The sequence below is a fragment of the Roseateles sp. YR242 genome (genome assembly GCF_900109745.1).
GTDB lineage: Bacteria > Pseudomonadota > Gammaproteobacteria > Burkholderiales > Burkholderiaceae_C > Roseateles.
Genome location: NZ_FOAV01000004.1, coordinates 345,639 through 396,490, shown reverse-complemented (window position 1 = coordinate 396,490; position 50,852 = coordinate 345,639). Strand labels below are relative to the sequence as shown.

Annotated in this window: 41 protein-coding genes and 7 tRNA genes (1 of these 48 only partly in view); 15 read left to right on the top strand and 33 right to left on the bottom strand. The window is 65.1% G+C overall.

Translation table 11 applies throughout. The features are described from left to right. On the top strand, positions 1-763 hold a 763-nt coding region (locus tag BMY53_RS11320), incomplete at its 5' end, for an IS3 family transposase (protein ID WP_143074030.1). Positions 764-1,125: 362 nt separating this feature from the next. Here the strand turns inward: BMY53_RS11320 and BMY53_RS11315 are convergent. The 13 genes from BMY53_RS11315 to BMY53_RS11255 form a co-directional block, all read right to left on the bottom strand. Next, positions 1,126-1,383 carry a hypothetical protein gene (locus tag BMY53_RS11315; protein ID WP_143074029.1) on the bottom strand — a complete coding sequence of 86 codons (258 nt, stop codon included), beginning with the start codon at positions 1,381-1,383 and terminating at the stop codon, positions 1,126-1,128. A gap of 832 nt (positions 1,384-2,215) precedes the next feature. Continuing rightward, positions 2,216-2,302, bottom strand: a tRNA-Leu gene (locus BMY53_RS11310). Between the two features lie 90 nt (positions 2,303-2,392). After that, positions 2,393-2,468, bottom strand: a tRNA-Gly gene (locus tag BMY53_RS11305). Between the two features lie 73 nt (positions 2,469-2,541). Further along, positions 2,542-2,617: transfer RNA gene (locus tag BMY53_RS11300), tRNA-Gly, on the bottom strand. Positions 2,618-2,625: 8 nt separating this feature from the next. Then, positions 2,626-2,699, bottom strand: a tRNA-Cys gene (locus BMY53_RS11295). 76 nt (positions 2,700-2,775) lie between these two features. Then, positions 2,776-2,851 (bottom strand) — tRNA-Gly (locus tag BMY53_RS11290). A 335-nt stretch (positions 2,852-3,186) separates the two neighbouring features. Continuing rightward, entirely contained in the window at positions 3,187-5,616 is a 2,430-nt protein-coding gene (lon, locus tag BMY53_RS11285; RefSeq protein ID WP_092946535.1) for an endopeptidase La, read from the bottom strand. Between the two features lie 125 nt (positions 5,617-5,741). Then, positions 5,742-7,007, bottom strand: a complete 1,266-nt coding sequence (gene clpX / locus BMY53_RS11280) for an ATP-dependent Clp protease ATP-binding subunit ClpX (RefSeq protein ID WP_092946533.1) — start codon at positions 7,005-7,007, stop codon at positions 5,742-5,744. A 263-nt stretch (positions 7,008-7,270) separates the two neighbouring features. Beyond that, the gene (gene clpP, locus BMY53_RS11275; protein WP_092946531.1) at positions 7,271-7,879 is read right to left on the bottom strand and encodes an ATP-dependent Clp endopeptidase proteolytic subunit ClpP; all 609 of its coding nucleotides are present in this window, start codon (positions 7,877-7,879) and stop codon (positions 7,271-7,273) included. A 221-nt stretch (positions 7,880-8,100) separates the two neighbouring features. Continuing rightward, positions 8,101-9,411, bottom strand: a complete 1,311-nt coding sequence (gene tig, locus BMY53_RS11270) for a trigger factor (protein WP_092946529.1) — start codon at positions 9,409-9,411, stop codon at positions 8,101-8,103. Positions 9,412-9,437: 26 nt separating this feature from the next. Continuing rightward, a tRNA-Leu gene (locus BMY53_RS11265) sits at positions 9,438-9,524 on the bottom strand. Between the two features lie 156 nt (positions 9,525-9,680). Continuing rightward, positions 9,681-12,809, bottom strand: a complete 3,129-nt coding sequence (locus BMY53_RS11260) for an efflux RND transporter permease subunit (RefSeq protein WP_092946527.1) — start codon at positions 12,807-12,809, stop codon at positions 9,681-9,683. Positions 12,810-12,821: 12 nt separating this feature from the next. Next, the gene (locus BMY53_RS11255; RefSeq protein ID WP_092946525.1) at positions 12,822-14,009 is read right to left on the bottom strand and encodes an efflux RND transporter periplasmic adaptor subunit; all 1,188 of its coding nucleotides are present in this window, start codon (positions 14,007-14,009) and stop codon (positions 12,822-12,824) included. 198 nt (positions 14,010-14,207) lie between these two features. Between BMY53_RS11255 and hpnC the strand changes: the two genes are divergently transcribed. From hpnC to BMY53_RS11235, 4 genes are all read left to right on the top strand, one after another. Continuing rightward, positions 14,208-15,086 carry a squalene synthase HpnC gene (gene hpnC / locus BMY53_RS11250; protein WP_092946523.1) on the top strand — a complete coding sequence of 293 codons (879 nt, stop codon included), beginning with the start codon at positions 14,208-14,210 and terminating at the stop codon, positions 15,084-15,086. Further along, entirely contained in the window at positions 15,083-15,952 is an 870-nt protein-coding gene (gene hpnD, locus BMY53_RS11245) for a presqualene diphosphate synthase HpnD (RefSeq protein WP_092946521.1), read from the top strand. Before hpnC ends, hpnD begins: the two co-directional genes overlap by 4 nt. After that, a complete protein-coding gene (hpnE, locus tag BMY53_RS11240; RefSeq protein WP_092946519.1) occupies positions 15,949-17,247 on the top strand; it encodes a hydroxysqualene dehydroxylase HpnE in 1,299 nt (432 codons plus the stop codon). The genes hpnD and hpnE overlap by 4 nt, the downstream gene beginning before the upstream one ends. Before the next feature lie 78 nt (positions 17,248-17,325). Further along, a complete protein-coding gene (locus BMY53_RS11235; RefSeq protein ID WP_092946599.1) occupies positions 17,326-18,093 on the top strand; it encodes an IclR family transcriptional regulator in 768 nt (255 codons plus the stop codon). A 4-nt stretch (positions 18,094-18,097) separates the two neighbouring features. Here BMY53_RS11235 and BMY53_RS11230 read toward each other — a convergent pair whose 3' ends face one another. From BMY53_RS11230 to BMY53_RS11195, 8 genes are all read right to left on the bottom strand, one after another. Continuing rightward, entirely contained in the window at positions 18,098-18,322 is a 225-nt protein-coding gene (locus BMY53_RS11230; RefSeq protein ID WP_092946598.1) for a hypothetical protein, read from the bottom strand. Between the two features lie 130 nt (positions 18,323-18,452). Then, positions 18,453-19,559 carry a D-alanyl-D-alanine endopeptidase gene (pbpG, locus tag BMY53_RS11225; protein ID WP_404947868.1) on the bottom strand — a complete coding sequence of 369 codons (1,107 nt, stop codon included), beginning with the start codon at positions 19,557-19,559 and terminating at the stop codon, positions 18,453-18,455. Positions 19,560-19,661: 102 nt separating this feature from the next. Beyond that, positions 19,662-21,206 (bottom strand): 2-isopropylmalate synthase, encoded by a 1,545-nt coding sequence (locus BMY53_RS11220; protein ID WP_092946517.1) that lies wholly within the window; start codon positions 21,204-21,206, stop codon positions 19,662-19,664. A gap of 46 nt (positions 21,207-21,252) precedes the next feature. Beyond that, positions 21,253-22,938 (bottom strand): 2-isopropylmalate synthase, encoded by a 1,686-nt coding sequence (gene leuA / locus BMY53_RS11215; protein WP_092946515.1) that lies wholly within the window; start codon positions 22,936-22,938, stop codon positions 21,253-21,255. A gap of 280 nt (positions 22,939-23,218) precedes the next feature. After that, on the bottom strand, positions 23,219-24,070 hold the full coding sequence (pssA, locus tag BMY53_RS11210; protein WP_092946513.1) for a CDP-diacylglycerol--serine O-phosphatidyltransferase: 852 nt from the start codon (positions 24,068-24,070) through the stop codon (positions 23,219-23,221). 456 nt (positions 24,071-24,526) lie between these two features. After that, a complete protein-coding gene (ilvC, locus tag BMY53_RS11205; RefSeq protein ID WP_092946511.1) occupies positions 24,527-25,543 on the bottom strand; it encodes a ketol-acid reductoisomerase in 1,017 nt (338 codons plus the stop codon). 86 nt (positions 25,544-25,629) lie between these two features. Next, the gene (gene ilvN, locus BMY53_RS11200; protein WP_092946509.1) at positions 25,630-26,121 is read right to left on the bottom strand and encodes an acetolactate synthase small subunit; all 492 of its coding nucleotides are present in this window, start codon (positions 26,119-26,121) and stop codon (positions 25,630-25,632) included. A gap of 172 nt (positions 26,122-26,293) precedes the next feature. Continuing rightward, positions 26,294-28,102 (bottom strand): acetolactate synthase 3 catalytic subunit, encoded by a 1,809-nt coding sequence (locus BMY53_RS11195; protein WP_092946507.1) that lies wholly within the window; start codon positions 28,100-28,102, stop codon positions 26,294-26,296. Between the two features lie 323 nt (positions 28,103-28,425). Between BMY53_RS11195 and BMY53_RS11190 the strand changes: the two genes are divergently transcribed. The 5 genes from BMY53_RS11190 to BMY53_RS11170 all read left to right on the top strand — a co-directional run bounded on the left by BMY53_RS11190 (position 28,426) and on the right by BMY53_RS11170 (position 31,450). Continuing rightward, positions 28,426-28,992: an RNA polymerase sigma factor gene (locus BMY53_RS11190; RefSeq protein ID WP_092946505.1), complete on the top strand. Its 567-nt coding sequence runs from the start codon at positions 28,426-28,428 to the stop codon at positions 28,990-28,992. After that, complete coding sequence (locus BMY53_RS11185; RefSeq protein WP_255370141.1) at positions 28,989-29,486, top strand: DUF3619 family protein; 498 nt, start codon at positions 28,989-28,991, stop codon at positions 29,484-29,486. Before BMY53_RS11190 ends, BMY53_RS11185 begins: the two co-directional genes overlap by 4 nt. 86 nt (positions 29,487-29,572) lie before the next feature. Next, positions 29,573-30,472 (top strand): DUF3106 domain-containing protein, encoded by a 900-nt coding sequence (locus tag BMY53_RS11180; protein WP_177200830.1) that lies wholly within the window; start codon positions 29,573-29,575, stop codon positions 30,470-30,472. Between the two features lie 9 nt (positions 30,473-30,481). After that, positions 30,482-31,054 carry an RDD family protein gene (locus tag BMY53_RS11175; RefSeq protein WP_092946501.1) on the top strand — a complete coding sequence of 191 codons (573 nt, stop codon included), beginning with the start codon at positions 30,482-30,484 and terminating at the stop codon, positions 31,052-31,054. 15 nt (positions 31,055-31,069) lie between these two features. After that, positions 31,070-31,450: a diacylglycerol kinase gene (locus BMY53_RS11170; RefSeq protein ID WP_092946499.1), complete on the top strand. Its 381-nt coding sequence runs from the start codon at positions 31,070-31,072 to the stop codon at positions 31,448-31,450. Positions 31,451-31,772: 322 nt separating this feature from the next. Here the strand turns inward: BMY53_RS11170 and BMY53_RS11165 are convergent, their stop codons facing one another. After that, positions 31,773-32,111, bottom strand: a complete 339-nt coding sequence (locus tag BMY53_RS11165; RefSeq protein ID WP_092946497.1) for a P-II family nitrogen regulator — start codon at positions 32,109-32,111, stop codon at positions 31,773-31,775. A gap of 114 nt (positions 32,112-32,225) precedes the next feature. Beyond that, complete coding sequence (locus BMY53_RS11160) at positions 32,226-34,319, bottom strand: NAD(+) synthase (RefSeq protein ID WP_092946495.1); 2,094 nt, start codon at positions 34,317-34,319, stop codon at positions 32,226-32,228. 72 nt (positions 34,320-34,391) lie between these two features. On the opposite strand from BMY53_RS11160, the gene BMY53_RS11155 reads away from it, so the two are divergent. Then, positions 34,392-35,576: a GNAT family N-acetyltransferase gene (locus BMY53_RS11155; RefSeq protein ID WP_092946493.1), complete on the top strand. Its 1,185-nt coding sequence runs from the start codon at positions 34,392-34,394 to the stop codon at positions 35,574-35,576. A gap of 169 nt (positions 35,577-35,745) precedes the next feature. Further along, the gene (locus BMY53_RS11150) at positions 35,746-36,057 is read left to right on the top strand and encodes a putative quinol monooxygenase (RefSeq protein WP_092946491.1); all 312 of its coding nucleotides are present in this window, start codon (positions 35,746-35,748) and stop codon (positions 36,055-36,057) included. 1 nt (position 36,058) lies between these two features. Here the strand turns inward: BMY53_RS11150 and BMY53_RS11145 are convergent, their stop codons facing one another. The 3 genes from BMY53_RS11145 to ppa all read right to left on the bottom strand — a co-directional run bounded on the left by BMY53_RS11145 (position 36,059) and on the right by ppa (position 40,058). Beyond that, entirely contained in the window at positions 36,059-36,316 is a 258-nt protein-coding gene (locus BMY53_RS11145; protein WP_092946489.1) for a hypothetical protein, read from the bottom strand. 33 nt (positions 36,317-36,349) lie between these two features. Continuing rightward, positions 36,350-39,238 carry a metallophosphoesterase family protein gene (locus BMY53_RS11140; protein ID WP_177200829.1) on the bottom strand — a complete coding sequence of 963 codons (2,889 nt, stop codon included), beginning with the start codon at positions 39,236-39,238 and terminating at the stop codon, positions 36,350-36,352. Positions 39,239-39,515: 277 nt separating this feature from the next. Next, positions 39,516-40,058: an inorganic diphosphatase gene (gene ppa / locus BMY53_RS11135; RefSeq protein ID WP_092946595.1), complete on the bottom strand. Its 543-nt coding sequence runs from the start codon at positions 40,056-40,058 to the stop codon at positions 39,516-39,518. A 403-nt stretch (positions 40,059-40,461) separates the two neighbouring features. Between ppa and BMY53_RS11130 the strand changes: the two genes are divergently transcribed. Together BMY53_RS11130 and BMY53_RS11125 are read left to right on the top strand one after the other, a co-directional pair. Next, positions 40,462-42,666, top strand: a complete 2,205-nt coding sequence (locus BMY53_RS11130) for a sodium-translocating pyrophosphatase (RefSeq protein WP_092946485.1) — start codon at positions 40,462-40,464, stop codon at positions 42,664-42,666. 223 nt (positions 42,667-42,889) lie between these two features. Next, positions 42,890-43,753, top strand: a complete 864-nt coding sequence (locus tag BMY53_RS11125; RefSeq protein ID WP_092946483.1) for a J domain-containing protein — start codon at positions 42,890-42,892, stop codon at positions 43,751-43,753. A 43-nt stretch (positions 43,754-43,796) separates the two neighbouring features. Here BMY53_RS11125 and BMY53_RS11120 read toward each other — a convergent pair whose 3' ends face one another. The 5 genes from BMY53_RS11120 to BMY53_RS26365 all read right to left on the bottom strand — a co-directional run bounded on the left by BMY53_RS11120 (position 43,797) and on the right by BMY53_RS26365 (position 48,912). Next, positions 43,797-44,537, bottom strand: a complete 741-nt coding sequence (locus BMY53_RS11120; protein WP_092946481.1) for an ABC-type transport auxiliary lipoprotein family protein — start codon at positions 44,535-44,537, stop codon at positions 43,797-43,799. A 1-nt stretch (position 44,538) separates the two neighbouring features. After that, positions 44,539-45,504 (bottom strand): MlaD family protein, encoded by a 966-nt coding sequence (locus BMY53_RS11115; RefSeq protein WP_092946479.1) that lies wholly within the window; start codon positions 45,502-45,504, stop codon positions 44,539-44,541. Between the two features lie 44 nt (positions 45,505-45,548). Further along, complete coding sequence (locus BMY53_RS11110) at positions 45,549-46,430, bottom strand: ABC transporter ATP-binding protein (protein WP_092946477.1); 882 nt, start codon at positions 46,428-46,430, stop codon at positions 45,549-45,551. Then, positions 46,427-47,569 (bottom strand): ABC transporter permease, encoded by a 1,143-nt coding sequence (locus BMY53_RS11105; RefSeq protein ID WP_092946475.1) that lies wholly within the window; start codon positions 47,567-47,569, stop codon positions 46,427-46,429. The genes BMY53_RS11110 and BMY53_RS11105 overlap by 4 nt, the downstream gene beginning before the upstream one ends. A 137-nt stretch (positions 47,570-47,706) precedes the next feature. After that, positions 47,707-48,912 (bottom strand): LytTR family DNA-binding domain-containing protein, encoded by a 1,206-nt coding sequence (locus BMY53_RS26365; RefSeq protein WP_255370140.1) that lies wholly within the window; start codon positions 48,910-48,912, stop codon positions 47,707-47,709. Positions 48,913-49,024: 112 nt separating this feature from the next. Between BMY53_RS26365 and BMY53_RS11095 the strand changes: the two genes are divergently transcribed. Beyond that, entirely contained in the window at positions 49,025-50,296 is a 1,272-nt protein-coding gene (locus tag BMY53_RS11095; RefSeq protein ID WP_177200828.1) for an acyltransferase family protein, read from the top strand. Positions 50,297-50,400: 104 nt separating this feature from the next. Here BMY53_RS11095 and BMY53_RS11090 read toward each other — a convergent pair. Then, a tRNA-Pro gene (locus BMY53_RS11090) sits at positions 50,401-50,477 on the bottom strand. Positions 50,478-50,511: 34 nt separating this feature from the next. Continuing rightward, positions 50,512-50,852 carry the 3' portion of a MerR family transcriptional regulator gene (locus tag BMY53_RS26360; protein ID WP_255370139.1) on the bottom strand. Its footprint extends 193 nt past the window's final position, so only the last 341 of its 534 coding nucleotides appear in the window; the start codon falls outside the window, past its right edge; it ends in the stop codon at positions 50,512-50,514.

Here is a 50,852-nt window from a genome sequence, read left to right as displayed (position 1 = left end):
CGGCATGTCGCGAGCCACACCCAGCTATAAGCCCAGCCTGCCGGCCAAGGATGCGCCGGTGGTCGAGGCGATGAGGGAGTTGTCGGCCCAGTACCCCCGCTACGGCTACCGGCGCATCCGCATCTTCCTGCGCCGACGCGGCTTCGAGCTGAGCTGGTCGCGCACGCATCGGTTGTGTCGCCAGGCGGGCCTGCTGGTGCCCAGGAAGCGTTCGCGCAGGCGGATTGCGTCCAAGCGGCCGCGCGTGCACTCGCCCTTCAAGGCCAACATGGTCTGGGCCTATGACTTCGTCTTTGACACGACAGCCACCGGCCAGCAGCTCAAGTGCCTGACCGTCATCGACGAGTACACCCGCGAGTGCCTAGCCATCGACGTGGCCGGCTCCATCCGCTCCAAGCGGGTGATCGAGGTGCTGTCGCGGCTGGTGAGCGTGCACGGTGCTCTGCTGTTCATGCGCTCGGACAACGGGCCGGAGTTCGTCAGCCTGGCGATTCTGGAATGGATCGCCGGCGCAGGCATCGCGACCGTGCTTAACGATCCTGGCAAGCCCTGGCAGAACGGCGCCGACGAGAGCTTCAACGGCAAGTTCCGCGACGAGTGCCTGTCCGTCGAATGGTTCCGCTCGCGCCGCGAGGCCAAGGTCGTCATCGAGTCCTGGCGTCAGCACTACAACGAGGTGAGGCCGCACAGCAGTCTGCAATACTTGACCCCGATGGAGTTCAAGCAGCAACTCCATCAAAACCTGCAACCCGCCGTCTTCTAGGAATTACTGTCTCGGAATTCCCGAGCAGGTCAGCCCGAAGATCTCGTGCGATCGCCTTTAGATCAAGATCATCCAGCTCCGTGTCCAGGAACAAGCGAGAGATGGCCAGTTGTGCAGCTCGGTCTGCCGAGGAATCAGTGTGGTTCATGCGAATTACTCACCCAGCCAGTTGACGACTTCCCGTTGGTCAAGCACCAGGTCAGCCGCAGCACTGGCGGAGATGGCACCGACGATGCCCCCAACGATAAAAAGAGCTGTGACGCAGACCGGAGCCCCTGGTCCGCAAATGAGACCTGCAGACGCCGTTGCGGCCGCGCCGCCCAACGCTCCTCCAAGGAGGGTTGCACCCTCCTTTTGTCCAGTCACTTTCGGGCTGGATCGGCCCGACGCCTCAACGATCTCGACAACACCTGACGCTTCTGGGTCGCAGACAGCTCTGCAAAACTCTTCCCGGGGAAAAGCTTCTTCACCGCTTTATCAAGGGCCATTTCCAACGTCAAGCCCTGGCCCTTCATCGCCTCCGCCCCTGCCTTACCAATCGCGGAAGTGATGGCACGAATTTCCTCCATGATCACATTTCGCGCCTGGACGGCGAAAGCTTCACCTTCCGCTGCGGTCATCTTCCCCGCCAACACGTCAGCGCGAATAATGCGAGCTGTCTCCGCGATGCGCTGCACATATGTGGCACGCGCTTTGGCATCCTTGATCTAGCGGAAGGCGAAGTTTTGTGCCGTCACCTGCAGGGCGTCGAGGGCCTGATCGAGCCCGCGAAGATCTGAGGTATGCCGCCCCATGAATGACGGGGACGGGGATTGCGATAAGCAGTTTGTCCCCCGGTCTATAACCGGAGGATTCCCTCGCGGCGATGGTCCACACATTGCTGAGCGAGTTGATCCCGCGCCGAACCGTGGACTCCTTAACCAGCTTCAGCCGACTGTCGCGCCACCGTGCCAAGTCGTCGGAGGTCACGTCCACGAAGCGCTTAGCCACCAGCTCGGGGTAGTCTCTCTTCAAGGCGTTGAAACGCCGGTGCTCGAAAAGGGCACTGGCCTTTTTTGTAGACACCTCTTTTTCCTAACGCTCTAGGACCTGCGCGAAGCTCTTTTTTGGCCACTGGCCCTGTTTCCCGGCCAAGAGGTCTGCTTCTAGGCCCAGTGACCATGCTGTTGCCTCCGCCTTGGTCTGAAAGCCGCCTTGCGAGATTCGCTGTCCGTTTCGCTCTACCTCAGCGCGCCATCTGCCGCTAGGACGCTTTCTGAAATACGCCATCTGTCACCATTCCATGCCCTGCTTGGCCGCTCCCGAGGATGTGCGGGATCTGTGCGGGATTATGGAAAGGATACAGCAGCCCGAGAGAGGACTCGGGAGGCGTCAGCGAACCGAAAATTGCCCGTTTCTCCTAAGAAAACGGGGTGTGAGCAGGACTCACTGGGAAGCGCCGGAAAACCGCATTGGTACCTGGGACGGGACTCGAACCCGTACGCCTATGACAGCGGCAGATTTTAAGTCTGCTGTGGCTACCGATTTCACCACCCAGGCCTTGAGAGGCTCGCCGCCATTATCCAGCGGCTTGTCCATGCGGAAGACAATGAAAAAAGGGAAGTCGCGATGACTTCCCTTTTTGGAATTTGGAGCGGGAAACGAGGCTCGAACTCGCGACCTCAACCTTGGCAAGGTTGCGCTCTACCAACTGAGCTATTCCCGCATCGCAGGAGGAACCGATCTCGCGCTGGGCGTGAACCCGACGGCTTGACCAAACCCCACCTTCAACACTGAAGTGGAGCGGGAAACGAGGCTCGAACTCGCGACCTCAACCTTGGCAAGGTTGCGCTCTACCAACTGAGCTATTCCCGCAGAATTTTTGGAGGCGCGATCCGGAGTCGAACCGGACTAACCGGATTTGCAATCCGGGGCATAACCGCTTTGCTATCGCGCCCCTGCTCGAAATCGAAGTTTGGTGACCTCGACTCCGATAAAAAATGGAAGCCAAGGCTTCCATCCTTTTCAGAACCTGGAGCGGGAAACGAGGCTCGAACTCGCGACCTCAACCTTGGCAAGGTTGCGCTCTACCAACTGAGCTATTCCCGCATATCAGCTTTCGCTGAATTTCAACGCACTGCCTGTTTGCCATGCTGTCGTTTTACAGACTGCATGAAATCAATCGTTGCCGTTGATTTGTCTGCAACACCGTTTGCGCTGAAGCCGAGAGTATAGACCGTTTTTTTGGGGCTACGCAAGAGTTGGCCGCCGATCTCACACAAACGTTCACTGATCGCCCCGCTCAATGAGACCCCAGCTCCGTAGCCGTCCAGCGCCTGCAGCCGCCGCCGCCCCACGAGCCCCGCACACGAGCCTCGGATCCGCATGAAAAAAGCCCACGACGCGTGAGCATCGTGGGCCTTGGGATCAAGCGCAGCAAGCGGTCAGTGCTTCAGCGAATCCGTGCTCGCATCAGGCTTGGCCTCGGCCACCTTTTCGGCGGGCGGCGGCGCTGCGGCGACCTCCTCCTCAGGCAGCGCCTGCGGATAGGTCTCCAGCGCCACTTCCAGCACCCGGTCGATCCAGCGAACCGGCACGATCTCGAGCTGGTTCTTCACGTTCTCCGGAATGTCCTGCAAATCCTTGACGTTCTCTTCCGGAATCATCACCGTCTTGATGCCACCACGGTGAGCCGCCAGCAGCTTTTCCTTCAGGCCGCCAATGGCCGTCACCTCGCCGCGCAGCGTGATTTCACCGGTCATCGCGACATCAGCACGCACCGGGATACCGGTCAGTGCGGACACGAAGGCGGTGGTCATCGCAATGCCCGCGCTCGGGCCGTCCTTGGGCGTGGCGCCGTCAGGCACGTGGATGTGAACGTCGCGCTTCTCGAAGGCCTCATCCTTGATGCCCAGCCGGCGAGCCCGCGAACGCACCACCGTGCGCGCCGCTTCCACCGATTCCTTCATCACATCGCCCAGCGAGCCGGTGCGAATGATGTTGCCCTTGCCCGGCATGGACGTGGCTTCAATGGTCAGCAGATCGCCGCCCACTTCGGTCCACGCCAGACCGACCACCTGGCCCACCTGGTTCTTCTTCTCGGCACGACCGAAGTCGTACTTGCGCACGCCGAGGAACTCGTTGAGGTTGTCCTCATCGACCACCACGCGTTCCACGTAGGTCTTGAGCTGCAGGCCCTTGACCACCTTGCGGCAGATCTTGGAGATCTCACGCTCGAGCGAACGGACACCCGCCTCACGGGTGTAGTAGCGGATCACGCCGCGGATGGCCGCTTCGGTGACTTCCAGCTCTTCTTCCTTCACGCCGTTGTTGCCACGCTGCTTGGGCAGCAGGTAACGCTGAGCGATGTTGACCTTCTCATCTTCCGTGTAACCGGACAGACGAATCACCTCCATCCGGTCCAGAAGTGCCGGCGGAATGTTCAGCGAGTTGGAGGTCGCCACGAACATCACATCGGACAAGTCGTAATCGACTTCGATGTAATGGTCCGCGAAGGTGTGGTTCTGCTCAGGGTCCAGCACCTCCAGCAGCGCGGAGGATGGGTCGCCCCGGAAGTCCATGCCCAACTTGTCGATCTCGTCCAGCAGGAACAGCGGATTGCGCGTCCCCACCTTCGACAAGCTCTGCAGCACCTTGCCCGGCATCGAGCCAATGTAGGTGCGGCGGTGGCCACGGATCTCGGCCTCGTCACGCACGCCACCCAGGGCCATGCGAACGAACTTGCGGCCAGTGGCACGAGCCACGGACTGCCCCAGCGAGGTCTTGCCGACGCCCGGAGGGCCGACCAGGCACAGGATGGGCGCCTTCACCTTGTCCACACGCTGTTGCACCGCGAGGTACTCGAGAATGCGTTCCTTGACCTTGTCCAGACCGTAGTGGTCCTCGTTGAGCACGGCCTCGGCATTGGCCAGGTCATGCTTGATCTTGGTCTTCTTGGCCCAGGGCAGGTTGACGAGGGTGTCGATGTAGTTGCGCACCACGGTCGCCTCGGCGGACATGGGCGACATCAACTTGAGCTTCTTCAGCTCGGCCTCGGCCTTCTTGCGTGCCTCCTTGGGCATGCGGGCAGCCTGGATCTTCTTCTCCAGCTCTTCCAGGTCGGCACCTTCTTCGCCGTCGCCCAGTTCCTTCTGGATGGCCTTGACCTGCTCGTTCAGGTAGTACTCGCGCTGGCTCTTCTCCATCTGGCGCTTGACGCGGCCACGGATGCGCTTTTCCACCTGCAGGATGTCGACTTCATGCTCAAGCAGGTCCAGCAGCTTTTCCAGCCGCTTGCCCACTTCGGACAGGTCCAGCACCGACTGCTTGGCATCCAGCTTCAGCGGCAGATGCGCCGCGATGGTGTCGGCCAGGCGGCCAGCATCATCAATGCCGGCGATGGACGTCAGGATTTCCGGCGGGATCTTCTTGTTGAGCTTGACGTATTGGTCAAACTGCTGCGTCACGGCGCGGCGCAGGGCTTCCACCTCGGGCTGCTCGTCCGCCTCGGGCGGGATGGGCAGCACATCGGCGGTGAAATGCTCTTCACCGTCGTGGATGGCTTGCGTGGTGGCGCGTTGCAGACCTTCGACCAGCACCTTCACGGTGCCGTCCGGCAGCTTCAGCATCTGAAGGATGCTGGAGACGCAGCCCATGTCGAACATGTCGTCGGGCTTGGGCTCGTCCTTGCCGGCGGCCTTCTGGGCCACCAGCATGATCTGGCGCCCGGCTTCCATGGCGGCCTCGAGGGCCTTAATGGACTTGGGGCGCCCCACAAACAGCGGGATCACCATGTGCGGGAACACCACCACATCCCGCAGCGGCAGCAGCGGGAGGGTGATCGGTTCCGCGGGGAGGATCGGATGACCAGACATGAAAACCTCTCTTTCTCAAGCCCATCTTGGGCCCGAGGGGCCTATTACAAGGTGCACAGCGTGCAGGTCATGCACAAGGTGTCATTGACAGGGGCGGAACCCTACTTCCCTTGTCAGCCACCGGATCAGGCGCTTGCCTTGGCTTCGCGGTAGACCAGCAAGGGTTTGGAGTCTTCGTCGATGTTGTGCTCGTCCAGGACCACCTTCGCGACGCCATCCAGGGACGGCAGCTCGAACATGGTGTCGATCAGGGCGTGCTCGACGATGGAACGCAGGCCACGGGCCCCGGTCTTGCGGGCCAGTGCCTTGCGCGCCACCGCGCTGAGCGCCGACGGACGCACTTCCAGCTCCACACCATCCATCGAGAACAGCTGCTGATACTGCTTGACCAGCGCATTGCGGGGTTCGGTCAGGATCTGGACCAGCGCGTCTTCCGTCAGCTCACCCAAGGTGGCAATCACCGGCAAACGGCCGACCAGCTCCGGAATAAGGCCAAACTTGATCAGGTCACCCGGTTCCACTTCGCGGAACAGTTCACCGACCTTCTTCTCGCTCTTGCTCTTCACCGATGCACCAAAACCGATACCCGACTTCTCGGACCGGTTGGCGATGACCTTTTCCAGGCCGTCAAAGGCGCCACCGCAGATGAACAGGATGTTGGTCGTGTCGATCTGCAGGAAGTCCTGGTTCGGGTGCTTGCGGCCGCCCTGCGGGGGCACCGACGCCATCGTGCCTTCGACCAGCTTCAGCAGCGCCTGCTGCACGCCTTCACCGGACACATCACGGGTGATGGACGGGTTGTCCGCCTTGCGGCTGATCTTGTCGATCTCGTCGATGTAGACGATGCCGCGCTGGGCGCGTTCAACGTCGTAATTGCAGTTCTGCAGCAGCTTCTGGATGATGTTCTCGACGTCCTCGCCGACATAACCCGCTTCCGTGAGCGTGGTGGCATCGGCAATGACAAACGGGACATTCAGCACCCGCGCCAGCGTCTGGGCCAGCAGTGTCTTGCCGGAGCCGGTGGGGCCGATCAGCAAGATGTTGCTCTTGGACAGCTCGACGCCGTCCTTGGTGTCCGCCGCGTGGCGCAACCGCTTGTAGTGGTTGTAGACCGCCACGGACAGCGTACGTTTGGCCACATCCTGGCCAATGACGTATTGGTCCAGGGTAGTCTTGATCTCGATGGGGACCGGCAGGTCCGACTTGCTCGCGCGACCCGGTGCGGCCTCGGCCGGCACTTCATCGCGAATGATGTCGTTGCACAGCTCGATGCACTCATCGCAGATGAACACGGACGGACCCGCGATCAGCTTCTTGACCTCGTGCTGGCTCTTGCCGCAGAAGGAGCAATACAAGACTTTTTCGCTGGAGTTGCCTTTTTTCTCGGCCATGGGAGTGCTGCTAGATACAGGCGTTGTGCCTGCAATGATGATAGTTCAATTGCCAGGGCCGCCCTCGCAGGGATAAAAGCCCCTAAGGTGGCTTAGTTACGGTCCTGGCGGCTGATTGAAACCGACAGGGCCGAAACCGCTGTGAAGTCCTGGACTGCGGGCGCCCGCTGACGCGGACACCCGCGATGAACGTCGTGGAGAACGGCTTCAGGGTCAGTGAACCCGTTCACGATGCGATCAAACTCGCATCTCAGCGAAGGCCATCAACCGCGCTTTTCAATCACCTGGTCCACCAGGCCGTAGGTCTGCGCCTCGGCGGCCGACATGAAGTAGTCGCGTTCGGTGTCCGCCTGAATTTTTTCCAGCGGTTGGCCGGTGCGCTCGGCCAGGATGCGATTGAGCTGCTCGCGGGTCTTGAGGATCTCGCGGGCGTGGATCTCGATGTCCGTGGCCTGACCCTGGGCGCCGCCCAGCGGCTGGTGGATCATGATCTTGGCGTTGGGCAGCGAAAAACGCTTGCCCTTGGCGCCCGCCGACAGCAGGAACGCACCCATGCTGGCTGCCATGCCCATGCACAGCGTGGACACCTGCGGCTTGATGAACTGCATGGTGTCGTAGATGGACATGCCCGCAGACACGCTGCCGCCCGGGGAGTTGATGTAGAGCGAGATCTCCTTGTCCGGATTCTCGCTTTCCAGGAACAGCAGCTGCGCCACCACGAGGTTGGCGACCGCGTCATTGACCGGGCCCACCAGGAACACGATGCGCTCGCGCAGCAGGCGGCTATAGATGTCGTACGCACGCTCACCGCGGCCCGACTGTTCGATGACGATAGGCACCATGCCCAGGTTGCTAGTTTCCAGAGCGCTCATGAATTCCTCTGTTGTGGTTCGCGTCATGGGGTTGACTGCGGTTGATTATGTCCCGCGACGCATGCCCCTGCCGGGCTCAGCCTGGCGACTGCCCCGGACGCAGGCCTCGGATCTCCCCACATGGGGGCGACCCGCCGAAAAACAAAGGCGCCGGCCTCGCGGCGCGGCGCCCTGTGTCGGGACATCGGCGGGACGGTGCGGGACAGCCCCGACCGCGAGAATCAGGCGCCAGCCATCAGCTCATCAAACGGGACTTGCTTGTCTTCCACCTTGGCCTTGGCCAGGATGAAATCGGTCACGTTGTTTTCGATGACGACGGCTTCCACTTCAGCCATGCGCTCGCGGTCCGACAGGTACCAGCGCACCACTTCAGCGGGCTTCTCGTAGCTCTGCGAGATTTCCTCGATGTGGGCCTGCAGTTGCTCGGGCTTGGCTTGCAGGTTGTTCGAACGCACCAGTTCGGCCACGACCAGACCCAGACGCACGCGCTTCTCGGCTTGTTCGTTGAACAGTTCGGCGGGGATCGGGGCCTTGTCGGCGTCCTTCACACCACGCTTCTTCAGGTCTTCGCGGGCATTGCCGACCATGCGCTCGGCTTCGCCTTCGATCAGCGCCTTGGGCACATCCAGCTCAGCCTTGGCCACCAGGGCGTCCATGGCGGCAGCCTTGTTGCGGGCCAGCACGCGGAACTTCACTTCGCGCTCAAGATTCTTCTTGATGTCGGCGCGCAGGGACTCCACGGTGCCTTCCTTGATGCCCAGGGCCTTGGCGAACGCTTCGTTCACTTCCGGCAGGTGCTGGGCTTCGATCTTCTTGACCGTCACCAGGAAGTCGGCTTCCTTGCCGGCCACTTCCTTGCCGTGGTAATCCTCGGGGAAGGCCAGCGGGAAGGTCTTGGATTCGCCCGACTTCATGCCGCGCACGGCCTTTTCGAAGGCTTCGAGCATCTGGCCTTCGCCCAGCAGGAACTGGAAGCCATCGGCCTTGCCGCCGGCGAAGGGTTCGCCGTCGATCTTGCCTTCGAAGTCGATGGTCACGCGGTCGCCGTCGGCGGCCACGTCAGCGGCGCCACGTTGGGCGAAGCTGCGGCGCTGCTTGCGCAGGATCTCGACAGTCTTGTCAATGGCTTCCTCGGTCACTTCGGCAGCGACGCGCTCGACACTGGCTTCGGCCAGGTCGCCCAGCTTCACTTCGGGATAGACCTCGAAGGTGGCGTCGAAGGCCAGGTCGCCTTCGGCGGCGCCGTCCTTCTGCTCGATGCGGGGCATGCCGGCCACGCGCAGCTTGGCCTCATTGGCGGCCTGGCTGAAGGCCTGGCCCAGCTTGTCGTTGACGACTTCGTACTGCACGGACGCGCCGTAGCGCTGGGCCACGAAGGACATCGGCACCTTGCCGGGACGGAAGCCGTCGGCCTTGACGGTGCGGGACAGCTTCTTCAGACGGGCCTCGACCTCGCTGTTGATGTCAGCGGCCGCCAGCGTGAGCGTGATGCGGCGTTCGAGCTTTTCAAGAGTTTCGACGGTGACAGCCATAGTGGACTCGGAAAACAGTTGGAGTGTGGTGCGCGGGGCCGGACTCGAACCGGCACGCCCGTGAAGGCGTCAGGACCTAAACCTGGTGCGTCTACCAATTTCGCCACCCGCGCTGGGTAACAAGGGCAGCACAAGCTCCGCGGCTGCCCTCTTGGTATTTCGAATGTGATTCGGAAAACCGGCGATTGTAGCCGCTAGAAGCGGCATTTCCGCGCCCCCGGGAGCGGGTAAGCCCTTAACAAGGCGCTGAACCCCGCTCTCGTGGTGGGTTATCCCCGCCCGACGGAGGGATCGCGCTCGATCCGGAACCAGGCCGCATACATGGCCGGCAGCGCCAGCAGCGTCAGCACGGTGGCCACGATCAGCCCCCCCATGATGGCGACCGCCATCGGGCCCCAGAACACGCTGCGGGACAACGGCACCATGGCCAGCACCGCCGCGGCCGCCGTCAGTGCGATCGGCCGCAGCCGGCGCACCGCCGATTCCACAATGGCCTGTGCCGGTGGCACGCCTCGTCCGCGGTCCTGCTCGATCTGGTCGATCAGGATCACCGAGTTGCGCTGGATCATGCCCATCAGCGCAATCACCCCCAGCAGGGCCACAAAACCGAACGGCCGGTTCAGCAGCAGCAGTGCTGCGGACACCCCCGCGATGCCCAGGAAACCCGTCAGGAAGGCCAGCATGGCGCGCGAGAAGCTGTGCAGCTGGAGCATCAGCAAGGTGAAGGTGATGAACAGCATGATCGGAACACCGGCCGCAATCGAGCCCGTGCCCTTGCTGCTTTCCTCCACCGCGCCAGCGATGGAGATGCCATAACCCGGCGGCAGTTCCTTCTGGATCTCGTGGATCTTGGGCCAGACCTGATCGGTCACGGTGGCACCCTGCAGGCCCTCCACCACGTCCCCCTGGACGGTGATGGCGTACTGGCGGCCTTCACGGTGCATGACCCCCGGCTCCCAGCTCAGGCGCGGCTTGGCCACCTGCGTCAGCGGCACCGCCCGGCCCGACGCGGTGGTCACGTAGGCATTGGCGAGCTTGCTCAGCGTGTCGCGTTCGGTCACCGGCTGGCGCAGCACGATGTCGATGAGCCGGTCCGCCTCGCGGTACTGGCCCACCGTGTTGCCGGTCAGCAGCAGGCGCACTGCCTGCGAGATGCCCTGGCTGGTCACCCCCAGCGCGCGCGCCTTGTCCTGGTCCACATCCAGGTGGAGCACCTTGATGGCTTCGTTCCAGTCGTCGTTCACGCCCAGCATGTTCGGGTTGGCGCGCATCACTTCCTTGGCACGGTCGGCCGCCTGGCGCAGCAGCGCGGGGTCGTCACCGGCGATGCGGAACTGCACGGGATACGGCACCGGCGGCCCGTTGGGCAGCAGCTTCACACGGCCGCGCACCTCCGAAAACTCCTGGGCGAGCAATTGCGGCAGGCGCTTGCGCAGCACTTCCCGGTCCGCCAGCGATTTCGGCAGGATGATGGCCTGGCTGACATTGGTGTTGGGCAGGATCTGGTCCAGCGGCAGGTAAAAGCGTGGCACGCCCGAGCCCACCCAGGTGGTGATGCTGCCCACCAGCGGGTCCTTGATCATGCGCGCCTCGAAGCGCTTGGCCACTTCGTTGCTCTCCTGGATGGTGGCGCCTTCTGGCAACCACAGGTCCACCAGGATCTCGGGGCGGCTGGAGTCCGGGAAGAACTGCTGCTGCACCTTGCCCATGCCGACCAGGCCCAGCACAAACACCAGCACCGTCAGGCCGATGGTCTTCCAGCGGTGGAACACGCACCAGGCCACCACGCGGCGGAAGCGGGTGTAGAACGGCGTGTCGAACACCTCATGCGCCTCGCCTTCGTGGCCCGCGCGGGTCTTGAGCAACAACGCGCCAAGGTAGGGCACGAAGTACACCGACACCAGCCAGGAGATCACCAGCGCCGCCGCCGTCACCGCAAAGATCGCGAAGGTGTATTCACCGACGGTGGACTTCGCCAGGCCGATGGGCAGGAAACCCACCGCCGTGATCAGCGTGCCGGTCAGCATCGGCATGGCGGTCACGTCGTACGCATACGTGGCCGCATGCATCTTGTCGTAGCCCTCTTCGAGCTTGCGCACCATCATCTCCACCGCAATGATGGCGTCGTCCACCAGCAGGCCCAGCGCGATGATCAGCGAGCCCAGCGAGATCTTGTGCAGCCCCACCCCGGCGTAGAGCATCACCACGAAGGTGATCGCGAGCACCAGCGGAATGGTGATACCCACCACCAGCCCCGGCCACACATCGATGCGCAGCGGCTTGGTGTGCAGGCCCAGGGCGATGAAGCTGACCGCCAGCACCACCACCACGGCCTCGATCAGCACGTGCACGAATTCGCCCACGGAGGTCTTCACCGCCTGCGGCTGGTCCTGCACCTGCGCCAGGGACATGCCGGCGGGCAGGGTCTGCTGGATGCGTTGGGTGGCTGTTTTCAACGCCTTGCCCAGGGCGATGATGTCGCCGCCCTTGCCCATCGAGACCCCCAGCGCCACCACCTGATGACCCTGGTAGCGGACCATGGTGGACGCCGGGTCCACGAAGCCGCGCCGCACGGTGGCGATGTCACCCAGGCGCAGGCTGCTGGCCGCGCCGGTGGTGGTGTTGACGCCGCGGATGGGGAATTCGTTGAGTGCCTGCACGGAATTGAGCTGGCCTTCCACCCGGATCTCAACCTTGCTGGAGCCCGCCTCCATCACGCCGGCGCTTTCCACCGCGTTCTGGGCGTTCAGCTGCGCCACCACCTGGTTGAAGTCCAGGCCCAGTTCCACCAGGCGCTTTTGTGAAATCTCGACAAACAGCTTTTCCGCCTGCACGCCGAACAGGTCCACCTTCGCCACATCGGGCAGGCGCAGCAGTTCAGAGCGCACGGCTTCGGCCTGCTGGCGCAGCTCCTCAACGTTGAAGCCGCCGTCGGAGTTGAGGGCGAAGATGGAGCCGTAGACGTCACCGAACTCATCGTTGAAAAAAGGCCCCAGCACGCCTTGCGGCAGTGTGGCCTTCATGTCGCCGATCTTCTTGCGGACGGTGTACCAGAGGTTGGGCACTTCACCGGGCGAGGTGCTGTCCTTCACCTGGAAGATGGTCAGTGATTCGCCAGGCTTGGTGTAGCTGCGAATCTTGTCCGCATGCGGCACTTCCTGCAGCGTGCGCTCGATCTTGTCGGTCACCTGCTCGGCCATCTGCTGCGGCGTGGCGCCCGGCCAATAGGCCTGCACCACCATGGCGCGGAAGGTGAAGGGCGGATCTTCGTCCTGCCCCAACTGGAAGTAGGCGGCAAAGCCCAGCATCATCAGCACCACCATCAGGTAGCGCGTCAGCGGGGCATGCTCCAGCGCCCAGCGCGAGAGGTTGAATCCGGCGCGGCTCGGGTTGCTCATGGACCGCTCCGCTCAGCGCTGCGCCGAAGCGCCAGGGGCCGACGCCACGGCGGCCGACGAGGTGGCAGGCGAGGTGCCTTCGGCCGGCGGGCCCGGCGGCCGGAACCGCTTGACCTTCTGGCCCGGCGTCAGCACATGCGCCCCGGCCGTCACCACCTCCAGCCCGGGTGTCAGGCCCTGCACGATGAGTTCATTGCCTTCCGCACCCACCACCTGCACGGGGCGGGGCTGCACGGTCATGGTCTTGTCGTCGAGCAGCAGCACCGAGCTGCGGCCCTGGATTTCCGCCACCGCGCTGAGCGGCAGCTTGATAGCCTGGTCGGACTGCGTGCCAGTGAGCACCACGGTAGCGGTCTGGCCCAGCCGCACGTCAGAACCCTTGAGCTCGGCCTTGGCCAGGAAGGTGCGCGTCACCGGATCGGCCGAAGCGGCCAGCTCACGCAGCTCGATGGGCACCGGAGCCGCCTTGGTATCGGTCCACAGGCGCACACTCAGGCCGCCCGGTCGAGCCGCCGCTGCCCGCACCAGGGGCACCTGGTCCTCCGGCACCGAGAACACGATGTCCCGCGGTCCGTCATTGGCCACACGGACGATGGAGGTGCCCGCGGCCACCACCATGCCGGGCTCGGCATCCACACTCGTCACCACGCCTGCGACATCCGCCACGAGGCTGGCGTATTGGGATTGGTTGCGCTGAACGTCGGACTGGGCGCGGGCCTGTTCGTACTGGGCCTGGGCGGCCTTGAACGCGGCATCTCGGCGGTCCAGCTCGGCGGCGCTGATGAAACCCTGCTTGTGCAGATCGATATATCGCTTGTAATCAGCGCCCAGCTGGTCGCGGTTCACGCGGGCCGCCAGCACACCCGCCTTGGAAGCCTCCTGCGCCAGCACCAGATCCTGGCTGTCCAGCCGCGCCAGCACCTGGCCGGGCTTGACCACCGAACCCAGGTCCACACGCCGCTCCAGCAGCTTGCCCGCCACCCGGAAGGACAGTCGGGACTCCACCCGCGCCCGCACCTCGGCCGCGTACTCACGCTGCATGCCGGCGGACTGCGCGCTCAACACCTGCGTACGGACATAACGCTCCGGTTCGGGCGCCTGCTCCTGCTTGCCACACGCCACCAGCGCAATGATCGGCAGACACACCAATACCCGGCTGAGCAGCCGCGATCCCGAAGACACAAGAGACTGATGGGGCATGAAGCACCTCGACGTGAAGGCGAAGGCGGCCCTGTGCGAGCCGCCAAATCCAGTAACTGACTGAGCGGTCAGTAATGTATTCAGAGGGTACCCAAGTGTCAAACGCCACACCGGTGCTGCTGGAGGGGGCCTCTGTATCACCAGAGGTTGCCTGAAGCGAGGGCATCTTCATCGGCAAGCCCTCGCGAAGCGCGGACAATGCCGGCCGTGAGCATAGAGCACTACGAAAACTTTCCGGTGGCCTCCTGGTTGTGCCCGCCCGCGCTGCGGCCGGCCATTACCGCCATCTACCATTTCGCACGGACGGCCGATGACCTGGCTGATGAGGGCGATGTCAGCGCGGCACAGCGGCTGGCGGACCTGGCCGCCTACCGGGACGACCTGCGCGCCGTGGTGGCTGGCGGCTCGCCCTCCCCGCGCTGGGCGCGGCCCGTGTTTGATCCGCTGGCGCGTGTGCTGCGCAGCCACCGCCTGCCCCCGTCATTGCTGGAGGATCTCCTCGACGCCTTCGCCCAGGACGTGGTCCAGCAACGTTATGCCGACCGGCCGGAACTGCTGGACTATTGCCGCCGCTCGGCCAATCCGGTCGGCCGCCTCCTGCTGCATCTCTACCAGGTCGATGACGCGGCGGCCCTGGCTCGGTCGGACGCCATCTGCACCGCCTTGCAGCTCATCAACTTCTGGCAGGACTTCACCATCGATGGCCCTCGAGGCCGCGTGTATGCCCCCGAGACCGACCTGCGGCGTCATGGCCTCCAGGGACAGCAACTGTTGGATCTGCAAGACAGCCCGTCCGCCCGCGCGCTCATCAAGGATCTCTGCGGCTGGGCGCAGGCGCTGATGCTGGAGGGCGCACCGCTGGTGCATCAACTTCCCGGCCGGGCCGGCTGGGAGCTGCGCTTGGTGGTACAAGGCGGCCTGCGAATTCTTCACAAACTTGACGCCATGCACTTCGCTGCCCTCCTGCAACGGCCCCGCCTGCGCGCCACCGACGCGCCCGCGCTGCTGTGGCGCGCCCTGACGATGCGGGCCCGAGCGCCGCGCGCAGGCCAGGGGCAGCCGGAGACGACGCCATGACCGCGCCCACCCTTCCCTCCACACCCGAACAGTACGTGCAGCAGAAGGCTGCCCAGAGTGGCTCCAGCTTCTATTACGCCTTCCTCTTCCTGCCCCCGCCGCGCCGCGCGGCCATCACGGCGTTCTACGCCTTCTGCCGCGAGGTGGACGACGTGGTGGACGAGGTCTCCGACCCTGGCGTGGCCGCCACCAAGTTGGCCTGGTGGCGCAAGGAAGTCATGGGCGCCTTCGCTGGCCAGCCGCAGCATCCGGCCATGAAGGCCCTGATGCCGCATTGCGCCAACTACGACATCCGCGCCGAACACTGCCTGGCCGTCATCGACGGCTGCCAGATGGACCTGGACCAGACCCGCTACCTGGACTTCCCCGGCCTGCAACGTTATTGCCACCTGGTGGCAGGCGTGGTGGGTGAGGTGGCCTCCGGCATCTTTGGCCGGCAGGCGCCCAGCACCATCGGCTATGCCCACAAGCTCGGGCTGGCGATGCAGCTCACCAACATCATCCGTGACGTCGGTGATGACGCCCGGCGGGGCCGCATCTACCTGCCGGTGGCGGAACTGCAGCAGTTCGACGTCAAGGCCCATGAGATCCTCAAGCGCGATGCCCCGTGGGGCTACAGCGAGCGCTTTACCGCCTTGATGAAGTTCCAGGCCGATCGCGCCCATGCGTTGTATGACGAAGCCTTCTCCCTGCTGGCCGAGGAAGACCGCAAGGCCCAGAAGCCGGGCATCATGATGGCCAATATCTACCGCACGCTGCTGCGTGAGATCGAGGCCGAGCAGTTCCAGGTGCTGCACCAGCGCATCTCGCTCACGCCGGTGCGCAAGCTGTGGATCGCGATGCGGACCAACTGGCGCGGTCGATGACCCGCCAGGTGGCCGTCGTCGGTGGCGGCTGGTCCGGACTGGCCGCCGCGCTGGAAGCGGCGGCGCTGGGCGCGCAGGTCACCCTGTTCGACATGGCCCCACGCCTGGGCGGCCGCGCCCGCAGCCTGGGTGACGGGCCCGAGGCGCTGGACAACGGCCAGCACATCCTGATCGGGGCCTACACCAGTTGCCTGGCGCTGATGCGCCGCGTGGGCGTGGACCCTGTGCAGGCCTTGCTGCGCACCCCGCTGCGGCTGCGTTATCCCGACCGGGACACCCTCACCCTGCCCGGTGGCCCGCCGTGGCTCGCCTTCACGCGCGGCGTGCTGGGCTGCAGCGCCTGGTCCTGGCCGGACCGGTTACGCTTCCTGATGGTCAGCAGCCGCTGGATGGCGACAGGTTTTCGCTGCCGACCCTCGCTCAGTGTGGCCGCGTTGTGCGGTGACCTGCCGGACGCCATCCGGCGCGACCTGATCGAGCCACTGTGCGTGGCGGCCCTCAACACCCCGGCTCCGCAGGCCAGTGCGCAGGTCTTCCTGCGTGTACTCAAGGACGCCCTGTTCAGTGGCCCGGGCAGCGCCGATCTGCTGCTGCCCCGGGCCGGCCTGAGCGCCCTGCTGCCCGAACCCGCACGTGCGGCCCTGCTGCGGCACGGCGCGCAGATCCGCACGGCGCGGGTCCAGGCGCTGCGTCAGGCCGGTGACCGCTGGCAGATCGAAGCCGGCGACGACGCCTGGACAGGCGACGCCGTGGTGCTGGCCACCACGTCCGTAGAAGCCGCCCGGTTGACGCGAGACCTGGCGCCCGCCTGGAGCACCCAGACCGCCGCCTTCGAGTTCCAGCCCATCATCACCGTCTATCTGGAAAGCGAGGGCTCCGCCCTGCCCGCCCCCATGGTGGCGCTGCGCGAGACGGCAGAGGCCCCCGCCCAATTCGCGTTCGACCTGGGGCAATTGGCCCAGCGGCCGGGCTTGTTCAGCTTCGTGATCAGTGGCGCAGCCCCGTGGGTAGAACGAGGGCTGGACGCCACCGCCGAAGCGACATTGGCCCAGGCCATCCAGACGCTGCCCTGGCGCACACCCCCACGCATCCACCGTGTGCTGAGCGAGAAGCGCGCCACCTTCGCCTGCACACCCGGCCTGTTGCGTCCATCAGCCGCCCTGCTTCCCGGCCTGGTGGCGGCGGGGGATTACCTGGCGGGCCCCTATCCCGCCACCCTGGAAGGTGCGGTGCGCAGCGGTCTGGCAGCGGCCCATTCCGTCATGCGGCACAACAGCCCCGCCACCGGGCACTGATGGGTGGATGCGACGCTGGAGAGACTCGACTAGGTTTCGCCATGCGCAACCAGAGGGAAATCCTTCACAATGGCCCTCATGAAATCCAAGGAGCTGCAGACCCCCGCCATCCAGGTGCTGGAGCGGATGTTCTCCCTGCTGGACGTGCTTGCACAGCATCAGGATCCCGTATCGCTGAAGATCATCAGTGAGACCACCGGCCTGCACCCTTCCACGGCGCACCGCATCCTGAACGACCTGACCCTGGGGCGTTTCGTGGACCGGCCTGAAGCGGGCAGCTACCGGCTGGGCATGCGTCTGCTGGAATTGGGCAACCTGGTGAAGGCGCGGCTGGACGTGCGCGAGGCCGCCATCGGCCCCATGCGGGAGCTGCACAAGCTCACGCACCAGCCGGTCAACCTCTCGGTACGCCAGGGCGACGAGATCGTCTACATCGAGCGCACCTACAGCGAGCGCTCCGGCATGCAGGTGGTCCGTGCCGTGGGCGGCCGGGCCCCGCTGCACCTCACCTCCGTCGGCAAGCTCTTCCTGGCCAGTGACGACCCGCAGCGGGTTCGCGCCTACGCCACCCGCACCGGCCTCTCGGGCCACACCCGCAACAGCCTGACTGACGTGGCGCTGCTGGAACGCGAGATGGCGCTGGTTCGCCAGCGCGGCGTGGCGCGGGACGATGAAGAGCTGGAGCTGGGTGTGCGCTGCATGGCCGCAGGCATCTATGACGACCAGGGCAAGCTGGTCGCCGGCCTGTCGATCTCCGCGCCGGCCGACCGGCTGGAAGAAAGCTGGATGCCCCGGCTGAAGGAAACCGCGACGCGGATTTCCGCCGCGCTGGGTTATCGCGGCTGATCGCTCAGTCGGCAGCCACCACCACGCCACCCGCGTCCAGCGACGGCGGCCGCGTCAGGTCCGCATCCACACCCATGATCTCGCTAGCACGCTCCACCGCCTGCCACAGCTCGGTCGGCATCTGCAGGATGGCCTCCGGCGAGTCCGCCTCGGCAATCCAGCTCCCGATCTGTTGATGCTGCTCCGGGGTCAGCAGGTCCAGGCTCAGCATTTCGTCGATGGTTTTCACAGTGGCTCCTGTTGAATCCGATTGAATCCGGTTGAATGGGCAGCGGGCCTGGCGGATCTGCAGCGGCACCAACGAAAAAGCGGGCCGCAGCCCGCTTTGCTGGAAACCGGGCAGTCCCGGTGGCCTGGCATTACTTGACGGTGGGCGTGATGGCCACGGTCGTTGCCGTGGCGGCAGTCGCAGCGGTGGCGGTCACCGCGGCGGCCGGGCCGCCGATCGGGGAGCTCGCGCCCATCAGCCACTTGCGCACCCGCTCAGCATCGCCAATACGCGAATACTTGCCTGCCGAATCCAGGAACACCATGATCAGCTTGCGGCCGGCCATCTGCGCCTGCATGACCAGGCACTGGCCGGCTTCGTTGATGAAACCCGTCTTTTGCAGGCCGATGTCCCAGTCTGCCTTGCGCACCAGGCCATTGGTCGTGCCGAAGCGCACCTGCCGGCGGCCCAGGGCTACGGTGTATTCCGGCGAGGTGGACAGCTCGCGGATCAGCTCGAACTGATGTGCCGTCTTCACCAGCACCGCCAGGTCGCGGGCGCTGGACTGGTTGCGGCTGGAAAGCCCGGTGGGCTCCACATAGTGGGTGTCCGCCATGCCCAGCAGTTGAGCCTTGGTGTTCATGGCCGCGACGAAGGTTTCCAGGCCACCCGGATAGTTGCGCCCGAGTGCGTGCGCAGCACGGTTTTCGGAGGACATCAACGCCAGGTGCAGCAATTCACCGCGCGTGAGCGTGGTGCCGACGGTGAGGCGGGAACCGGTGAACTTCTCGGTGTCCTTGTCCTCATCCGTGATGGTGATTTTCTCGTCCAGGGACTGCTTGGCCTCCACGACCAGCAGTGCCGTCATCAGCTTGGTGATGGAGGCAATGGGCAGCACGGCTTGCGGGTTTTTGGAGAACAGGACCTCGTTGGTGTCCTGGTCCAGCACCAGCGCCACACTGGACTTCAGGTCCAGCGGATCTTCCGTGTCGTGCAGGCCATACATCTGGCCGAAGGAGGCTTTGGCGGGCACCACAGCCACCTCACGCGCAGCGGCACGTGCGGCCACCTTGCGCGGCGAACGCGGCGCAGGCTTGGCCTTGCGCACGGCAGTGGCCTTGGTGTTGGTCTTGGCTTTGTTGGCGGCAGGCGTGGCCGCCTGCGCCGACTGGACCGGCAGCAGGCTGACGCAGGCGCCCGCCAGCAGTAACGCCCCGCTCAGCGCGGCACCAGACAGCAATGTCGCAATGGTCTTCAATCCGGTCCCCAGATCAGTCGGGCCTGAGTTTAGAGGATCGCAGAAAAACCGGCAAGATCAAGGACTTACTTCACGCTTTTAAAGTGAAGATTGTTTGCTCGTTCAGCCTTGGGCCGCGACCCGTTCCGTCCTGCTTTGCAGCTTGTTCAACGCGCTCAAATATGCTTTGGCGGAGGCGACGACGATATCGGGGTCTGCCCCGACCCCGTTCACCACTCGCCCAGCGTGCTGCAACCGCACCGTGACTTCACCCTGGGATTCTGTACTGCCGCTGGTGATGGCGTTCACCGAATACAGCAGTAATTCGGCACCACTTTGCACTTTGCTCTCGATCGCCTTGAGAACAGCGTCCACCGGACCGTTGCCCTCGCCTTCGGTGCGCACTTCGGCCTCGCCAGCGGCAAACACCACCTGCGCCCGGGGCCGTTCACCGGTCTCGGAGCGCTGCGCCAGGGCGACCAGGCGGTAATGCTCCTGCACGTGGGCGGCTGATTCGTCCATGACCAGGGCAATGATGTCCTCGTCAAAGATCTCGGCCTTGCGGTCGGCCAGGTCCTTGAAGCGCTGGAAGGCGGTGTTGACCTCGGCCTCCGAGCCCAGCTGGACGCCCAACTCCTGCAGCCGCTGCTTGAAGGCGTTGCGGCCGGAGAGCTTGCCCAGCACGATCTTGTTGGCCGCCCAGCCCACGTCCTCGGCCCGCATGATTTCGTAGGTGTCGCGCGCCTTGAGCACGCCGTCCTGGTGGATGCCGGAGGCGTGGGCAAAGGCATTGGCTCCCACCACCGCCTTGTTGGGCTGCACCACGAAACCGGTGGTCTGGGACACCATCCGGGAAGCCGGCACGATCTGGGAGGGGTCCACCCGCACCTCCAGGCCGAAGTAATCGCGGCGGGTCTTCACCGCCATCACCACCTCTTCCAGGGAGCAGTTGCCGGCCCGTTCACCCAGGCCATTGATGGTGCACTCCACCTGGCGGGCACCACCGATCTTCACGCCGGCCAGGGAGTTGGCCACCGCCATGCCCAGGTCGTTGTGGCAGTGCACGCTCCAGATCGCCTGGTCCGAATTGGGCACGCGCTCGCGCAGGGTCTTGATGAAGGTGCCGTAGAGCTCCGGAATGGCGTAGCCCACGGTATCCGGGATGTTGATGGTGCGGGCACCCTCGCGGATGACCGCCTCCACCACGCGGGCGAGGAACTCGGGGTCGGAGCGGTAGCCGTCCTCCGGGGAGAACTCGATGTCGTCGGTGAGATTGCGGGCGAAGCGCACCGACTGGATGGCCTGTTCCAGCACCTGCTCTCGCGTCATGCGCAGCTTCTTCTCCATATGGAGTTCGCTGGTGGCAATGAAGGTGTGGATACGGGAACGGGCCGCCCCTTTGAGCGCCTCGGCCGCGCGGGCGATGTCGCGGTCGTTGGCACGGGCCAGGGAGCAGACGGTGCTGTCCCGGATGGTCTCGGCAATCGCCTTGACCGCCTCGAAGTCCCCCTGGCTGGAGGCCGCGAAGCCTGCCTCGATCACATCCACCTTCAATCGCTCGAGTTGCCGCGCGATACGCAGCTTTTCGTCCTTGGTCATGGACGCTCCAGGCGATTGTTCACCGTCGCGCAGGGTCGTGTCGAAGATGATCAATTGCGGTTGGGACATGGTCGGGCTTCCTTCAATGGGTGGCGGGCGTCTCGGGGGCGGCGACTCAGGCGGCCTGCAGGCACACCAGCTTCAGCACGCCCCGCTGCGCCGCCCGGCGCAGGCCAGAGACGATGGCCTTGAGCGAGGCCGAGGCAATGTTGCTGTCCATGCCCACGCCGAACAGGGTGGCTTCACCCACGCGCAGCTCCAGATAGGCGACGGCCTGTGCATCGGCGCCACTGCCCAAGGCATGCTCATGGTAGTCCAGCACCCGCACCTGGGTCTGCAGCACCTTGTTCAGGCCTTCGACAAAGGCGTCGATCGGGCCCTTGCCCTGGCCATCCACCTTGACCATGCGCACGCACAGGTCGGCTTGCGCGGTCACGGTGGTCTGGCCGTCTTCGGTGGTGCCGATCTGCGGATGCAGCGCGGGGGCCTGCTTGACACCATATTCACGGTCGAAGATCTGCCAGAGATCGGCGGCGCCAAGTTCCTTGCCATTGGTGTCCATCACCTGCTGCACGGTCTGGCTGAACTCGATCTGCAGCCGGCGCGGCAACTCGATGCCGTACTCCGTCTCCAACAGGTAGGAGATGCCGCCCTTGCCGGACTGGCTGTTGACGCGGATCACGGCCTCGTAGCTGCGACCCAGGTCCTTGGGGTCCACCGGCAGGTAGGGAATTTCCCAGATGTCGCCATCCTTGCGCGCCGAGAAGGCCTTCTTGATGGCGTCCTGGTGCGAACCGGAGAACGAGGTGTAGACCAGCTCGCCCACATACGGATGGCGGGGATGCACCGGCAACTGATTGCAGTGCTCGACGCAGCGGCGGATCTCGTCGATGTCCGAGAAGTCCAGGTTGGGGTGCACGCCCTGCGTGTACAGATTGAGCGCCACATTGACCAGGTCCAGATTGCCGGTGCGCTCGCCGTTGCCGAACAGGCAGCCTTCCACCCGGTCCGCCCCCGCCATCAGCGCCAGTTCGGCAGCGGCGGTGCCGGTGCCGCGGTCGTTGTGGGGGTGGACCGACAGAATGACGCTGTCGCGACGCTCGATGTTGCGGACCATCCACTCGATCATGTCGGCGAAGCAGTTGGGCGTGGCGTTCTCGACGGTGGTCGGCAGGTTGATGATGACCTTGCGCTCGGGTGTGGCGCCCCAGGCCTCGGTCACCGCGTCCACCACCCGCTTGGAGAAGGCCAGCTCAGTGTTGGAGAACATCTCCGGCGAGTATTCATAACCGAACTCGGTCTCGGGCTGCGCCGCCACCAGCTCGCGGATCATGCGGGTATGGGTGACGGCCAGATCCACGATCTGGTCTTCGTCCATGCCCAGCACCACGCGGCGCATGACCGGGGCCACCGCGTTGTAGAGGTGGACCACGGCGCGCTTGGCACCCTTGAGCGATTCGAAGGTGCGCTCGATCAACGGTTGGCGCGCCTGCGTGAGCACCTGGATGGTGACGTCGTCGGGGATGTGCCCTTGCTCGATCAGCAGGCGGACGAAATCGAAATCGGTCTGCGAGGCGGACGGGAAGCCGACCTCGATCTCCTTGAAACCGATGCGGACCAGCATCTGGAACATCCGCAGCTTGCGCTCCGGGTCCATGGGCTCGATGAGTGCCTGGTTGCCGTCCCGCAGATCGGTACTGAGCCATAGCGGCGCCCGCGTGATCTGCACGCTGGGCCAGCGACGGTCCGGCAGGGCGATGGGGGCAAAGGCTCGGTACTTGAGGTGCGGTTGCTTCAACATGGGCGTTCCTGGTGGTTCAGGTTCGCAACTCGCAGCCTTGGAAATGAAAACGGCCCGCTGCGAGTTGCATTCGGGCCGTTGGATCTGGAGAGACGTCTGGTGGAGGGACGTGCGCGATCTAGCGAACCCGGAGGTCGCTTAGTAGTAGCAGCGCAATGTTTGCACGGAACGTCATAGAGATTGAATGTAGAGGGGCCGGGGGCGCGCCGTCAACAGGCCTTGAGCGGGATTGGGCGGCATTTGGGTGCATATGGGCGCTGACAGGCCCCCTCAGCCTTCGTCAGCGATGAAGCCCGGCTTCATCCGGCTCATCGGTGGACGTGGCGATCACGCTCACCGGCTTGCCTTTGGCGCGCTTGACGGCGTAGACCACGTAGCCCGAGACGCCGTACAGGCAGAACACGGCGAACAGCACCGACGGCGGATGGATGTTGATCACCGCGATGGCCAGCGCAATCGCAACGATGACGATGAAGGGCACCGAGCGCTTGAAGCTGATGTCCTTGAAGCTGTAGAAGGGTGCGTTGGTCACCATGGTGAGGCCGGCGTAGACGGTGAAGCCAAAGGCGACCCAGGCCAGCACCGGATCCTGGTAGACCTGCTTGTAGCCGGCATCGTCCATCACCCAGATGAGGCCCACCACCAGGGCGGCGGCGGCGGGGCTGGGCACGCCCTGGAAGAAGCGCCGGTCGACCACGCCCAGGTTGGTGTTGAAGCGTGCCAGGCGCAGCGCCGCACCGGCGATATAGACGAACGAGGCGAACCAGCCCCACTTGCCCAGGCCTTGGAGGGCCCAGGAATACATGATCAGCGCGGGCGCGGCGCCGAAGGAGACCATATCGGAGAGGCTGTCCATCTGCTCGCCGAAGGTGCTCTGGGTGTTGGTCATGCGGGCGACGCGTCCGTCCAGGCTGTCCAGGACCATGGCGGCGAAGATGCCGTAGGCCGACTGCTCGAAGCGGCCGCTGATCGCCATCACGATGGCATAGAACCCGCTGAACAGGGCGGCCAGCGTGAAGAGATTGGGCAGGATGTAGATGCCCTTGCGGCGGGGACGTGGCAGTTCGAGGATGTCGGCATCGACCTCATCCTCGTCCAACAGATCCACGCGCTTGTTCTGCGATGCATTCATGGGCCGGAAGAATAGCAGGCGCGCCACTTGCCTTCGTCGGCGCCCCGCTCTAACGGTGTGGCCGAACGGCAGGTAATTGCAGGTTCCGCGCGTTCTGTGCAAGGCGGTGGCACGCACTCGCCGGGCCCCTGGCGGGCGGCGGCATGCCCGAGCGATACCGGGCGTTACGAAGCCAGTAGCCTCAAAACGACAAAGGGCCCCCACGCAGGAGGCCCTTCGCAACGACACGCTCACCCCGAACGCTCGCCCAACGCCCCACCGAGCGGAACCCGTGGATCTGGCTCTGCCAGTCCACTGGGCTCGCCCCCTTGAGGGGGCCGGCGTCAGCCAGTAGGGGGGAAGAAACCTGCCGATGGGAGAACGGAGCCCCACCGAGCGGAGCCCGTGGATCTGGCTCTGCCAGTCCACTGGGCTCGCCCCCTTGAGGGGGCCGGCGTCAGCCGGTAGGGGGGGAGCCTAGTTCTTCGATTTGTCGACGAGCTTGTTGGCCTTGATCCAGGGCATCATGCCGCGGAGTTGCTCGCCCACCTGCTCGATCGGGTGTTCTGCCGTCAGGCGGCGGCGGCTGATCAGGGTCGGGGCACCGGCCTTGTTCTCCAGGATGAAGCTCTTGGCGTACTCACCAGTCTGGATGTCCTTCAGGCACTGGCGCATCGCGTCCTTGGTGGCCGAGGTCACCACGCGCGGGCCGGTCACGTACTCGCCATACTCCGCGTTGTTGGAGATGGAGTAGTTCATGTTGGCGATGCCGCCTTCGTAGATCAGGTCCACGATCAGCTTCAGCTCGTGCAGGCACTCGAAGTAGGCCATCTCGGGCGCGTAGCCAGCTTCCGTCAGCGTCTCGAAGCCCGCCTTGATCAGTTCCACGGCACCGCCGCACAGCACCGCCTGTTCGCCGAACAGGTCGGTTTCGGTTTCTTCGCGGAAGCTGGTCTGGATGATGCCGGCCTTGCCGCCACCGTTGGCAGCGGCATAGCTCAGGGCCAGATCACGCGCCTTGCCGGTCTTGTCGGCATAGATGGCGATCAGGTGAGGCACGCCGCCACCTTGCTTGTAGGTGTTGCGCACGGTGTGGCCGGGGGCCTTGGGAGCGACCATCCACACATCCAGGTCTTCACGCGGCTGCACCTGGCCGTAGTGCACGTTGAAGCCGTGGGCAAAGGCCAGCGAAGCGCCTGCCTTGATGTTGGGCTCGACATCCTTCTTGTAGACGTCGGCGATCTGCTCGTCCGGCAGCAGGATCATGACCACGTCAGCAGCCTTCACCGCGTCGGCAATCTCGGCCACCTTCAGGCCGGCGCCTTCCGCCTTGGACCAGGAGGCGCCGCCACGGCGCAGGCCCACGGTGACCTTCACACCGCTGTCGTTCAGGTTTTGTGCATGGGCGTGGCCTTGTGAGCCATAACCGATGATGGTGACGTTCTTGCCCTTGATGAGGCTCAGGTCAGCGTCTTTGTCGTAGTAGACGTTCATGGTGGGTTCTCCAGAGGTTCAGCGGCTGTGGGCCGTGGGCAAAAAGTGGGAAGGGATGGACTGAGTGAGTGTGGCGGCGATCCGGCTCATACGCGCAGGATTCTTTCGCCGCGTCCGACGCCACTGGCGCCGGTACGCACGGTCTCAAGAATGGCCGCGCGGTCGATGGCATCGATGAACGCGTCCAGTTTGGCGGTGTCACCCGTCAATTCGATGGTGTAGGTCTTCTCGGTCACGTCAATGATGTGGCCACGGAAGATGTCGGCAGTGCGCTTCATTTCCTCGCGCTCCTTGCCAACTGCCCTCACCTTGATCAGCATGAGTTCGCGCTCGATGTAGCGCCCCTCGGTCAGGTCGACCACCTTGACCACCTCGATCAGCCGGTTCAGGTGCTTGGTGATCTGTTCGATCACGTCGTCGCTGCCGCTGGTCACGATGGTCATGCGGGACAACGAGGCATCCTCGGTGGCCGCGACGGTGAGGCTTTCGATGTTGTAGCCCCGGGCGGAGAACAGGGCCACGACGCGCGACAGCGCCCCAGGCTCGTTCTCGATGAGCAAAGCAATGATGTGTTTCATGAATCTTGTCCTTCGCGCTCTTCAGACCGGCGGCGGTAACCGACGGCCCTTGGCCACGCTGTCGAAGACAGGGAAATCCGATTCGGGCGCTCCGGGCGTTGCCACCTTCCACCACCAGTCGCCGGCCACGCGGTAACGTGTCCGGCGCTGGGCGTTTCCAGCGGCAGCCGCTTCAGAGATCCTCGGAACCGAGCAGCATCTCCGACAGGCCCTTGCCCGCCTGGACCATGGGCCAGACGTTCTCGGTCGGGTCGGTTCGCACGTCCAGGAAGACGGTGCGGTCCTTCAGGCGGATGGCCTCGCGCAGCGCGCCTTCCACATCCGAAGGCTTCTCCACCAGCAGGCCCACATGCCCGTAGGCCTCGGCCAGCTTGACGAAGTCGGGCAGCGCATCCATGTAGCTGTGGGAGTAGCGCTTGCCGTAGTCGAGCTCCTGCCACTGCCGCACCATGCCCAGGTAGCGGTTGTTCAGCGAGACGACCTTCACAGGGGTCTTGTACTGCTGAATGGTGGAGAGCTCCTGGATGCACATCTGGATGGAGCCTTCGCCGGTGACGCAAAACACGTCTGACTCCGGCTTGGCCAGCTTGATGCCCATGGCATAGGGCAGGCCCACCCCCATCGTGCCCAGGCCACCGGAATTGATCCAGCGGCGCGGCTCGTTGAAGCGGTAGAACTGGGCGGCCCACATCTGGTGCTGGCCGACATCCGACGTGATGTAGGTGTCGCGCTCACGCGTCAGGTTCCACAGGGTCTCCAGCACGTACTGCGGCTTGATGACCTCGTTGGACTGCTTGTAGGCCAGGCAATCGCGCTTGCGCCAGTCATTGATCTGGCTCCACCAGGCATTCAGCGCTTCCGCGTCCGGCCGGGTCTGCGCTTCCTTGATCTGGGCGATCAACTCCTGCAGCACATCCTTCACATCACCCACGATGGGGATGTCCACGCGCACGCGCTTGGAGATGGAGGACGGATCAATGTCGATGTGGATGATCTTGCGGTCCACCGACGCGAAATGCTTGGGGTTGCCGATGACACGGTCATCGAAGCGCGCGCCCACGGCCAGCAACACGTCGCAGTGCTGCATGGTCATGTTGGCTTCGTAGGTGCCGTGCATGCCGGGCATGCCCAGGAAGCGCGGGTCGGTGCCCGGCATGGCGCCCAGGCCCATCAGCGTGTTGGTGCAGGGGTAGCCCACCAGATCGACCAACTGGCGCAGTTCTGCGGCGGCCTCGCCGAGGATGACGCCGCCACCCGTATAGATATAGGGGCGCTTGGCCGACATCAGCAGCTGCACCGCCTTGCGGATCTGGCCGCTGTGCCCCTTCTTGACCGGGTTGTAGGAGCGCATCTCCACACGGTCGGGGTAGCTGAAGGTGGTACGGGCCACCGAGACGTCCTTCGGGACGTCCACCACCACCGGGCCGGGACGGCCGGTACGGGCGATGTGGAAAGCCTTCTTGAGCGTCGTGGCCAGGTCACGCACGTCCTTCACCAGGAAGTTGTGCTTAACGATGGGCCGGGTGATGCCGACGGTGTCACATTCCTGGAAGGCGTCCAGGCCGATGGCCGGCGTGGGCACCTGTCCGGTGATGATCACCATCGGGATGGAATCCATGTAGGCCGTCGCGATGCCGGTGATGGCATTGGTGACGCCAGGGCCGGAGGTGACCAGCGCCACACCCACGTCGCCCGTGGCGCGCGCATAGCCGTCGGCGGCATGCACGGCCGCCTGCTCGTGACGAACCAGCACGTGCTGAATGCCGTCTTGCTTGTAGAGCGCGTCGTAGATGTAGAGAACGGCACCGCCTGGATAGCCCCAAAGGAACTTCACGCCCTCGGCTTGAAGACTTTGAACCAGGATTTCGGAACCATTCAACTCCTGGGAACCAGGAGCCGAGGAAGGGCCGGAAGAAGAATGCGGTTGTGCGCGAGCGTCTGAGATCGCTGCACGTTTGATGTCCGCGTTAGACATGTCCATATGTCGAACCTCTGAGATTTTCTCTGACGAAAAACCATCGGTGCCCCTCCTCTCACTCTTGTGAAGCGGATTCGGAACTGCGCGGTCAAAAACCAGGGGGCCCGGGTCGGGCAACCAGCTTGAGACCCATACTGCGTTGTGCGAGCGGAGATTATGCATGGAAACCCGCCCTCCAGCCCGCCGCCGGCCACCGCCAGCCTTCGCAGAACCCGAAGGCACACTCTGCGGTAGTCATCGCGCGATCTCCCTGGTTCTATTTATTTCGCGGGTGCCATAATCCGCGCCAATTTGCCAGCCCGACCGCCACACCGTGGCGCCAGCCCTTGGCCACAGATAAAGAACTCAACGATTTTCTGAAGACGGTGGACAAACGTGCGTTCAAGCGCACGGTCTACCTCGTACGGGATGAGGATGCGGCGTTGGACATCGTCCAGGACGCCATGATCAGGCTGGCCGAAAAGTATTTCGACCGGCCGGCGGAGGAGCTTCCGCTGCTTTTCCAGCGCATTCTCTCCAATGCGACGATGGACTGGTTTCGGCGTCAGAAGACCCGCAATGCGTTGTTCAGCAACCTGTCGGACTTCGAAGGGTCGGACGCGTCGGACGAGTTCGACCTGCTGGAAACCCTTGAAACGAGGGATGGTGCGATGGGGGCGCTCTCGGCGGCGGACGAAGTTTCGCGTGGCCAGATGCTCGCACTCATCGACGAAGAAGTATCAGCGCTGCCCGCGCGTCAACGAGAAGCCTTTTTGCTGCGTTACTGGGAAGAACTCGATGTTGCGGAAACTGCCGCCGTCATGGGCTGCTCGGAGGGCAGTGTGAAAACACACTGCTCTCGTGCTGTGCATGCGCTGGCCAAAACGCTTAAAGCCAAGGGAATTACGCTATGAACAAGACCTCGCCGACGACGCCGCTCCCCCAGGAGCTGGACGCGCGCATGGCTCGTTTTGGCCTGCGAGTGGCGGCCGGCTTGACCGAACATGGCGACTCCCTTTCCGGCGACATCCAGGAACGACTGCGCTTTGCGCGTGAGCAAGCACTCGCCAAGGCGATCGCAGCGCGTGCTTCCCAGCCGGCAGCGGCCGCTACCGTGCACACCACGGGTGGCGGCACGCTGGCCCTGGGCGGCGGTGAGCGCACACCGCGCTGGTTGAAGGCGGCAGCCCTGCTGCCCATTGCCTTGCTGCTGGGTGGCTTGCTGCTGATTCAGCACAGCCAGTGGTATGAGCAGATCCGCAGCGCTGCCGAGTTGGACACCGACCTGCTGTCCAAGCCGCTGCCGCCGGCTGCCTACAGCGACCCCGGCTTCCGTGAATATCTCAACGAGAACCAGGCCGACCCCAATAATCCGAGCGACCCCAACGCGGACGAGTCCAAAGAGTGAGGACGGCGCCCATGGATAAGGGGGCGGGGCTGGCGAGGACCGGCCGGGCCTGGTTTCGTCTGACATCAGGCGTCAGTGCAGTCACGTTGACCTTGACGTTGGCGAGCCTGGTCGACGTGGCCATGGCCCAAGTCCAGGCGCCAGCCACTGGCGCATCAGCAGCGGCCATTTCCGGAACTACTGGTACGTCCGGCACCTCCAGCGCTCTCGGAGCGCCCGGCGTTTCGATCGCACCCGGTACTTCCACCTCGGCCACCTCGGCCCCCTTTGCTGCCTCCAGCGCACCGCGCGCGGCGGCCTCCGCCGTGCCAACGACTTCCAGCCTGCTCAGCCCGAGCTGGGCGTCCCTGAGCCCCAGCCAGAAGGACTGCCTGTCGCCCCTGGCATCCGAATGGGATCAGCTGGACAGCGCGCTCAAGGGCAAGTGGTTGGAGATTGCCGCCCGTTATTCGAAGTTAGCGCCAGAACACCAGCAACGCGTGCGCGAGCGCATGGTGGCCTGGACGCGCATGACGCCGGCCGAACGCCAGAAGGCGCGCATTGGTTACCAGTACGCTGGTGACTTGCGGTCCGAAGAGCAGGCTTCCCGCCTGCAGGCGAAGTGGGCGGCGTATCAGGCGCTCTCGCCCGAGGCCAAGCAGCGGCTGGCCGAGCGGGCCGCCGAAAAGTCTTCGGAACCCCGTGGTGTGGTCACGAAGAGCGGTGCAGAAGGGCTGTCCAGCCGCCGCACCGTGGCGACCGCAGCGGCGCCGGCGGTCCAGCGCGGCCCGCTGACCTTGACCAGCAACGGCCCGACGGTGGTGCTGGCTCGTCCGGGTGCCACGACGGTGCTGCTGACACAGCGTGCCGAAGTGCCGTTGCCTGGTGCCAGTTCGGCGGGTGGTGCGGTGCGTCCGTTGCGCTCTCCGCGCGCGGGCCACCTGAATCCGCAAACCTTGCTGCCGCAGGCTGACGCGGCCAGCGAGCCCACCGGGGCCAGCCGCTAAACTGGCCGGATGACCCAGCCGCAAGACTCCGCCCCGCCCAGCTTCAAGCGGCGGATGGCCGCTTTTCTGTATGAGGGCGTCCTGCTGTTCGGCGTCGTGGTGGTCACGGCCCTGATCTATTCTCCGCTGACCAATCAACGGCATGCCCTGAAGGGCATGCAGGGTCTGCAGGCGGCAGCCTTTGTGGTGGTGGGGCTGTACTTCGTCTGGTTCTGGTCACACGGTGGCCAGACGCTGGCGATGAAGACCTGGCATTTGCGGCTGGTGGACCGGCGGCGGCTGCCCGTGGGGCCTTGGCGTGCGGTCAGCCGTTATCTGCTGGCCTACCTGTGGTTTCTTCCCGCCCTGGTGAGCGTGCATCTCATGGGCATGGGCGGCAATGGCCCGGTCGTCACGGTCGCCTTGTTGACGGGTGTGGCGGCCTATCTCCTGCTGGCGCGGCTGCATCCGAACCGCCAGTTCCTGCATGACGTGATCTGCGGCACGCAGCTCGTCACGCAGCGTCCGATGTCAAAGACCGTCTTGAAGCCGGGCGTTGCTGGGGTTCAGCGCGCTGGTGCTGAGGGCGGCGACCCGTCCTGAATTTTTCCAGAGCAAATGAGCAATCCTCACAAGGGCCGGACTGGCCTGGACCGCATCCTGCGAGCGGCCGGTTATTCATGGGCCGGCCTGCGTGCGGCTTATCTGGGCGAAAGCGCCTTCCGCCAGGAGATCTGGCTGGCTATTGTGGCCACGCCGCTGGCGTTCTGGCTGGGCAGGGATTGGGTGCAGGTGGCGTTGCTGCTGGGCTCGTTGCTGCTGGTGCTCATTGTCGAGCTGCTCAACTCGGCGGTTGAAGCGGCCATTGACCGTGTCTCCTTCGAGCTGCATGAACTCTCGAAGCGCGCCAAGGACATCGCCAGCGCCGCTGTCATGCTTGCCCTGCTGCTCTGTGCCGGCATCTGGATCGCTGCGATCTGGCAGCACATCAAGACCTAGAGCCGATCCAGATCACCGCACCTTTGTGCATCTAGTCGCGCAGGCGCACCGCCAGGTGCCGCCAAGCGGGGCTCTGGTTAGCGACGAGGGCCGGCGCCGGGCCGCCCCAAGCCGGCCCGCAGCCCCCTCGGGGGGCGGTTTTGCGGGCCCGAGGCCCGCGAAACCCGGGGGCACCACACCCCCCAACAACCCAGGATCACCGCTCCTATACGCATCTAGTCGCGCAGGCGCACCGCCAGGTGCCGCCAAGCGGGGCTCTGGTTAGCGACGAGGGCCGGCGCCGGGCCGCCCCAAGCCGGCCCGCAAAACCGGGGGCCAACACCTACACCGCAGCTTCGTCTTGCTCACCGGTGCGGATCCGGATCACCTGCTCGACCGGCGTGACGAAGATCTTGCCGTCCCCGATCTTGCCGGTCTTGGCGGCCTTCAGGATGGCGTCGATGCTGCGCTCGACCTCTTCATCCTTGACCACCACTTCCACCTTCACCTTGGGCAGGAAGTCCACGACATATTCCGCGCCGCGATACAGCTCGGTGTGGCCCTTCTGGCGGCCAAAACCCTTGACCTCGGTGACCGTCAGGCCGGAGGCGCCGACTTCGGCCAGGGCTTCGCGGACTTCGTCGAGCTTGAACGGTTTGATGATGGCGGTGATCTGTTTCATCGCGGACTCCGGGAAAGGGGGGGAAGAACTGGCTGTGATTTAAGCACGGAACCTCGGCCCCGCCACCCCCCGCCAACGCCATTCACCCCCCTGCCGAAGAGCCCGCCACCAGCATCAGTCCGGAATCCGCGCCAGATCGGCCAACCACACCGTGGCCTCCGAATCGCTGGGGGCACGCCAGTCCCCGCGCGGCGACAAGGAACCCCCACTGCCCACCTTCGGTGCATTCGGCACACAACTGCGCTTGAACTGGCTGCCCCGGAAGAAGCGCTGCACAAAGATGCGCAGCACCCGTTTGATCTCCGGCAGCGGGTACTCATTGCGGCGCACATGCTCACCGTCCGGCCAGTCGCCGCGGGTGCGGTCGCCCCAGGCGTGGCGCGCCAGGAACGCGATCTTGGCGGGAGAGCAGCCGTAGCGGATCGTGTAGAACAGGTTGAAGTCCTGCAGCTCATACGGGCCGATATGCGCCTCGGTGCTCTGCAGGCCGGTGGTATTGCCATCCTGCGGTACCAGCTCTGGGCTGATCTCCGTGGACAGGATGTCCAGCAGCACCGTCTTGCCCTGCGGCCCCAGTTGCTCGGTCTCGGCCACCCAGCGCACCAGGTACTGGATCAGTGTCTTGGGCACCGACGCATTCACGTTGTAGTGGGACATGTGATCGCCCACCCCGTAGGTGCACCAGCCCAGCGCCAGTTCGCTCAGGTCGCCCGTGCCCAGCACCAGAGCGCCGGTGTGGTTGGCCAGACGGAAGAGATGGCTGGTGCGCTCGCCGGCCTGGACGTTCTCGAAGGTCACGTCATAAACGGCCTCCCCCTGTGCATACGGGTGGCCCAGATCCTTGAGCATCTGCTGGCAACTGGGCCGGATGTCGATCTCCCGGGCTTCGCAGCCAATGGCAGCCATCAGGCGCATGGCCTGGTCGCGCGTGCGCGAACTGGTGGCAAAGCCAGGCATGGTGACGCCCAGGATGTGGGTGCGTGGCCAGCCCATCAGGTCCATGGCGCGGGCCGCCACCAGCAGCGCGTGCGTGGAATCCAGCCCGCCGGAGACACCCAGCACCAGCTTGTGGATGCCGCTGGAGACCAGGCGCTGCACCAGCGCCTGCACCTGGATGTTGAAGACCTCGTTGCAACGTTCGTCCCGGCGGGTACGGTCCGCCGGCACATAGGGGAAACGTTCGACACGACGACACAAGGCCAGCGGTTGCTGCAGGTCCAGGCCCAGCACCACCGGTGCCGTGCGGAAGGCCTTCAGCAGCGGCGCATGGTGCCGCACCGAATCCCCGAAGCTGGTCTGGCGCATACGCTCGCGCGAAAGGCGCTCCAGGTCCACGTCAGCCACCAGCAATTGCGAGCGGCGCTGGAAGCGCTCGGCCTCCGCCAGCAGGCTGCCGTTTTCGTAGATCAGTGCCTGGCCGTCCCAGGCCAGGTCGGTGCTGGACTCGCCAGCGCCGGCCGAGGTGTAGACATAGGCCGCCAGGCAACGGGCCGACTGCTGCGCGACCAGTTGATGCCGATACCCGGCCTTGCCCACGGTGACGTTGGAGGCTGACAGGTTGACCAGCACGGTAGCCCCCGCCAGGGCGGCGTAGGACGAGGGCGGGATGGGGGTCCACACGTCCTCGCAGATCTCCACATGCAGCCGCAGCAGCGGCATGTCCTCAGCAGCCACCACCAGGCGCGTGCCGAACGGCACGCGCTGCCCCAGCAGCGTGACCTCTTCGCTCAGCGCCTCATCGGCCGCATTGAACTGGCGGGCCTCGTAGAACTCGCCGTAGTTGGGCAGATAGGTCTTGGGCCAGACCGCCAGCAGGCGCCCCCGCTGGAAAGCCACGGCGCAATTGAACAGCCGGTGCTCCACCCGCAACGGCACACCCACGATGGCGATGGTGGGCAGGTCTCGTGAGACGGTGAGCAGATGGGCCAGCGCCGCTTCGCAGCCGTCCAGCAGCGCGCGCTGGTGGAACAGGTCGTCGCTGGTGTAGGCCGCCAGGCCCAGCTCCGGGAAGGCCACCACCGCACTGCCTTGCGCCGCCGCCTCGCGCAGCAACTGCGCGGTCTGCTCCGCGTTGTAGGCGGGGTCCGCCACCTTGCACAGCGGCACCCCCACAGCCAACCGGGCGAAGTCGTGCAGGTAGAGATTGTCGAAGCTGCCTTCTCGGGGGAATTGACGGGCGGACACGGTGGAAGGGGACGTCGCTTGCATAGCCAACATCCTGCCATCAAAGCGGGGGGTTTGGTGTTGGGCCTAAGATTTCACCAACACTGGCACGACTGCATGACTGACACCAACCGCCCGACACCGCTGATCAGGGTCGATGACGACCCCGCCGAACTGCCACTGCAGGCGTGGAACGCGCTGCTGGCGGCATCCCCCCTCCCCTCACCCTTCATGCGGCTGGAATACCTGCGGGCGATGCACGCCTCGGGGTCGGCCGTGGTGAAGACCGGGTGGCAGGCGCAGTTCCTCAGCGTGTGGGAAGACGACCAACTGATCGCTGCCTGCCCGGTGTACATGAAAGGCCATTCGTACGGCGAGTATGTGTTTGACTGGGCGTGGGCAGACGCCTACCAGCGCCACGGCCTCACGTACTACCCCAAGCTGCTGGTCGCCGTGCCGTTCACGCCGGTGCCGGGGAGCCGGCTGCTGGCGCGGGACGACGAGGCGCGAGGCTGGCTCGTGAAGGGCTTGCGTGCGTTGGCACAGCGGGCCGAGCTGTCGTCCATCCACGTGCTGTTCGGGGACACGTTGGACCAGGAAGCCCTGGCAGCGGATGGATGGATGGCGCGGCAACAGGTGCAATTCCATTGGACCGGCGACGGCGCGCCGCGCAGCTTTGCGGACTATCTGCAGACGCTGCAGCGGGAGAAGCGCAAGAAGATCCAGCAGGAGCAGCGCAAGGTCGTGGAGGCGGGCATCCGCTTCGAGACACTGCGGGGTACGGCCATCACGGCGCAAGACTGGGATTTCTTCTACGAGTGCTACACGCTCACCTACCTGGCCCATCACAACAAGCCCTATCTCAAGCGCGATTTCTTTGCGCGCATGGCGGTAGAGATGCCTGAGCAGTGGTTGATGTTTGTGGCGCGGGATGCCCAAGGGGAGCGGGTGGCGGCCTCATTGGTGGCCATCGATGAACGGCAGCGTGCTGCCTATGGCCGCTACTGGGGCTCGACACGCTACATCCCCAACCTGCATTTCGATGCCTGCTACTACCAGCCGCTGGCCTGGTGCCTGGCGAATGGGTGGCTGCGATTTGAGGGCGGTGCACAAGGGGAGCACAAGATGGCGCGTGGGCTCATGCCTGTGGCGACCCATTCCTCACACTGGCTGGCGCACCCGCAGTTCCGTGAGGCGGTGGCGGACTTCCTGGAGCGCGAAGGTGAGGCGATGGGCGAGTACATCGACGAGTTGGAGCGCCATCAACCGTTCAAGGAATCGTTCAAGGCCGAGCCCCAGTGAACCGCGGGCGGCCGATGCGCGGGGCGCACCCCGGCTGGAAACACGTTCGATGATGTCGCACGTCGGCATGCATCCGGTGGGACGTCAACGCCCTGTGTGAGGGCCACACTGGCTTCACCGTTGGCGATGCGCTGCAACGCCATGTCCCCCACCTCAAGCCTCTACGACCATGACTGAAACTGTCTCTTTTGTTGTCCACCTGCCTGCCAAGACCGAACAGCGCGAAGCGTTCATGGCAAGTCTGCTGCCCGTGCTCAACGAGATGTCCAAGGAGCCCGACTTCGTGAACACCTATCTCCATCGTTCACTGCAGGACCCGGACACACTCGTCCTGTACGAGACGTGGGCTTGCTCGAAGGATGAGTTCCTGGCGAAACACCTCACCAAACCGTACCGTGTGGCCTACGAGGCCCAACTGGGGGAGATGCTGAAGGCTCCACGCAGCATCGAGTTTCTGGAACCCGTGCGCGCCTTCGGATGAATTACCGGAAGAGCTCCGGCTCGAACGCATCCAGGTCTTCCAGCACCGGCGCCTGGGCATCTGCGGCCCGGGTCTGGGTGCGCGCCAGCGAGGCAGGCGCCTGGGCGCCCTGCTTGCGCTGCTCCGCCATGATGCGTTCGCTGATCGCGGGGTACTTCAACACATCACGGGCATAAGCGGCCGCACGAAGATAGTCGTCCTTCGTCAGCCTTTTGGTGTTCAACTGAAGCAGACCGCCCGTTGTGCGAACAAATGACATGAGTACGCTCCGAAAGTACGGAAAGTGTAGCAGTCAGGCCGTGTTCGGCAAGCTGGCGCGGTCATCGGAGCCCGCAGGCACGGGGTCTTCGGTCAGGCACAACATCAAAAAATTGGCATAAGACCACAGCAGTTCGCCGGCCAGTTCACGGCGTTTCTCATCGCCCACGTCCTCAGCGGCATCCCCGGGCTCCTCGGAAGCGCCCCAGTCGTCAGCGCCAGCCCCCACGTCAGCGTCGGGGGAGCGGCCCGGTCCCCTGCCGGCCTCGGCCCGGGGGTCACCCAGGCCGTAGGCGGCGGGGGCTCCCGCCGCAGGGGGGGCGGCGATCATCTGGCCCACCAGGTCCACCAGCCCGCTATCCACCCGGGCCGATGACAGGGTCAGCACGCCCACGGTCGTGTGCGGCCCCCAGTCCAGGTCCTCACCCGCCACGTCGGACGAGAGGGGGAAGGCCACCACATATTTCCAGCGGGTGCCCGCCAGTCTGGTGGACGGTCCGGCGGGCGTGTCTTCCTCGCCGGCGTAGAGGTAGGCCGCCTCGTGCTTGCTTCCACTCAGCAGCGGGTCCACATACATCACGGGTTGCGAGCGCTTGAGTGCGGCGCCGATCACGCCCTCGCCCAGCGGCACCACCAAGGGGTGGCGCGGAATCAGATAGGGCTTGGTGGGCGAGAGCACCAGGGCCTGGATCAGGTCGTGCCGCGCCTCGTCGTAGGAGAACATGGCGATCTCGATGTCATCCAGCGCGCCCGTCTGCGAGGTCATGGACTTCAGTGCATCGCGGAAGAACTGCTCCCACTCCCGCAGCGCGGTGACATTGGCCTGCACGGTAGGCACATCCAGCAAGGCGGAGCGCAGGGCCAGGGTGCGGCCACGGCTGCGGGTGCTGTCCCGCGTGGGCGCCGCCAGGCGTGCTGGCTCCGCGCGCCAGCGGACGTCATACCGGTGACCCACCATCGGGTAGGCCACATTCAGCTCCCACAGGTTGTCGCCACGCTGGATCAGATTGGCCGATTCATGAGCGGTCAGCTCCGCGTCACTGACCCATTCCCCTGGCGCGCCGTGTTCATGGAACTGGCCGTACGGGTCCAGCGGCGTGGCTGGGTAGGTGCTCCAGCGCATCACCTGCATGAAGGGTTTCAGCGCCTGCTCGCTGGCGGGCAGCTGCACCTTGAAGACCAACGCACGCAGCGGCGCCCGCACCACATAGGAGGTCAGTTCCAGCTCCGGCACACGTTCGCGTGGGCGCCGCGGCTGCTGGTCGTCCTGATGCAGCGCCTCGCGCTCACTGGCGGCGACCGTCTCCCACTGCGTGATGGCGTAGGTGTTGAAGCACTTGTACTGGTAGCCATAGTCCACCGCCGGGCCGGTCAGGCGGCGGCCCACGTCGATACCGGCCTGCACCAGGCGCACGGGCCCCTTGGGACGGTTCACCCACTGGTGGCCAGCGCTCTTGGAGAGTTCACTGAGTTCGATGGTGTTGTGGGAGACACGCCCCAGGGACACGGAGCACACCACCGGCACCACCTGGGCCGGCCCGGGCCGCTCGAACCAATGCTGGGTCACGTCCTGCCGCACCACGGCCACGCCGGTCGGGTCCACGCCCACCGCGTGGGTGACCTTCTCGATCCATTGGCCCTGGCGTTCCATGGCCCGGCGGTGCACACGGGCCTTGTGCATCTCCACACCGTGAATCTCCTTCTTGCCTCGGGAGATTTCATGCACCGGGGCGCCACCACCGGCGCCGAAGTGGATGGAGCGGAACGACATCCGTCCGGTTTCCAGGATGTCAATCAGGTTGACCGAGTTGCGGCCGGGTTCCGAATGCGTCACGCCACCGCTGCCGGCGGCCAGCACGGCGATCTCGCCTTCGGTGTGGTGGTCGATGGAATACCCGAGCCGGCCAAAGGCGGCGTAGTGCTTGTGGCCATGCAGGATGAGGTCCACATCGCACCGGTTGAGTTCCTTGAGAACCAGGCCGGCATTGCGCAGCACGAGGAAGGGCTCGAAGGAGGTCAGGCCCTCTTCGATCGACGCCTCGGGGATGGGCAGCGGATGGTGGTGCAGCAACGCCACGCGCGGCACAAAGGGCCGTGCGCCGGTGTCGTCACGCAGATTCAGCATCAGCGCCTTGAGCTTGGTCACCTCGCGCGCATTGACGTTGCCGGTGGCCAGGCGCATGGCGTCATTGCTGTCCAGGTAGACCAGCACCACCTCCTGCGGGTCATCGCTGCGCAGCAGCGGGACGTTGAAGCCGGTCTCTTTCCCGCTGAAGAAACGCCATAGCGTGGTTCCCCACTTGATGGCGTACAGCGCCGGTGTCTGGAACACCCGATGCAGGCAACGACGCAGGAAGGAACTGCGCCGATATTGCAGATAGGCGGGCATCCATGCCGGCACCTGGATGGGCACCGCGCCGAAGATGGCGCCGAAGTTGGTCGAGAACGGCCGGAACTTCAGGTTGCCCCACGGACCGCAGTCATGGTTGCCCGGCACACAGCGGAACTGGACATTGCGTTCCGACCCGTTCTTCCGGTTCCAGTCGTTCAGGTGGTCGGTGAACTTCTTGAACTCCTGTTGCGCGGCGGCCAGCATGAAGAGCCCGCCGTGGTCGACCAGGTCGCCGGTGCACACCACCAGGTCGGGCCGCTCGCGCCGGGCCAGTTCCCCGACGTAATTCCAGACCGACTCGTCGAAGTGGTTGCCGAAATGCACGTCCGACAGGTGGAAGATGCGGAACGGCCGCGCGGCGCGGGGCGTTTCGCCAGCCTTGTGGGGACGGCCTGCGGTGGCGTGACCGGATGGGGCCACGGCAGGATCCGGCCCGGCGTCTGCGGCCGGCGCCCCACCCGCTGATGAGGGTGCGTAACCACCCGCCCGCGCTTGTGCAGGACGTGAGCCGTCGTCGAGTCTGTCTTTCACCACATCTCCCTCGGCCATTTCGCACTTCCTGATGCTTTGACCGTATTTGTATGGAAGGCGAACCGCTTCATCGCTGATCGCCCGCCACTGGAAGACACATTGTGCGTCCTCCGGTAGCTCATGCCGTGATCCAGGCCCATCCGAGGCGCGTTCTGTTACCCGTTCTGTTACCGAGTGGCAGCGGGCCAGGCTGTCCAGATCCTGTCCGTGGCCGCGTCCGGGCCAGAAACAACAAAGGCGCCCTTAGGCGCCTTTGCGGGAGAGAGATCGAGAGGTCTCAATCGGCCTGCTGGGCCTTGGCGTAGTTCGCCATGCCGTTGGTGATCTCGGCCTTGGCCTCGTCAGGGCCCTTCCAGCCCTTGACCTTCACCCACTTGCCGGCTTCCAGGTCCTTGTAGTGCTCGAAGAAATGCTGGATGGCCTTCAGGCGCATCTGGTTGATGTCTTCCGGCTTGGTCCAGTGTTCGTAGATCGGCAGGATCTTGGTGGTAGGCACGGCCAGCAGCTTGGCGTCGCCGCCGGCTTCGTCGTCCATGTCCAGCATGCCGATGGCACGGCAGGTCACCACCACGCCGGGGGTGAGGGGGAAGGGGGTGATGACCAGCACGTCCACGGGGTCCCCGTCGTCGGCCAGGGTCTGGGGCACATAGCCATAGTTGCACGGGTAGTGCATGGCGGTCGTCATGAAGCGGTCGACGAACAGGGCGCCGCTTTCCTTATCGACTTCGTACTTGATCGGATCCGCGTTCATCGGGATCTCGATCACGACGTTGAACTGTTCGGGGGCCTTCGGGCCGGGGGTGACTTTATGGAGGCTCATGGTGGTGGACAGCAAGGAATGCGGTAGACGGCGATTCTAGAGGCTCCGCCCAGCACCCCTTTTCCGCATGTCGGAAACTGCATGCCGGAAACCGCCTGCCGGACCGCCTGCCTGAAGCTGCCTGCCTGACGCTGCCTGCATCTTGCCGCTCCATCCCCAGTCCCAATGGCGGCACGTCGAAAAGGAGGGACAGTCCTTGCCGTCCACCCTGAAAGGCCTGACACCCCCGTGTCCCTTCCACTGGTAAACGCCTATCCCAACCCGCCCTCCCCGCTTTAGCATGCTTTTCACGGCCTGTATGTTGCTTGCGCGCAGGACCGGCGCTGTGGGCATCAGGGCGTCTCAGACAAGGCGAACAGCTAAGGGGAACCTCTGCCATGTTTCCCCAAGAAGGAGACAACACATGTCGATCACCATGGCGCTGTACTTTGCGCTGGCGTGCGGCTTGGCCGCAGTGCTTTATGGCTTCATCCAACGAAGCTGGATTCTCAGCCAGGACCCTGGCAACCCTCGCATGCAGGAGATCGCCCTGGCGATCCAGCAGGGTGCGGCCGCCTACCTGGCCCGTCAATATCGCACCATCGCCATCGTCGGCGTCGTGCTGGCCATCCTCATCGGTGTCGCCCTCGACGGAGTCACCGCCGTCGGCTTCGTCGTCGGGGCCGTTCTCTCCGGCGCCTGCGGCTTCATCGGCATGAACGTCTCGGTGCGGGCCAATGTCCGCACGGCGCAAGCGGCCACCCAGGGCATGGCCCCGGCGCTCAATGTGGCCTTCAAGGGCGGCGCCATCACCGGCATGCTGGTGGTCGGCCTTGGCCTGCTGGGGGTGGGCCTGTTCTTCCTCTGGGTCAGCAACAACCTCCAGAACACCGACAGCAACGCCCTCAAGCCGCTGCTCGGCTTTGCCTTCGGTTCCTCCCTCATCTCCATTTTTGCCCGCCTCGGCGGCGGCATCTTCACCAAGGGCGCCGACGTGGGGGCGGACCTGGTGGGCAAGGTGGAAGCCGGCATCCCCGAGGATGATCCGCGCAACCCGGCCGTCATCGCCGACAACGTCGGCGACAACGTCGGCGACTGCGCCGGCATGGCGGCCGACCTCTTCGAAACCTACGCCGTCACCCTCATCGCCACCATCGCCCTGGGTGCCCTCACCTTCGGCGGCATGTCCACCGCCGCGCTGGTCTATCCACTGGTGCTGGGCGGAGTCTCCATCATTGCCTCCATCGTCGGCTGCGGCTTCGTCAAGGCCAGCCCCGGCATGAAGAACGTGATGCCCGCGCTCTACAAGGGCCTCATCGTGGCGGGCGTGCTCTCCGCCGTCGCCTTCTACTTCATCACCCGGGCCCTGTTCCCGCAGGACCTGACCCTGCCGGGCGGCCAGACCATCGGCGCGCACCAGCTCTTCTTCTCCTGCCTGGTCGGCCTGGTGCTCACCGCCGCCATGGTGTGGATCACCGAGTACTACACCGGCACCGACTACAAGCCGGTCCAGCACGTCGCCCAGGCGTCCACCACCGGCCACGGCACCAACATCATCGCGGGCCTGGGGGTCTCCATGCGCTCCACCGCCTGGCCGGTGATCTTCGTGTGTATCGCCATCCTGGTGGCCTTCAAGCTGGCGGGCCTGTACGGCATCGCCATCGCGGCCACCGCCATGCTCAGCATGGCGGGCATCGTCGTGGCGCTGGATGCCTATGGCCCCATCACCGACAACGCCGGCGGCATCGCCGAAATGGCCAACCTGCCCGACAGCGTGCGCGACATCACCGACCCGCTGGACGCCGTGGGCAACACCACCAAGGCCGTCACCAAGGGATACGCCATCGGCTCGGCCGGCCTGGCAGCACTGGTGCTCTTCGCGGACTACACCCATGCGCTGGAAAGCCGCGGGCTCACGGTCAGCTTCGACCTGAGCAACCACATGGTCATCGTCGGCCTGTTCATTGGCGGCCTGATTCCGTATCTGTTCGCCGCCATGGCCATGGAGGCGGTCGGCCGCGCGGCCGGCTCGGTGGTGGAAGAAGTGCGCCGCCAGTTCCGGGAGATCAAGGGGATCATGGAAGGCACCGGCAAGCCGGAATATGGCCGCGCGGTGGACATGCTCACCGCGGCCGCCATCAAGGAAATGATCGTGCCCTCGCTGTTGCCGGTGGTGGTGCCCATCATGGTGGGCCTGGTGCTCGGCCCGGCTGCGCTGGGCGGGCTGCTGATGGGCACCATCGTCACCGGGCTGTTTGTGGCCATCTCCATGTGCACCGGCGGCGGGGCCTGGGACAACGCCAAGAAGTACATCGAGGACGGCCACCATGGCGGCAAGGGCAGTGACGCCCACAAGGCGGCCGTCACTGGCGACACGGTCGGCGACCCCTACAAGGACACGGCCGGCCCGGCAGTCAATCCGCTGATCAAGATCATCAATATCGTGGCGCTGCTGATCGTGCCGCTGCTGCCGGCCGTGGGCGGCACCGGGCCGGCGGCGGGCGCCCAGACGCCGCCGCCGATCAGCGCCCCGGCCCCAGAGGTGTCGGCACCCACGGTGCCCGACGCCGTGGCCAGCGGCCCGACCGAGGCCGCCAGCGGCTTGGCGCCTGCGGCCTCGCAGCCCTGAACCCCCAGGCCAGGCGTGAGGCTGGCGCCGCCCATCGCCCGATGCACCGATTCAGGGCGAAGATCTCGCCAAAATTCCGGGCGGCGGGGGCGCCCAACACCGGTCCCCGGGGAAACGCCAAGAAATACCGCTCGAAGTCCGGCTGTTTGGGCTTTGAACCGCCGGTTGGGCGGGGCAGAATCGGGCAAACGCCACACAGAAACCTCCAGGGACCAGCGCCACCATGACCAGCCAGGCCACGGCCATCACGCCGCGCGAACTTGACCGCCGCCGCGAAGAACTGGCTGACCTCCAGCGGCAATTGGCCGATGGCGAAAAGGCCTACGCGCAATGCCGTGCCCAACTGCAGCGTTTCATCGACCGCTACGTCGCCACCCTGGGGCCGCTCTACATGGAGCTCGATGCGCTGGAATCCCAGCTGTATTGCGCCATGCGCTACCTGCACGAGGCCCTGGGCCGAAATGGGGTCGATACCCGCGCCCCGGAGCCACCGCGTGCCACGACGATGCCGATGCTGCTGCAGCTGCCTCCTGGCGCACCGCTTCCACCGGAACCGGAGGGCGGCCTGGTGCATATCGGCCCGCCGCCGCTGAAGACGCTCTACCGGCGCGCCGCCATGCGCCTGCACCCCGACCTGGCGCCGGACGACCAGGAACGTCGGCATCGGGAACGCAAGATGGTGGAGGTCAACGAGGCCTATGCAGCCGCCGACCGCGTCCGCCTGGAAGAGCTGCTGCTGGCCGCTGGTGAAAGCCTGTTCAAGGTCAAGGGCGGTGACGCGGATGCGGTGATGGCCTGGCTGCGCCAGGCGGAGCGCAGCGTCCAGGGACGGCTGCGCGTGGTCCAGGCCCATGCAGCCCTGCTGGCCAACCATGCCATGCATCAGCTCGGCGAGGCCATTGAACGTGCCGAACGCAAAGGCCTGCAGCCGCTGACCATCATGGCCAACCGTCTGCGTGCCCAGATCACCGAGCGCCGTCAGGAGCTCTATATCGGGCAGCGCCTGCAGCCCGAATCCGGCATGGCGGAAGCCTTCCTGCGCCAGCGGCAACAGCGCATGGGCGGCGGCATCACGGCGTCGTTCTGACCATCAGGCGGGCATCGACCCGCCTGCACAGCGCTCTGGCCCCTCAGCGCCTGGCCGGCGTTGCATCCAGGCCAGTGGCGGCCGCCCACGCCAGCATTTCCGCCCCGATCCGGTCCAGTAGCTGCGCGATCGCCCGTACCGCGCCGTCGGCATCGCCACCTGCCGGCGCCGAGCCTTCAAACGTCTTGCGTGGGCCCGCTCCGGTGAGCGCTTTCGCCGTGATGAGCGTGGCGCTCAGGCGCAGCGTGATCTCGCTCTGCGTCGCGCTGGAGAAGCGCTGCACAAAGTCCTCCAGGTCCACCACCAGGCTCACTGGCGGCGCGCTGTCGGCGCCCGGTGCCAGCTCGGCGCGGCTGGCCAGTTGCTTCAGGCGGCCCGCCACCAGCGTCGGCACGGGTGCAGCCCAGCGGCTGTCACGGTAGGCGCGACGGGTGTAGGGGTCGGTGTAGTCGAGCCGGTAGACCACGGCGAAGCCCTGCATCAGCTCAGACGCGGACACGGCCTGGACGTCCACGCGGCGCGGCAGTGGCGCCGGGCCACGCCAGGTCGGTGCGGGCCCCAGGTCCAGACTGCGAGGCGGCGCAGGCCGGCTGGCGCAGGCCGCCAGCCACGGCAATGCAGCACCGCAGACCAGCGCGGAGAGAAGCGCGCGGCGACCAGTGAATGGCGCGGCAGATTCGACAGTTTCCCGCTCAGTGCCGGCAGCCGTCATGGTGTCGGCGACTTCGCTCGCAGCCGTCTTCAGGCTCATGGCGGTGCTCACATTCTTCACAGAGGGCTTCAACTCATTGCTCCTTGCCGCTCGGGTCGAAGCCCGCTTCCCCCGGGCCGGCTGGCGCCGGACGCGGGCCCAGGAGGAGGCTTTGCGGTTGATCGCTCAGGCCCTGCGCGGCGCGTTCCAACGCCCGTGCCGCACGAGACAGGTCATCCACCAGCGCCTGCTGGCGAGGCCGCTCGTTCGCGCCCACCAGCGCCTGTTCTATCCGCTTGATTGAGGCCTGCAACTGCGCCGCCGCGTCGCCGATCTTGTCCAGTTCGGCGGCACGCGCCTTGTAGGCATCAACCATCTCTCCGCCCTGCTGGGCCAGGTGATCCACCCGCCCCAGCGTGTGCTGGCCGGCCACCACCAGGCCATCCGCATTCTTGATCAGCGAGGGCAGCGCCTTGGCCGTCGGGTGCAGTTCGCTGACCAGTTGATTGAGCCCGGCCGAGGCCTCCTTCAGCTGCGTCAACGTCTGGCTGAATTGCTGCTGGTTCGAATCGTTCAACACCAGGTTGATGCGCTTCATCGTGTCCATCGCCGTGGCAGCGAGCTTGGGGCCGATGTCGGTGAGCTGGTCCAGGATGGACGGTGCCAGTGCAATGCGCCGCGTCTGCAGCACGCTCTGCTGCGGATTGGCGGGCGGCTCGCCATCATTGAGGTCGATGAACGAAAGGCCGGTGATGCCCTGGTAACCCAGCTTGGCAACCGTACCCGCGGTGATGGGGGCATCCACATCCACGTCGATGCCCACCAGGATCTGGCGCGGCTCCGCCGGGTCGAAGCGGATGCTCGCCACCTTGCCGATCATCACGCCCCGCAGCTTGACCGGTGCCTTCACGTTCAGGCCGGGCACACCCGCGCGCGACACCACGGTGAACGACTGGGTGTCACCCCGGCTGTCGCGGAACCACATCACCACCGCGACCAGCGCGGCCCCCAGCAGCAGCACGAACAGGCCAGTGGCCAGGGCGTGGGCTTTGTTTTCCATGAGATCGATCGGGTCCGGGTTGTGAGGAGAGGGGCAGGTGCCGGTCAGGCCGGCTGCGGATGGGCGAGCGCCGGATCGGCGGGCAACGGGTCATCCTGGTGATGCAGGGCATCGCGGAAGCTGCGGATGTTGTCTTCGGCGCAGCGCTGCACATGGCCCAGGAAGAAATTGCGGATGAAGGGATGCGACATCTGCACCACCTGCTCCAGCTTGCCGTGCGCCACCAGATGCTGGTCTGACAGCACGGCGATGCGGTCCACCAGCGCGAACAGCGTGTCCACGTCATGGGTGACCATCACCACGGTGAGGTCCATCTCGCGCTTGAGGCTTTCAATGAGCTGGACAAAACGCTTGGAGCTGGCCGGGTCCAGACCCGCCGTGGGTTCGTCCAGAAACAGCAACTGCGGATCCATGATCAACGCCCGCGCCAGGGAGACCCGCTTGATCATGCCCCCGGACAGTTCGGCCGGCATCTTGATGCCGTCCTCCGGCTTCAGGCCCACCTGTTGCAGCTTCTGCATCACCAGCTCGGCGATCAGGTCCTTGGGCAGACTCTTGAGCTCGCGCAGCGGCACGGCGATGTTGTCGAACACGGAGAGCGCCGAGAACAGCGCGCCCTGCTGGAACAGCACCCCCCAGCGATGGCGCACCTGCGCCAGATCGGTCGCCTCGCAATTGCCCAGCTTGTGGTTCAGCACCAGCACTTCGCCCTCGGTGGGCCGCTCCAGGCCGAGCATCAGGCGCAACAGCGTGGTCTTGCCGCTGCCCGAGCCGCCGATGATGCCCAGCACCTCACCGGCTTGCACGTCCAGGCTGATGTCCTTGTGGATGCGCACGCCGCCTAGCACGGTGCCGACATGGCGCACCGAGATCGCCACCTGATGGGCCGGTGCTGCCGCTTGTGTCTGATTCCGGATGCCGCTCATGCCTTGATCCCCACGTCAGAGAACATCACTGCGAAAATCGCGTCCACCACGATCACCATGGTGATGGATGAGACCACCGAATCCGTGGTGCCTGTGGCCAGGCTTTCACTGTTGGGCTTGATGCGCAGGCCGAAATGGCAGGCCACGAACGCGATCAGCACCCCGAAGACCGCCGATTTGGTCACCCCCAGCCACAGGTTGGCCACCGGCACCGACGCGGGCAGCCCTTGCAGGAACTGCACATAGTCCAGCCCCAGGGTGGCCCGTGCGGCCAGCATGCCCCCCAGCAGCACCATGCAGCTGGTCCACACCGTCACGAGGGGCAAGGACAGTGCCAGTGCCGCCATCTTCGGGAACACCAGCCGCACGGTGTGCGAGATGCCCATGACCGACAAGGCGTCCAGTTCCTGGGTCACCCGCATCACGCCGATCTGGGCTGTCATGGCGGATCCACTGCGCCCGGCTACCAGGATGGCGGCCAGCAAAGGGCCGAGTTCCCGCCACACGCTGATGCCCAGGATGTTGATCACATAGATGTCGGCGCCGAAATTCTGCAGCTGCTTGGCGATCAGATACGAAAGCGTGACCCCCACCAGCACGCCTACCAGGGCGGTGATGCCCAAGGCCTGGGCACCGCTGCGGTAGATATGCGCGGAGATGTCACGCCAGGCGATCAGGCTGGGCTGGCGGAGCATCCGCCCGCAGTCCTGCACCACCTGCCCGAACAGCGCCACAGCATCCAGCAGGTGGTGGGCCATGTTCAGCAGGCCCTGGCCCAGCATCCGGGCGCTTTCCAGCCGATGCGGCCGGGCGGGCTTGCCCTGTTTGGCGCTCAGGCGGGCAAACAGGGCCTGGAACATCGAGCCGGCAGGGCCGGGTGGCCACTGAAGCTGGTCGGGCTGTTTGCGGCCCCAGGCCTGCCAGAGCAGCAAGGCCCCGGTGGGGTCCATGCGGCTGATGGCACTGAGGTCCCACGACACGCCAGACTTGGGCAAGCCGGCCAGCTCGGCGCGCAAGGCCTCCACGCGCTCACGCAAGGACAACAGCGTCCATTCGCCCTCCAGCCGGGCCAGCCACTGCCCATCCGCCTGGCTGCGCAGGAGGCGGGGCGAGGGATCGATGACAGACGCTTGCTCCATGACGTTCACAGCATACCGGTCCGGCCGACCGCCTGGCGCGGGTTGCGCATCTTCCTGCCAGGAGACCGGCCACTAGATGGCCCAAATGGGGAAGCGCCCTCCTTAAGGCAAGCTCTGGCAAAAGCTCTGAAGGACGCTCAAAAAGCAATGCGCTGCCGCAGGTCCTCCAGATAGGTGCGGCTGCACGGCAGGCGCCGGCCGCCCTGCAGGCGCAGTTGGGCATCACCTGCTTCGGTGGGTTCAATGGCTTCGATGATGGAAATCCGAACCAGATAGCTGCGGTGGACGCGCACAAACTGTGCCGGATCCAGCCGTTGATCAAACGCGGCCAGGCTGCTGCGCAACGGGTAGTCGTGGCCCTGTCGATGCAGATTCACGTAGTTCCCGCAGGCTTGCACCCATTCAATCTCGGCCACGGGCAGCAGGAATTCAGTGCCCAGCTTCTTGACCAACAGACGCTCCGGGCGAGCAGCGGGAGGCTGGGTGGAGGGAGCCGCAGTGGAGGGAGCCGCAGTGGTGGGAGGCTGGATGACGGACGGCTGGATAACGGGAGCTGCGGCGGTGAGAGCCGCTGTGATGGGCTGGGCGGCGTCCACGCGAGCGCGGGTGACATCGGCGGCGGGCTCGGCGACCGCTACTGCGGCGGCAGGGGTATCGTGTGCGGAACCCGTCGGTGGCACGGGCACGGGCACGGGCACGGGAACATCGAACCGGCCTGGAGGCATCCGGCCGGCCTCACGCATCACTGAAGGGGCCTCGCCCTCCAACGGAGGGGTCTCCCGCACCACCGAAGGGGTCTCCCGCACCACCGAAGCGGTCTCGCGCCCTCCCGACGGTGCCTCATCCAGCAGGCTCGCCTCTCCCTGCAACCGCCAGAGCAGCAGCCGATAGCTGCCGATCAGCGCCACGGCCAGCGCGTAGCTGCGCACATCCTTCAAGGCCTCGTAGCCCAATTCACGGGGCCAATTCCCAAAATCGTACTGGGCGCCCAGGCTGGCGTAGGTCAGCTTGCGCAGGCCCACCATGCCCAGCACATGGGCCATGCTGCACAGCAGGCTGAACAGCAGGTGATACGGCAGATGACGCCGCCACAGTCCCCAACGCAGCGGTTTGGCATCCATGCCCCGGATGATCAGCGGCACCAGCAGCATCCACATCAGGGCACTGGACGCCTCCCAGGTCACCGGTTCCCACCAGTCGAAGTCCAGGCCCATCCGCCGGATGTCGAGATAGACGGTCGTGGCATTGGCTGCGGCGGACAGGCTCAGCAACAGCACCCAGGCCGTTCGTTCAAAGACGACACGCCGTTGCAGGTAGGAGCGCAGCCAAAGGTCCTGGGTCATGGCGGCGGAGTGTAGGGGGAGGCCGTCACGTCGGGGCCACGGCTCGTCACTGTGTGGGGGCGGCTCGTCACATTCCTGCGGCCGCGCGGCTCGCAGGCGCGACGCTAGCGCCATGAACACATCCCTGAACCACCTGCCACGCCGGGACCACGGGCGCCTCACTGAACTCGACTGGTTGCGTGTCATCGCCTTCGGCCTGCTGATCCTTTATCACGTGGGGATGTATTACGTGAGCTGGGATTGGCATGTGAAGTCGCCTCGGCTCGTCCCCGGGCTGGAGGCCGCGATGCTCTGGCTCAACCCCTGGCGTATGTCGCTGCTGTTCCTGATCTCCGGCGCGGCCATCGGGCTGATGGTGGAACGCGGCAGCCAGGGGCTGATCCGTCAACGCAGCGCGCGCTTGCTGCTGCCCCTGCTGTTTGGCATGGCGGTGGTGGTGCCCCCCCAGTCCTACCTCCAGGTGGTGGAGAAGTTTGGCTATGCCGGCAGCTACCTGGACTTCCTGCAGCTCTATGCGCATGCTTATCACGGCTTTTGCAGCGACAGCGCCGACGGGCGGACCTGCCTCACCCTGCCGACCTGGAACCACCTCTGGTTCCTGCCCTACCTCTGGTGCTACACCATGCTCGCGTTGTTGCTGTGCAAGGCCGGCCCCTGGACCCGCCATGCGGGCTGGTCTGGGCTGGTGTCCGGGACGCGGGTGCTGTGGGTGCCCTGGCTGGTGCTGGCGCTGCTGCGTCAGCACCTGATGCCCCTGTTCCCGATCCGCAATGACCTGGTGCATGACTGGTACCACCATGCTTTGTCGCTCTCGATGTTTGTGGTGGGCATGGCGCTGTTCGGCCATCGCGACGACCGGCATGGCGCGTGGGCAGCGGTGCATCGCTGGCGCTGGGTGGCGCTGGTGCTGGCCGTGGTGGTGCAGATCAGCTTCCAGTGCTGGAGCGACAGTTATGGCGACAACGAAGATGTGTCGACGGCCAGCCTGATGGCCTTGCGGGTGCTCTCGAGCGGCCGGCAATGGTTGCCACTGGTGGCGGTACTCGGATGGGGACGCCACTGGCTGGCGCAGCGCGACAGCCTGACATTACGTTGGCTGACCCAGGCCGTGTTTCCGTTCTACATCGTGCACCAGACGGCGACGGTGGTCAGCGCTCACTGGCTGGCACAACAACAGTGGCCCTTGGCGCTGGAAGCCGCTGCGGTGGTGGCCTTCACCGTGGTGGTGTGCGGGGCGGCAGCCTGGCTGGCCATGCAGGTGTCCTGGCTGCGGCCTTGGATGGGGTTGGCGCCCAAAGGCCCCGAGGCCTTGAAGACGCTGAAAGCATTGAATGACTCAGACGCCTTGAACGAGTCGAAAGCCTTGAACCAGTCGAAGACCTGAAAGTACGGCCTGAAAGAATGGCCGGTAGGAACGGCCCGGAACACCGACCTGAAAAGCAAAACGCCTGGTACTTTGCAGTACCAGGCGCTCAGTCTTCTTATAAATGGTCGGGGTGGCGGGATTCGAACTCGCGACCCCTTGCACCCCATGCAAGTGCGCTACCAGGCTGCGCTACACCCCGACGAAGACTTAGATTCTATACGCGTTTTCTAGGCTCAAGCAAGCAAACTCTCTCGAATGGCCAACAATTCTTCTCTCACTTCTTCCAGCGACAGCTTTTCAAGTGAGACGCTGGTGTGCGCAGCACCGTCGGCCACGTCTGCAGCGAGTGCACGTTGCGGCTCACGACCCAGACCATCGCGGGCCAACACATCGCGGGCCTGTACATCACGCCATTGAAGATCGCGCAGCGGTGCATGCTCGGCCGCCGCCTGGGCCTCAGCGCGGAACTCCTGCGCATGGCTGGCCGTGCCCTGGCCACCGTGCCCGCCATGGTGGGCGTCGGTGAGCTGATTGCGGGCACCACTGATGGTGAAGCCCTGGTCATACAGGAGGT

Coding starts and splice junctions, on each gene's coding strand:
- BMY53_RS11095 (WP_177200828.1), top strand. CDS start 49,025: ATGAACACATCCCTGAACCACCTGCCACGCCGGGACCACGGGCGCCTC.
- BMY53_RS11125 (WP_092946483.1), top strand. CDS start 42,890: ATGACCAGCCAGGCCACGGCCATCACGCCGCGCGAACTTGACCGCCGC.
- ppa (WP_092946595.1), bottom strand. CDS start 40,058: ATGAGCCTCCATAAAGTCACCCCCGGCCCGAAGGCCCCCGAACAGTTC.
- BMY53_RS11130 (WP_092946485.1), top strand. CDS start 40,462: ATGTCGATCACCATGGCGCTGTACTTTGCGCTGGCGTGCGGCTTGGCC.
- BMY53_RS11220 (WP_092946517.1), bottom strand. CDS start 21,206: ATGTCCCAACCGCAATTGATCATCTTCGACACGACCCTGCGCGACGGT.
- ilvC (WP_092946511.1), bottom strand. CDS start 25,543: ATGAACGTCTACTACGACAAAGACGCTGACCTGAGCCTCATCAAGGGC.
- BMY53_RS11235 (WP_092946599.1), top strand. CDS start 17,326: ATGAAATCCAAGGAGCTGCAGACCCCCGCCATCCAGGTGCTGGAGCGG.
- BMY53_RS11105 (WP_092946475.1), bottom strand. CDS start 47,569: ATGGAGCAAGCGTCTGTCATCGATCCCTCGCCCCGCCTCCTGCGCAGC.
- BMY53_RS11110 (WP_092946477.1), bottom strand. CDS start 46,430: ATGAGCGGCATCCGGAATCAGACACAAGCGGCAGCACCGGCCCATCAG.
- BMY53_RS11115 (WP_092946479.1), bottom strand. CDS start 45,504: ATGGAAAACAAAGCCCACGCCCTGGCCACTGGCCTGTTCGTGCTGCTG.
- BMY53_RS11150 (WP_092946491.1), top strand. CDS start 35,746: ATGACTGAAACTGTCTCTTTTGTTGTCCACCTGCCTGCCAAGACCGAA.
- BMY53_RS11315 (WP_143074029.1), bottom strand. CDS start 1,383: ATGACCGCAGCGGAAGGTGAAGCTTTCGCCGTCCAGGCGCGAAATGTG.
- BMY53_RS11165 (WP_092946497.1), bottom strand. CDS start 32,111: ATGAAACAGATCACCGCCATCATCAAACCGTTCAAGCTCGACGAAGTC.
- hpnC (WP_092946523.1), top strand. CDS start 14,208: ATGCCGGCCGTGAGCATAGAGCACTACGAAAACTTTCCGGTGGCCTCC.
- hpnD (WP_092946521.1), top strand. CDS start 15,083: ATGACCGCGCCCACCCTTCCCTCCACACCCGAACAGTACGTGCAGCAG.
- leuA (WP_092946515.1), bottom strand. CDS start 22,938: ATGTTGAAGCAACCGCACCTCAAGTACCGAGCCTTTGCCCCCATCGCC.
- BMY53_RS11175 (WP_092946501.1), top strand. CDS start 30,482: ATGACCCAGCCGCAAGACTCCGCCCCGCCCAGCTTCAAGCGGCGGATG.
- pssA (WP_092946513.1), bottom strand. CDS start 24,070: ATGAATGCATCGCAGAACAAGCGCGTGGATCTGTTGGACGAGGATGAG.
- BMY53_RS11185 (WP_255370141.1), top strand. CDS start 28,989: ATGAACAAGACCTCGCCGACGACGCCGCTCCCCCAGGAGCTGGACGCG.
- clpP (WP_092946531.1), bottom strand. CDS start 7,879: ATGAGCGCTCTGGAAACTAGCAACCTGGGCATGGTGCCTATCGTCATC.
- BMY53_RS11145 (WP_092946489.1), bottom strand. CDS start 36,316: ATGTCATTTGTTCGCACAACGGGCGGTCTGCTTCAGTTGAACACCAAA.
- BMY53_RS11170 (WP_092946499.1), top strand. CDS start 31,070: ATGAGCAATCCTCACAAGGGCCGGACTGGCCTGGACCGCATCCTGCGA.
- tig (WP_092946529.1), bottom strand. CDS start 9,411: ATGGCTGTCACCGTCGAAACTCTTGAAAAGCTCGAACGCCGCATCACG.
- BMY53_RS11260 (WP_092946527.1), bottom strand. CDS start 12,809: ATGAGCAACCCGAGCCGCGCCGGATTCAACCTCTCGCGCTGGGCGCTG.
- BMY53_RS11255 (WP_092946525.1), bottom strand. CDS start 14,009: ATGCCCCATCAGTCTCTTGTGTCTTCGGGATCGCGGCTGCTCAGCCGG.
- BMY53_RS11155 (WP_092946493.1), top strand. CDS start 34,392: ATGACTGACACCAACCGCCCGACACCGCTGATCAGGGTCGATGACGAC.
- BMY53_RS11160 (WP_092946495.1), bottom strand. CDS start 34,319: ATGCAAGCGACGTCCCCTTCCACCGTGTCCGCCCGTCAATTCCCCCGA.
- BMY53_RS11195 (WP_092946507.1), bottom strand. CDS start 28,102: ATGGACATGTCTAACGCGGACATCAAACGTGCAGCGATCTCAGACGCT.
- hpnE (WP_092946519.1), top strand. CDS start 15,949: ATGACCCGCCAGGTGGCCGTCGTCGGTGGCGGCTGGTCCGGACTGGCC.
- BMY53_RS26365 (WP_255370140.1), bottom strand. CDS start 48,912: ATGACCCAGGACCTTTGGCTGCGCTCCTACCTGCAACGGCGTGTCGTC.
- clpX (WP_092946533.1), bottom strand. CDS start 7,007: ATGGCCGAGAAAAAAGGCAACTCCAGCGAAAAAGTCTTGTATTGCTCC.
- ilvN (WP_092946509.1), bottom strand. CDS start 26,121: ATGAAACACATCATTGCTTTGCTCATCGAGAACGAGCCTGGGGCGCTG.
- lon (WP_092946535.1), bottom strand. CDS start 5,616: ATGTCTGGTCATCCGATCCTCCCCGCGGAACCGATCACCCTCCCGCTG.